Below are 54883 nucleotides of genomic sequence, written 5' to 3'. Positions count from 1 at the left end.
CGCTGGCGCTTCTGGCGCTGCGCGTCGGTCCGCCGGAATATTTCATGCTGATGGCCTTCGCGCTCACCATGGTCGCCTCCATTTCCGGCGGCTCGCTCCTGCTCGGCGTTGTGTCGGCCTGTTTCGGCCTGCTGCTCGCCACGGTCGGCGAAGATATGTACGGCTCGTTCCGCTTCGCGATGACCGAGGACATGAAGAGCGGCCTTTCGGTTGCGCCGGTTCTGATCGGCCTGTTCGCTCTGCCAGAGCTTCTGCGCCTCATCATGTTCCGCGACGAAAACCACGGCCAGGCCATGAAGCTCGGCGATAACCGACTGACGCTGGCGGAGTTCCGCGGCTCGCTGAAATCCATCATTCGCGGCAGCTTCATCGGCGTGGTTCTGGGCGCCATTCCCGGCATTGGCCCGTCAGCCGCCGCCTTCTTCTCCTATGGCGAGGCGCGGCGTTCCTCGCCCAACAGCGAGAATTTCGGCAAGGGCGAGCTGGAAGGCATCGCCGCGTCCGAATCCGCTAACAATGGCTGCTGCGGCGCGACCATGATCCCGCTTCTGGCGCTCGGCGTTCCCGGCGACGTGATCACCGGCGTCATGCTCGGCGCGTTCATGATTCAGGGCCTCACCCCCGGCCCGCTTCTCTTCCAGAACAATCTGAACGAGGTCTACATGCTGTTCATCGGCATGATGTTCTCTTCCGTATTGTTGTTCGGCGCGGGCAAGCTGACCGTGCGCTTCTTCTCGCACATCTCCTCTATTCCGCAGGTGCTTTTGACGCCGGTCGTTCTGATGCTGTGCATCTACGGCATCTATTCGATCTCCAGCAGCATGTTCGATGTCACCGTTCTGCTCGTCATGGGCGTGGTAGGCTTCATCATGCTGCTCCTGAACATCCCCCCGGCGCCGTTCCTGATCGCCTTCATTCTGGGGCCGATGTTCGAGGACAATCTGCGCCGCGCGCTGGCCATTTCGCGCGGCGATCCGTCCGTCTTTTTCCAGTCCGCCATTTCTTGGATTTTCGCAGGCCTGATCGTGTTCTTCGTCGGCCTGACGATCCGCCGGGAGTGGCAAAAATTCAGAGAGAATCGTGCAGCAAAGAATGCCTGAGGCCGAAAAGTCCACCATGTCACTGCTTGAGAATGCCAAGAAGCACCTGAAGGATCTGGTCGCCTTCGATACGACGAGCCGCTACACGAACCGGCCGCTCATCGACCACATGGCGGCGTTCCTGCGGGGATACGGCATCGAGCCGGTCATTCTGCTGGACGATACGGGCGAGAAGGCAAACCTGATCGCCCGTATCGGCCCGGCCGACGTCCCCGGTGTCGTTCTGTCAGGTCACACCGATGTGGTGCCGGCGCTGGAAAAGGGCTGGACCTCCCCACCCTTCGACCTGACCGAGCGCGACGGAAAGCTCTATGGCCGCGGAAGCTGCGACATGAAGGGCTTTGCCGCCTGTGTCATGGCGATGATGCCGCAGCTTGCCGCCGCGAAGCTGGAGCGCCCTGTCTGGCTGTGCTTCTCGCATGACGAGGAAGTGGGCTGTCTTGGCGCGCCGGCCATCGCCGAATGGCTGGCCGCGCTCGACGTGCCGCCCATGCTTGCGATCATCGGCGAGCCGACCGACATGAAGCTGGTGACCGGCCAGAAAGGCAAGATCGCCATGCGCTGCCATGTTCATGGCACGTCCGGCCATTCCTCCTTCGCGCCAGATCACGTCAATGCCATCGACCATGCCGCGCGCATCATAGCGATGATCGCCGAGCGCGCCGAAGAGATTGCTGGAAACGGCCCCTTCGACCACGATTTCACCGTGCCGCACTCCACCATGCTGGCAACCATGATTTCCGGCGGCGTCGCCACCAATGTGACGCCGGATCTTTGCAGTTTCACCTTTGAAATCCGTAGCTTACCCACTCACGACGCACGGGCCGAACTGGAATTTCTGAAAACGCGTGCAAATTCGGAAATTCTGCCCAAAATGCAGGCGAAATGCGCTGAAACCGGCATCGAATGGGAAGAAATCTTCGCCTATCCGGCGATGGGCGACAACACGGCGAGCGAGGGCTTTGCCTTCTTCCGCGACATCATGCCCGAATGGTCCGGAAAGGTCTCCTACGGTTCGGAGGGAGGCGTGTTCGAGACCATTGGCGGCATCCCTTCCGTGATCGTCGGCCCGGGCTCCATCCGGCAGGCGCACAAGCCGGATGAATACGTCGAGGCCGAACAGCTTTCTCTCTGTCTTGCGTTTCTGGAAAAGCTGGCAGCGAAGATTTCCGAACCGGCGTGAACTTCGGCGCTATGGCGCGGGAGCAAAGCATCAACTAGCATGCGGCCTGCTGCCCGAAAGGGTGGTGGGCCGTTGTTCTTTTGAGGTGCGTTCCGTGCAATTGCGATTTCTGGAAACCTTCATTCACCTCGCGAAGGTGCGGAATTTTCGCAAGGTGGCCGATCTTCTGCACACCACCCAGCCCGTCATTTCCTCACGTATAAACGCACTCGAAAATGAGCTGGGCACCAAGCTTTTCGAGCGATCCAAACGCGGGGTGCAGTTGACGAGCGAAGGCCGGGTCCTTCTTCCGCATGCGGAGATGGTGGTCGAACTCACCAATGAAATGAAATGGCTGGTCAACAAGAACAGAAAGATGACCGGTTCGCTGCGCGTTGGTGTGACCGACACGATCCTGCGCTCCTGGTTCGTTCAGCTCATGGAATGCTTCCGGGCAAAATATCCCGGTGTGAACATCGAGATGCTATCGTCGACCTCTGCCGATGTCATCCAGTCGCTGCGGGATCATGCGGTGGATGTGGGACTGGCGATGCGGGATGGAAACGACCCCAAGCTCGATTTCGTGCCGCTCGGCTCTTTCCCGGTCGCCTGGGTGGCGAGCCCCACCGCCTTCCCCATTCGCAGAGCGACTGTGGGCACACTGCTTGACATGCCGATCCTCAGCTTTCCCAAGAACTCGATCCCCTACAAGACACTGGAGCGCTATCTGAAAATGCACTCCAAGGTGCGAGTCAATGTGCACTCATCCAATTCCATCGCCACCATCGTCCAGATGGCCGAGGAGGGGCTAGGCATTGCGCCGATGCCGCGCGCGGTGGTGATGAAGGAACTGGCAAGCGGCACCCTGCACGAAATCAAGGTGGATGTGGAATTTCCACCCCTGGAGTTCTTCGCGATCACCGAAGCCTCGCCCCGAAAGACCCTCAGGGACGAGTTCGTCGAAATGGCCCGCCAACAGGCGATTGCCTATTCGAGCCGCTTTCCTGATGACTATCTGATCAACCCTGATTGAAAAAATTTATCACCGGAAGCCATATTTTTCATTTGGACTTTTTAAGACGGCTCTCCGATCCTGTTCCCATAAACACACAAAAACCAAGGGGAAGGATAATGAACCGTATTCTACGCAATCTTCTGGCTGCAGGTGTGATGACGGCGATCGGTGCCGCCGCCACGGTTTCGGCCCATGCCGAGACCTGGCGCATGGCGCACAAGATGCCGCCGGACAGCATCGAGGGCGAACTGTTCCAGTTTTTTGCCGACAAAGTAGTCGAGAAGACCGGCGGTGAAGTCGAGATCAAGGTGTTTCCGAACGAGCAGCTTGGTTCGGACGACACGGTCCTCGAACAGCTTCAGATCGGTACCGTGAATGTCTATCCGGAAGGCACCAGCTATCTCCAGAAGTGGGTTCCGGACATCAAGTTCACCTCTGCCCCTTTCCTCTTTGATGATCGCGAACACTGGGTCCGCTTCATGCAGACCGATCTGGTGAAGGGCTGGTTCAAGCAGATCGAAGACGAAGCCGGCATCGCGCTGATCGGCTCTCCGACCGCCTTCCTACGCGGCCCCTATCGCGTGATGGTGACCGACAAGCCCTGGACGAACCTGGAAGAAATGCAGGGCACGCGCCTGCGCATGCATCCCGATGAGCTGGCTGCGGCCGCCTGGCGCCATCTGGGCGCGGAGGTTCGCACGCTTGCCTGGACGGAAGTCTACGAATCCATCAGCCGCGGCATCGTCGATGCGGTGAACAGCCCGATCGCGCTCGTCGAACCGATGAAGTTCTACGAGGTTGCGCCGCATATCATCCGTCATGACGAATATCCGCAGGGCATGGCCTTCATGACCAACGCGAAGCGCTGGAACGCGCTTTCCGATGAGCTGCGTGCACAGGTTCTCGACGCCTTTGCCGAAATGGCCGAAGAGTCGGAAAAGCGCATGATTGCTGCGGCGAACAGCGATCTTGAAGCCATGAAGGCCAAGGACGTGGCCTATACGGAGCCGGACACGTCCGATTTCGTCGAGCGTATGCAGAGCTTCTATCAGGAGATGGAGGAAAAAGGCGAACTCCCCGAAGGATTCCTTGACGCGGTTCGTTCGTCGCGCGCCGAATAGGTTTCCTTTGAACTTTCATTGATGGGGGAGGTTCCATGCCCGTCCTGGATCGAATCCTGGCCGTTATCGATCGGCTGTTTCTTGTGGGAGCGAATGCGGCCTTGTTCGCCATGCTCCTCGTGACCGCACTCAATGTCGCGTCACGTGCATTTCTCGGTCAGGGGGTGGTCTGGGCCTTCCCCATCAGCATTGTCTGCTTCGTGTGGATGAGTTTTCTGGGCTTTTTCGTCGTCTACCGGCAGAACAAGGACATCACCGTCGACTTTCTCTTGAACGCGACCCCGCCACCGGTGCGTCGCGCCGGGCGGATGCTGGTGGACATCGCCGTCATCGCCCTCCTGCTCATCATCCTGCGTGAGGCACCAGAACTGATCCAGCGTCAGGTGGGCAATATCGAAATGGTCGGCATCCAGCGCTATTGGCTGAGTGTCCCCTTCTTTGTCTCCTGCGGGCTCATCGCCCTGCATTTCTTCAGCGACTTCGTCCATGCCCTTAGAGGGCATCCGGAGCCTGAACATCATCATGTCGGCGACATCTAGGACCCGGGTAGAACCATGACCTTGCTTCTTTTCGCGGGCTTCGTCGCCCTCATCCTCCTGCGTGTGCCGATCACCATGGCGATCGGCCTGGCGGTGCTCTCCGCGCTTATCTATGCGGGCTTTTCCGACACGCTCTACATCATCCCTCTTCAGGTTCTCGACGGGGTCGACAACCCGTCCCTGCTTGCCATTCCCTTCTTCATCATGGCCGGCAATCTGATGAACGGCGTCGGCATGACCGATCGCATCTTCAACTTCGCGTCCGCGCTTGTCGGCCATATGCGGGCCGGCCTCGCACAGGTGAATGTTGTCTCCTCGCTGCTCTTTGCCGGTGTCTCCGGCGCGGCCGTGGCCGATTGTGCCGGCCTCGGCACGATCGAGATCAAGGCGATGCGCGAGCGCGGCTATCCAGCACCCTTCGCGGCGGCCCTCACGGCTGCAAGCGCTGTGGTCGGGCCAATCATTCCACCATCCATCAGCCTTGTGGTGTATGCGTTCCTGTCCAACACCTCGGTGGCGCGGCTTTTCCTCGCTGGCATCATTCCCGGCCTCATCGTCGGCATGTCGCTGATGGCGTTCAACTACCTCGTTGCGCTGAAGCAGGACTTTCCGCGCGAGGAACGCAAGAGCCTGCCGCAGATCGGCCGCTCTGCGATTGACGGCATCGCCGCACTGGTTGCACCGGGCATCATCCTTGTCGCCATCCTCACCGGTTTCACGACCGCGACGGAAGCCGGCGTTCTGGCCTGCGTCTACACCATCGCGCTCGGCTTCGTTTACCGCACCTTCTCCTTCCGCATGCTCTGGCAGGCGCTGACGGAGACGATGACCATCACCAGCGTCATCATGATCATCATCGGTTTCTCGCATGTGATGGGCTGGCTTCTGGCCATCGAGCAGATCCCGCAGCAATTGGCGGACCAGATTCTTCTGTTCACCGAATCGCGCACGGTCTTCCTGTTCCTCCTGCTCGGCTTCCTGCTTCTGGTCGGCTGTTTCGTGGAAGGTGTGCCGGCAAAGCTGATCCTCGTGCCGATGTTGCTGCCGATCATCGACCAGTTCGGCATCGACCGCATTCATTTCGGCCTGATCATCACCTTGGCGCTTCTGATCGGCATTGCCACCCCGCCCATGGGCATCGCGCTCTACATCGTCGCTGAGGTGGGCAAGGTGCCGTTCGAAAAGGTGGCGGTGGCGATCCTGCCCTTTCTCATACCACTGATCGTTGCCCTGCTCATGATCACCTTCGTGCCCGAGCTGGTGCTCTTCCTCCCCAATCTCGTTCTGGGGCCGGCCTGACGGCCGCCCCGCTCACACTCCAAAGCAAGGGAAATTCATGAAAATCTCCGTCATTCAAATGAACTCGCAGGACGACAAGGCAAAGAACATTGCCGATGCGGAAGCCTTGATCCGCAAGGCCGTTGCCGAGGACAAGTCCGATCTCGTCGTGCTTCCCGAAACCTTCACCTATATGGGCGGGACCGTGGAAAGCCGCCGCGCCCACGCGGAAACCTTTCCCGACGGCGAAGCCTACCGCGCCATGTCGGCCCTGGCCGCCGAGCTGAAGGTGAACATTCACGCCGGCTCCATGGCCGAGGCTGCGGGCGAGAAGTGCTACAACACGACCATCGTGTTCGACCGGCAGGGCAAGGAGATTGCCCGCTACCGCAAGATCCATCTCTTCGACGTGAAGGTTCCGGGCGGCCAGAGCTATCTGGAATCCGACACGATGAAGCGCGGCGAGGACGTGGTCGTCTACGAACTGGAAGGCGTGAAAATCGGTTGCGCCATCTGCTACGATCTGCGCTTCCCGGAGCTGTTCCGCAAGCTGCGTGACAAGGGTGCCGAGGTGATCGTCCTGCCCGCCGCTTTCACGCTGCAGACCGGCAAGGACCATTGGGAACAGCTTCTGTGCGCCCGCGCCATCGAGACCCAGTCCTATGTGGCCGCATCGGCACAGATCTTCGGGCATGACGAAGGCAAAAAGCTGTGCTTCGGCCACTCTCTGATCATCGATCCATGGGGCGTGACCATTGCCAACTGCTCGGATCGCGTCGGCCATGCAAGCGCAACGATCGACACGGATTACGCAGCAAAAATCCGCAGCTCCATGCCGGTCGCAGATCATCACGTCGTCGCATAAGGAATACGCATATGTACCAGGTCAATTCGATGCCGGAGCAGCTGGCACAGGCCAAGATCGACAAGCTGATGCAGGTGGAGACCGCCACGGTGGGCCATTTCCTGCACGCAAACTTCCTCGACACGGGCATCCGCTCCATGCTGCCCAGGGTGCGGACTGCCGGAACGGCGGTGACCCTGCGCCTGCCCCATGCCGACAGCACGCTCCTGCATTATTCGATGGACCATATCCGGCCCGGCGATTTCGTGATCATCGATCGTGCCGGCGACACACGCCACGCCTGTTGGGGCGGCGTCATTACCCACACGGCGGCCCGCAAGAAGGCCGCCGGTGCGGTGGTGGACGGGCCGGCGACAGACGTTGCCGATTTCGAGCGTCACGGTTTCCCCATGTGGTGCCGGGGCCCCTCGCCCATCACCACCAAGCTGCTGGGCGTTTCGGGCGAGATGAACATCCCCGTCAGTGTTGGCGGCGTGGTGGTCAATCCGGGCGATGCGGTGCTGGCCGATGAAAACGGTGTGTTGATCCTGTCCCCCGACGAGGTGGACATGGTGGCAGACCGCGCCATCCAGATGCAGGCGCGCGAAGTCGAACTTCTGAAGCGCATCGACGCCGGCGAAAGCCTGCCCACCATCTCCGGCGCGAAGGCGCGCGTGGAAGCAGACGCCTAGCACCCGGCAAAAGTGCCGAGCTTTCGGCCATCCTCCTTCTCCCCGCTCGCGGGGAGAAGGACACTTCGAGGTTGGTGTGCTGCGATACCAACCCTGCTGATCCCTATCTTTCCACACAGCTTCATCACCGCGCTTGACAAGAGCGCCCCTCTTCACTCACCTTGCAGCCTCACCTGGGGGGTCCCGCCAAGGGGCTGAGATTCTGCTGGGCATGGTTTTCCATGCAGCGCAGTGACCCGATGAACCTGATCCAGTTCATACTGGCGTAGGGATGGTGCATGCCTGGCGGGTCGCTGGCTCCTTCGAGCCGAAATCCATATCCATAGCGGATCGCCGGAGCTCTTCCTCCTCTCGGCACGAACTGGGTCTCCATTGCAAAACACGCAGAGGAGGCTCTGACCCATGGATGCTATCGCTCCGAAAGTGACAACCGGCCCGTTACCGGCATCGCGCAAGATCTACAAACCCGGCAAGCTTCACCCTGACATTCGCGTGCCCCTGCGCGAGATCGCCGTGCATCCGAGCGCCGGCGAGCCACCGGTCACCGTCTATGATTCCTCCGGGCCCTATTCCGATCCTGAAGCCTATATTGAGATCGAGAAGGGCCTGCCGCGCCCACGTGAGGCCTGGGTCAAGGCGCGCGGCGATGTGGAGGCTTATGAGGGTCGCCATGTGAAGCCGGAGGACAATGGTTTCGTTTCCGGTAACCGGTTGACGCCTGAGTTCCCCACCCGCCACCAGCCGTTGCGCGCAAAGGATGGCAAGGCAGTCACCCAGCTTGCTTATGCGCGCGCCGGCATCGTCACGCCTGAGATGGAGTTCATCGCCATTCGCGAAAATCTGGGCCGCGAGCAGGCGAAGGCAGCGCTCGTGCGCGATGGCGAGAGCTTCGGTGCCGCGATCCCCGATTTCGTGACGCCGGAATTCGTGCGTGACGAGGTGGCGAAGGGCCGGGCGATCATTCCCGCCAACATCAACCACCCGGAAGCCGAGCCGATGATCATCGGCCGCAATTTCCTCGTGAAGATCAACGCCAATATCGGCAATTCCGCCGTCACCTCCTCCATGGCCGAGGAGGTGGAGAAGATGGTGTGGGCGACGCGCTGGGGCGGCGACACGGTGATGGACCTTTCCACCGGTCGCAACATCCACAATATCCGCGAATGGATCATCCGCAATTCGCCCGTGCCCATCGGCACCGTGCCGATCTATCAGGCGCTGGAAAAGGTGAACGGCATTGCCGAGGACCTCAACTGGGAGGTCTTTCGCGACACGTTGATCGAACAGGCCGAACAGGGCGTCGACTATTTCACCATCCATGCGGGTGTGCGGCTGCACTATATCCCGCTGACGGTCGATCGCGTGACGGGCATTGTCTCGCGCGGCGGCTCGATCATGGCCAAATGGTGCCTGCATCATCACAAGGAAAGCTTCCTCTACGAGCATTTTGAGGAAATCTGCGACATCTGCCGCGCCTATGACGTGTCCTTCTCGCTGGGCGACGGCCTGCGTCCGGGCTCCATTGCCGATGCCAATGACGCCGCGCAGTTTGCCGAGCTGGAGACGCTGGGCGAGCTCACGCAGATCGCCTGGAAGAAGGACTGCCAGGTGATGATCGAGGGCCCGGGCCACGTGCCGATGCACAAGATCAAGGAAAACATGGACAAGCAGCTCGATGTCTGCGGCGAGGCGCCCTTCTACACGCTTGGGCCGCTCACGACCGACATTGCGCCGGGCTATGACCACATCACGAGCGGCATTGGCGCGGCAATGATCGGCTGGTTCGGCACGGCCATGCTCTGCTATGTGACGCCGAAGGAGCATCTGGGCCTGCCTGACCGCGACGATGTGAAGACGGGCGTCATCACCTACAAGATCGCGGCCCATGCGGCGGACCTTGCCAAGGGGCATCCGGCAGCGAAGATCCGCGACGATGCGCTTTCGCGGGCGCGTTTCGAGTTTCGCTGGGAGGACCAGTTCAACCTCTCGCTTGATCCCGAGACGGCGCGCAACTTCCACGACGAGACGCTCCCCAAGGAGGCGCACAAGGTGGCGCATTTCTGCTCCATGTGCGGGCCGAAATTCTGCTCCATGCGCATCTCGCATGACATCCGCGCCGAGGCGCAAAAGGAGGGCATGGCCAAGATGGCCGAGAAGTTCCGCGAGGGCGGCGAACTCTACATGCCGCTGGAAAAGGCGGTCGAGCCCGGGGAGTGATCCATGCATGTCCTTGTTCGTGGGGCGGGCGTTGCCGGCCTCACGCTGGCGCATGAGCTGGTGCGGGCGGGTGTGCGGGTGACGGTGTGCGACACCCGCTCCGGCCCGGCGGGCAGCGCCTCGTGGCTGGCGGGTGGGATGCTGGCACCGTGGTGTGAGCGCGAGAGCGCGGAGGAGCCGGTGCTCACGCTCGGAAAGAGTGCGGCAGACTGGTGGCACGAGGCTCTTCCCGGCCATGTGGTGCGCAATGGAACGCTCGTTGTCGCGCCTGCGCGGGACCGGGCGGAGCTCGACCGTTTTGCCGCGCGCACGTCCGGCCATGAATGGCTGGAGGGTGAGGCCGTGGCCGCATTGGAGCCTGATCTTGCGGGCCGGTTTCGCCGCGGGCTTTTCTTTCCCGGAGAGGCGCATCTCGATCCGCGGCTGGCGCTGACGGCGCTTGTCGAGAGGCTGAGGAAGGCGGGTGTTCGTTTCGTCTGCGAAATGGAGGTTGAGGCCGACAGGATTGCCGATTGCACCGGCATGGCAGCGGCGGATCTGGAGCTGCGCGGGGTGCGGGGCGAGATGCTTCTGCTGCGCACGAAAGAGGTCAGGCTTGCGCGCCCGGTGCGGCTGCTTCACCCGCGCATACCGGTCTATATCGTGCCGCGTGCGGATCATCACTTCATGGTGGGCGCGACGATGATCGAGAGCGATGACGATGGGCCGATCAGCGCCCGTTCGATGATGGAATTGCTCAACGCGTCCTACAGCCTGCACCCGGCCTTTGCCGAGGCGAAGATCGTGGAGACGGGTGCCGGCGTGCGGCCCGCCTATCCCGACAATCTGCCGCGCGTGAAGCGTACGCCGAAGGGCATCAGCGTGAACGGGTTCTACCGCCACGGTTTTCTGCTCTCGCCGGCCATGGCGCGCGAGGCGGCCACCCTCATCCTGAACGAATGCGTGGAGGTGTTCGATGAAGCTCACGGTTAATGGTGAAGCGCGGCAGGTGACAGCAGCAACGCTGGCTGCCCTGCTCGATGAACTGGACTATGCGCCCGATTTTCTCGCCACCGCGCGCAATGGCGAGGTTGTTCCGGCAGCGGAACGAAGTGGGTGCACGCTGAAAGACGGGGACCGGATCGAGATCCTTTCACCCATGCAGGGAGGCTGACATGCTGGAAGTCTATGGCGAACAGATTTCATCGAGGCTGCTGCTCGGCACGGCGCAATACCCCTCCCCCGCCATCATGGCCGACGCGGTGCAGGCAAGCGGCTGCGAAGTCGTGACCGTCTCGCTGCGCCGTGAGATGGCGGGCAACCGAAATGGTGGGCAATTCTGGGAATTGATCCGGGAGCTTGGCGTGCGCGTTCTGCCCAACACGGCGGGCTGCCATTCGGTGAAGGAGGCGGTGACCACGGCGCAGATGGCGCGCGAGCTTTTCGGCACGGACTGGATCAAGCTCGAGGTGATCGGCCATCACGACACGCTGCAGCCCGATGTGTTCGGCCTTGTCGAGGCCGCGCGCATTCTGAGCGATGAGGGGTTCAAGGTTTTTCCTTACACGACCGACGATCTGGTGGTGGGGGAGAGGTTGCTTGGGGCGGGGTGCGGGGTGCTGATGCCCTGGTGCGCGCCCATCGGCTCGGCGCGGGGCCCAGCCAATCCCGAAGCGCTTCTGGCCATGCGGGCAGAATTTTCCGGTGTGCCGCTCATCGTGGATGCGGGGCTCGGGCGCCCCTCCCATGCGGCCATGGTGATGGAGCTCGGGTTTGATGCCGTGTTGCTCAACACGGCTGTGGCGAAGGCGGGTGATCCGGCGGCGATGGCAGAAGCCTTTGGCGAGGCTGTGGAAGCAGGGAGAAAGGCCTTTCTGGCCGGGCTTCTGGAGCCGCGCGACATGGCCGTTCCCTCAACGCCGGTGATCGGCAAGGCAGTGTTTGAATGAAACTCGATCCCTTCTACCTGATTGTCGACAGCGCGGCGTGGATCGGCAGGCTCGTTCCCCTCGGCGTGAAGCTCGTGCAGTTGCGCATCAAGGAGATGGATGAGGCAGCACTTCGCGAAGAAATCATCGAGGCAAGGCGCATCTGCGCCGAACACGATTGCCAGCTCATCGTGAATGACCACTGGCGGCTGGCCATCGAGGCGGATTGCGATTTCATCCATCTGGGCCAGGAAGACCTGGCTGAGGCCGATCTCGATGCGATCCGCGCGGCGGGGCTGAAGCTCGGCATCAGCACCCATGACGGGGCGGAACTGCGCACGGCACTCGCCGCGAAGCCGGACTATGTCGCGCTCGGGCCGGTCTATCCGACGATCCTCAAGAAGATGAAATGGGGCCCGCAGGGGCTCGACCGGCTGGCCGACTGGCGAAAGCGTGTCGGCGATGTGCCGCTGGTGGCGATTGGCGGGCTGAATCCCGAACGGCTTCCCGGCGTGTTTGCGGCGGGGGCGGATAGTGCTGCCGTGGTGACGGACATCACGCTGAATCCAGATCCGGAAGCGCGCACGCGCGAATGGCTGGCAGCCACCGCGCAATGGCGGTGAGCATGGCGCATGTGCTGGTGATTGCCGGTTCGGACTCGTCTGGCGGGGCCGGCATCGCGCGCGATGTGGAGACACTTGCTGCCTTTGGCGTGAAAGCCTGCCTCGCGCTTACGGCAGTAACGGTGCAGACCCACACGGCGGTGGAGCGCGTCCAGCTCTGCGAGCCCGATCTGGTGGAAGCACAGATGCGCGCCGCCCTTTCGGCAAACGTGGTCGCGGCCATCAAGATCGGCATGCTCGGAAGCCGCGAGACCGTGGCGCGCGTCGCGGCGGTTCTGCGCGACCATGTGGCGACACCGGTGGTGCTAGATCCGGTGGTCGCGTCGTCTTCCGGGCGGGCGCTGCTTTGCGACGATGCCATTGCAGTGATGCGGAAAGGCCTGATGCCGCTTTGCACGCTCGTCACACCCAACCTGCCTGAGCTCGCACTCCTTTCAGGTGGGAGCGAGGCAGATGAACACCAGCAGGCGCGCGGTCTGCTTGGCAGCGGTGTGAAGACGCTGCTCGTGAAAGGCGGGCATGCAGAGGGGCCGCGCGCCGTGGACACGCTGTTTCAGGCGGGGGAACCGCCATTGCGATTCGAGGGTCCGCGTCTTCCTGGCACGATGCGTGGCACCGGCTGCATGCTGGCCAGCGCCATCGCTGCGGGTCTTGCCCGGGGCGATGGGCTGGAGGCCAGCGTGCGCGCGGCAAAAACCCACTTGTCCGAACGCTGGCTTGCCAACTAACTCCCTGTCAGAGGATTTCTGACAGCTTTACCGCACGACCTTCCTTCACCGAGAGCAGCGCCGCATCGGCCAGTGCCAGCGCGCGCAGACCGTCCTCGCCCGAGGGTGACGCCGGCTTGCCCTCGACAATGGCGGCGATGAAGCTGGCAATCTCGGCGGCATAGGCCTCCGTATAGCGGGTCATGAAGAAATCATGCAGCGGCGGGCGGGTAAAACCCTGCGCATTGGCGATCTCTATGGATACGGGTCGCTGGTTTTCCGCCGCGATTGCGCCCGCAGCACCCAGCACCTCGATCCGCTGGTCGTAGCCATAGGTGGCACGGCGCGAATTGGAGATGCTGCATTGCCGCCCCGAGGCGGTGGTGAGGATGACGGAAACGCTGTCGAAATCCCCGGCCTCGCCGATGGCCGGATCGACCAGAACCGAAGCAGTGGCAAACACCGTCTCGGGCTCCTCGCCCAGCAGAAAACGCGCCATGTCGAAATCGTGGATCGTCATGTCACGCAGGATGCCACCCGATGACTTTATGTAGCTGATGGGCGGCGGGCCGGGATCGCGCGAGGTGATCTGCACCATCTCGACAGGGCCAATGCGTCCTTCGTCGATCGCTGCGCGCACGGCAGCGAAATGCGGATCGAAGCGGCGGTTGAAACCCACCATCAGCACGGTACCCGTTTCCTTCACCACGCCAAGGCACTGCTTCACGCGAGCAAGGCTTAGATCGACGGGCTTTTCACAGAAAACAGCCTTGCCGGCGCGGGCAAAGCGCTCGATCAGATCCGCATGCGTATCGGTCGGCGTGCAGATGACGACGGCATCAATGCTCCTGTCGGCCTCAATGTCTTCAATGCTGCGAACCGCGCATCCATAGGCATCGGCAACAGCCTGTGCAGCCTCTGCAAAGGCATCAGCGACGGCGACAAGCTGCGCCTCCGCATTACCGGCAATCGCCTTTGCATGCACCTTGCCGATGCGCCCGGCACCAAGAAGCGCGAAGTTTACGGTCATGTAGGGTCTTTCTGTCTGGAATTTGGAAGTCTTTGTCTCAGATGTAACTGGCGTTTTCGTGAACGCCGGACTGCACGCCGGTGATCAGCGAGACCACTTCGTTTCCGTCCGTCTTGTCGGCTTCCAGCATGCCGGCGATGCGGCCGCGCCGGAACACCCAGATCTTGTCGACGAGGTTGAAGACCTGCCTGAGATTGTGGCTGACGAGGATCAGCGGAATGCCGCGTTTCTTCAGGCCGCGAATGATGTTTTCCACCTGCGTCGTTTCCTGCACGCCCAGGGCCGCTGTGGGCTCATCCATGAGGATCAGCTTCGAAGCGAAGCTCGCAGCGCGGCTGATGGCGACACACTGGCGCTGACCGCCGGACATGTTGGCGATAGCGTTGTGCAGGTTGGGGATTTTCACACCCGTTTTTTCGAGTGCTTCCTGGCTGCGCTGCAGCATTTTCTTCTCGTTCAGGAAGCTGAACGGACCGAGATTGAAATAGGTCTCCTCCCGGCCGAGAAAAATGTTGGAGGGCACGTCCAGATCGTCGGCGAGTGCAAGATTCTGGAACACGGCCTCAATACCTGCCTCGCGGGCATCGACCGGACTTTGAAAATCCATTTCCTGTCCATCGAACAGGATCTTGCCGGACGTCGGTCGCTCCACGCCGGTGATCTGACGTACAAAGGTCGACTTGCCGGCACCATTGTCGCCGACGATGGCCACGTGTTCGCCGTCAAGAAGCTCGAAATTGGCATCCTCAAGTGCGCGCACACCGCCATAATGCTTGGTCAGCCCCTCGGTTCTGAGGATGACTTTGCGTTCTGCGCCTGCCCGTTTTTCGCCTGTCATGGGGTCCTCCCGGGGTTCAGCGCGACCGTGGCCGCATGCGCTGGCGGTAGACATCGGCCACCACGGCGGCGACGATGATCACGCCCTTGATCATTTCCTGATAGTAGGCATCGAGCCGCAGGAAGGTGAAGCCGGATATGATGACGCCGAAGATGACGGCGCCGATCAGCGTTCCGATGATCGAGCCGCGTCCACCGGAAAGCGACACGCCGCCGATAACGGCCATGGCGATGGCATCGAGCTCATACATGATGCCCATTCCGGCTTGCGCGGTCAGTCCGCGGGCGGCGATCACCATGCCGGCAAGACCGGCGAGAAGACCCGCTATCGTATAGACCAGCACCAGATGCCGCTCGACATTGATGCCCGACATGCGCGCCGCCTGCTCGTTGGAGCCGATGGCATATGTGTGCTTGCCATAGACGGTGTATTTGAGCGCCACATGGAAAAGAGCCACGATCGCCAGAAAGATGAAGACCGGGGTCATGCCCTGCCCCAGGGCTGCAAAACTGTCGGTCGGGAAGGAGACCGGCTGGCCCTTCGTGTACCATTTGGCGATGCCGCGCGCCGTCACCATCATGCCGAGCGTGGCGATGAAGGGGGGGATTTTCGTGAAGGCAATCAGCAGACCGTTGATCATGCCGGCCACGATGCCGCAGGCAAGGCCGATGAGTATGGGAATGATGACAGGAAGATCGGTCAGTTCCGGATAAACCGCGCGCGGATAGGTGCTCACCTGAGCGAAGCTCATCGCAATCATCGCCGTGGCGCCGACCACCGAGCCTGATGAAAGATCGATGCCACCGGTGATGATGACCTGCGTCACGCCGATGGCGATGATGCCCACCACCGAAACCTGCAGGATCATGATGGACAGGCGCTGGGTGTTGAACAGGAAGCTCTGCCCCTGAAAGATCCAGCCAAGAATCTCGAAAATGAGTGCGATGCCGACAAGGCCGAGCAACGCATTCAATTCGTGCGAGCGCGGCCGCTTCTGGGGCATTTCCGCGGCGCTGTCGGAAACTGCTTGTGCCTGGTTTGCCATTGTCAATTCCGCCAAGGGGAGCCGGCACGGGCCGGCGGGATGGCGGCGACCCGATGGCCGCCGCCGTCAGGTCCGGACATTCAGTTCTTGGTCGTGAACTGATCCATATTGTCCGGCGTCACGAGCTGGAAGGGAATATACACCTTCTGATCGACGTCTTCACCCTTGGCGAGCCTGAGGGCCGCATCGAGCGCGCCCTTGCCCTGCCCTGCCGCGTCCTGGAACACGGTCACGTCGAGATCGCCGGCGGCCATGGCTGCGAGCGCATCCTGCGTGGCATCGACACCGCCGACCAGCATGTCTTCCATCGAGATGTTGGCGGCTTTCATGGCCTGGATGGCGCCAATGGCCATTTCGTCATTGTTGGAGACAACGGCGTCGAACTCCAGCCCGGCGGAAAGCCAGTTGGTCATCAGATCGGTTGCCTCGGTGCGCTGCCAGTTGGCGGTCTGCTCCTCGACGATTTCCATGAAGGAGCATTCATCCGTGGCGATGACGTCATGAACATCCTGGGTGCGCATGCGCGCCGCCTGATTGGAGAGCTCACCCATCAGAACAACGATTTTTGCGCCCTCACCCTTGCCCTTCTCCTTGAGCAGGCGGCAGATTTCCTGCGCTTCCAGCGTGCCGGATTCGCGCTCATCGGAGGCGACGAAGGCCTGGTTGTCGGGCAGGTCATCGACATTGACCGGCTCGCGGTTGACGAAGACGAGCGGCACGCCTGCATCGGCTGCCGCCTTGGTCATGGCCACGGTGGCGTCGGTGTCGACCGGATTGACGATGACGGCATCGACACCCGAGGCGATGAAGTTCTGGATCTGGTTGAGCTGTTTGCCAACGTCGTTCTGCGCGTCCTCCACCTGCAGTTCGACGCCGTCCAGCGTTTCGGCATAGTCGACCATGCCATTGCGCAAGACAGTCAGGAAATTGTCGTCGAACAATGCCATGGAGACACCGACCGTCTCAGCCATGGCCGAGGTGGACATCAGTGCCGAAACGGCAACGCCCATCATAAGCTTTTTCATCTGAATGCTCCTCCACACGATGGGTGTCCGGCAGCACCCGCTTTGACCGGAATCCTTCAATGGGAATGTATGAGCCTCACCGGCACATGAGCAGCCGAACTCCTCGCCTTCCAACCGCCCGACACTCCAAGAAAATAGAATGTCGGCACCGTTAAAAACTCAATATGTAATATTTATTCTATTTCTTGCGGATGCGTCAAGGCGAAATTCCATTTGGCTTTTCGCCTCAGGCGGGTGGTGGAAAAGCGGTGGCGCGCAGGTGCTGCATGCTCTCTTGGAGGTCGCTGTGCAGATCGCGGGACGTGTGAACGGAATCCGCAAACGGCTCGAACGAAAACGGCCCTCGATAGCCTTCAGAACACAGGGCTGAGATTTGCCCGACATTGTCCAGCCGGTCGTTCTCGTCGACCAGCACACGATGTCCGTCGCGCATGTCGGAGACCGAAAGCGCCGTGTCGACGACACCGGAAATGTGAACGAGCCCGGTCTCGGCAACATGGAAGCTCTCCTCGCCGGAAAGCGTGTGATGAAACGTGTCATGCACGAGCCGGAAGGTGCCGGCGGCATCCAGCGAGGCGATTGCCTCGACGGCTTCCGATTTGAGGCGCAGGGAACAGGTTTCAAAGCCGAGCGGTTCGACAAGGCCAATGATGCCGGCGTCTTCGAGGAGCGGGCGCAGGCCCTTCAGCGCAGTTCGCAGATTGCACTGCCGTTCTCCATCGGCGGTTCCGGTGCCGTCATTGACGGGCACGAGCACCAGCGCCTCCGCGCCGCAATCACGCGCATAGGCAATCAGAGATCGAGCTTCCTCCTCGCGGGTGTCGTTCCAATCGTTGAAGCGCTGCAATGCGTTGATGGAGAGGATGCGCAGGCCGCGTGCCTTCGCCTCGCTACGGACCGATGCCGGCGACGTGCCATCCAGAATGGCGTTGCCTTCCAGATCGTTGCGGATTTCCACGCCCTTCACGCCAAGCGAAATGGCGAGGTCGAAGAATTCGGAAATCGGGCGATGGGGGGCGCACATGTGGTTGAGCGCAAAGAGAGCTTCTTTCGTCATGGGGTCTCCTCGGGGACGTGGCCGGGGAATGGCCGGCGAGAGGATGTCGACAGCGCCAATGGCCGTCAACGCAATCGTGAGAGAAAACACCCGTCCGTCGAAACGAACGCGGTTTCAATCCCGGCCCGATGGCGTATAAACCCCGGCACCCTTCGGGGTGTTCACTCTGCAATCCACCATTTCAGGCCGCGCCATGACCGAGAAGACATTTCATATCAATCTCACCTGCGAAGACCGCCCCGGCATTGTTGCCGCGGTGACGACGGAGCTTGCCGGTCTTGGTGCCAATATTGCTGAATCCAATCAGTTCTGGGACCGGCAGACGAACCGCTTCTTCATGCGCATCGCCGTTACCGCGCCACAGGGCGTGGAGCGCGACGGGCTGTTGCGGGCGCTGGAGCCGGCCATTGCGCGTTTCGACATGAAGACGGCCATCGCCGACACGGCACGGCGGCCGAAGATCATCATCATGGTGTCGAAGTTCGACCATGCGCTTTTGCACCTGCTCTACCAGATTCGCGTCGGCTGGCTCGATGCCGAAGTGGTGGCCATCGTTTCCAACCACGAGGATTCGCGCTCCACGGCTGAGATGGAGGGCATTCCCTATCACTTTTGGAAGGTGACGAAGGATAACAAGCAGGAGCAGGAGGCCAAGCTTCTCGACCTGTTCAAGGAGACGGGTGCGGATCTCGTCATCCTCGCGCGCTACATGCAGGTGCTTTCCAACGAGCTTTCGAACCGGCTCTACGGCAAGGTGATCAACATCCACCATTCGTTCCTGCCGAGCTTCAAGGGTGCAAAGCCCTATCACCAGGCGCATGAGCGCGGGGTGAAGCTGATCGGCGCGACGGCGCATTATGTGACGCCGGATCTGGACGAAGGTCCGATCATCGAGCAGGAAACCGAGCGTGTCACGCATGCCATGACGGCAGAAGATTTCGTCGCCACCGGCCGCGACATCGAAAGCCGGGTTCTCGCCCGTGCCGTCAAGCTGCACCTGGAAAACCGGGTGATGATGAACGGGCACAAGACGGTCGTCTTCGGGTGACACCTGTCAACGCATGAGGTCTCACCCCGCCGTTGCGCGGGCCCTTCTGCGTGAGCGGAAGGCGAGCAGGAAGGCGAGGCCGAGCATGGTCGCGGTGATGGCGTAGAGCGTCAGCGCGATGGGGCTGGAAAACAGGATCTGGAAATCGCCGTTCGAGATGGAAAGCGCGCGGCGCAGATTGTTTTCCATGTCCGCACCCAGAAGCAGGCCCAGAATGACCGGCACCAGGGAAATGCCCAGCATGCGCAGGATGTAGCCCATCACGCCGAACCCGACCATGACGAACAGGTCGAAGGTAGAGTGGCTGATCGAGTAGACACCGAGAAAGCTGACCATCACGACGAAGGGCATCAGCACCCATTGCGGCATGGAGAGCATGCGCGTGAACAGGCCGATCATCGGAATGTTCATGATGAGCAGCGCTATGTTGGCGATATAGAGCGCGGCAATCAGGCCCCAGACGAGGTCCGGCTGCCGGTCGAAGAGCAATGGGCCGGGCTGGATGTTGAGCGAGATGAGCAGCGCCAGCATGACAGCCGTGGTGCCGCTGCCCGGCACGCCGAGCGTGAGCATGGGGATCAACGCGCCGCCGGATGCCGCGTTGTTGCCGGCTTCGGGGGCCGCGATGCCGCGCGGGTCACCCTCGCCAAATCTGCCGTCCTTCGCGCTCCAGCGCTGTTCGGCGATGTAGGACATGAACGCGCCGAGCGAGGCCCCTGCCCCCGGCAGAATGCCGCAGACAAAGCCGATGACCGAGCCGCGCAGATTGGCCCAACCGCCGGCCATCATGTCCTTGAAACGCGGCAATGCGCGGCCGAGCGGAACCATTTTCTCCTGCCCTTGATGCACCCGCTCCAGATAGACCAGCACTTCGGAAATGGCGAACAGACCGACAATGGCAACGATGGGGTCGAACCCGTCATAGAGATGGAAGGAGCCGGCCGTGTAGCGCGCCGTGCCGGTGGCGGGGTCGAGCCCGACCGAGGCGATCATCAAACCGATGAAGGCGGCAAGCAGCGTCTTGAACGGGTTGACCGAGGTGATGCCGCCGATTGTCGCAAAGGCCATGACATAGAGCGCGAAATAATCCGCTGGGCCGAAATAGATGGCGGCCTTGGCCAGAAGCGGCGCGAAAAGCGTGAGGCCGATCGTGGCGAAGGTCGCACCGATAAAGGAGGCGACAGCCGAGATGGCAAGCGCCTCCGATGCCTTGCCGGCGCGCGCCATGGGGTAGCCGTCAAGCGTCGTCATGATGGCCGGCTCGTCGCCGGGAATGTTGAGCATGATCGAGGAGATGCGCCCGCCATACATGCAGCCATAATAGATGCATGACAGCATGATCAGCGCGGAGGTGGGCTCCAGCCCGAGCGAGAAGGCGAGCGGGATGAGGATGGCGACGCCGTTCACGGGGCCAAGCCCCGGCAGCGCGCCGATCAGCGTTCCCGCGAAGCAGCCGAACAGCGCCAGAGCCAGATTGGTCGGCGTGATCGCGACTGCAAATCCCTGCGCAAGGGCGGAGAGCATGTCCATGAAATCAGCTCACGAATTCTGGGAGAAGCGGCAGCGGAAGACCGAGCAGCTTGTCGAAGGCAAGAAACAGGAACGCGCTCATGATCGCCGCCGAGGCGATGGATTTCGGCCATGAGCTGCGCAGGATGCGCCCCAAAAGCGCGACAGCGATGAAGGTGGCGAGCGGAAAGCCCAGCACCTCCAGAAAGCCCGCATAGGCAAGCAGAAGCGAGACCGCCCCCACCTGCAACAGAAGCGGCTTGCCCGTGACCCAGGCCGGCTCCTCATCCGGGCGGATGATCATCGTCAGGCTGAGGATCGCGGCGGGCACGGACAGCATGATGGGAAAGGCCGCGGGGCCAAGAGGGTCGCCGAAGCTCGCCTCATAGTCTCCCGCGGTCACGCCGTACCAGATCGAAATGGCCAGAAGAAAAAGGCCGACGATCCTGTCTGTCACTTGATGACTCCGATCTCCTGGGAAATCTTGCGCATCTGTTCGGACTGGTCCTTCACATAGGCCTCGAACTCCGCGCCGCCGCGCCACACCGGCACGAGGCCGTTGCCCTTGGCGGTCTCTTTCCAGTCGTCCGTGTCATAGAGTTTCTGCAGGCGCTCGACCCAGGCATTGTAGCCTTCGTCGGAGACCTCGCCGCCCGTGTAGAAACCGCGCCAGTTGTAGCCGGTCACATCGAGACCCTGCTCCTTTGCGGTGGGCGAATCCGGGAAGGCGGGAATGCGCTCGTCGGAGAGGGCTGCCAGAATGCGGATGTCGCCCGATTCCACGAAGCCGGCGATTTCGCCCAGATCGGTGGAGACCGCCTGAACCTGCCCGCCGATCATCTGCGTGACGGCGGGGCCGCCGCCATCGAACTGCACCCAGCGGATCTGCTTGTATTCATCGCCCGAGAGGCCGGCGGCCTGCGCCAGCATGAGGAGGCGGATATGATCCCAGCCGCCAGCGCCGGAAGAGCCGGCGACAGCAAGTGCGCTTGGGTCTTCCTTGAGCGCGGCCACCAGATCGTCGAGCGTCTTGAAGTCCGAATCCTTCGGCACGACGATCACGCCGACATCGGTGCCCAGCATGGCCACCCAGCGCATCACCGACGTGTCGGCCGGATATTTACCCTGCGCGATCTGCGTGACGCCCACGGTGGAGGTGGCCACCATCAGCTCCGCATCGTCGGCGCGCGACGACATGACCTTGGCATAGGCGACCGCGCCCACGCCGCCCGGCATGTTGGTGACCTGAACCGGTGCATCCACCAGCTTCTGGTCGAACAGCATCTTGCCGATGGTACGGCAGGTAAAATCCCAGCCGCCGCCGGGATCGGCAGGTGCGATGCACTCGGCAGCCGTGGCACCAGCCACGGAAAGCGACGTCCACAGGACAGCCGCTCCAAAAAGCTTTGAAAGTTTGCTCATCAAGTCCTCCCTCATTGAAGTCGAAATTCCAGTGTCCGAGACCGGATTGGCGTCCGCCCTCAGCCTCCTTCCACAAACCCGCGCGCGCCGAAAAGGCGGCGCGAATCCTCCAGCGCCTGCAGGATCTGCCCGCGCACGTCGCGTGCATGCCTGCGAATGGCGGCGGCGGCCTCCTCGGTTTTCCGCTGCCGGACAAGCGCTATGATTTCATTGTGCTCGCGGTGGGCGATGGCGCGCGCCTCCGGCGAGCTGGCCACCAGCCAGCGGGCGCGGATCGTGCGGTTGACCGCATCCTGCACCGCATCGCGCAGGAAGCGATTGCCAGAAAGGGCTGCAAGCTGCACATGCACGTCGAGCCCCGCCTCGAACCAGTCGTCGGGCGTGAAGTCGCTCAGGCCTTCGTCCACCGTGCGCAGGATGGCGTCCAGCTCCTCAGGCCTTGCCCGTTCGCAGGCAAGACGAATCGCCGCGTCCTCGACGATTTCGCGATATTCGAAGATTTCCTCAAGCTGCTGCAGGTCGAAGGGCGCGATGGCATAGCCCCGCTCGGCCTTCACGACGAGCCCTTCACGGATCAGCTCGGCCAGAGCCTGCCGGATGGGCGTGCGCGAAACGCCATAGGTGGTTTCCAGCGATCGTTCGGACACGACCTCGCCCGGCGCAAGCTTGAGCGACAGCACATCGCCGCGAATGCGCGAAAGCACGCGTTCGCCGAGCGGCTGTTCGGTCATGTCTTTTGCAGCCTCACCCATGATGGACGGGCACTCCTCCCTGCATGTGCGGCGGTCCGGACAAGCCTCCCTGCCCTCCGGTCTGCCATTTTTGGAACGGGCATTGACCGCTCTTTGCAAGACGGTATACCAATCCGGTCTACCGATGCAATCAGGTGGGAGGAAAAATCGTGACAGCACCAGCCGGCCACCTTGTGGAAGGGTTCCCCGAGCGCGTCAGCGTCGTCGAAGTGGGACCGCGCGACGGATTGCAGTCGGAGCCGCAATTCGTGCCGACGGAGAGAAAGATCGCGCTCGTCAACGGGCTGATCGATGCCGGCATCCGCCATCTGGAGGTCACGTCCTTCGTCTCGCCACGCGCTGTGCCGCAGATGCGGGATGCGGCAGAGGTTCTGGCCGGCATCGACCGCTCGAAGGGCGCGGTGCTGACCGCGCTGGTGCCCAATGCGCGCGGCGCCGATCGCGCGGCCGAGGCGGGTGTCGATGCCATGGTCGTTTTCATGTCGGCCTCGGAGAGCCACAATCTGAAGAATGTGAACCGCACCCGCGCCCAGTCTCTTGAAGGGTTCGCCGACATCGTGCGCATTGCAGGCGATGCGGACGTTCCGGTCTATGGGGCGATTGCCACATCCTTTGGCTGTCCCTTCGAGGGCGAAGTGCCGGTCTCTTCCGTGGTGGAGATCGCCCGCGCCTATCGCGACATGGGCATCACCACGCTTTCGCTGGGCGACACGACGGGCATGGCGACGCCGCCCGTGGTGCAGGAGCGCTGCCGCGCGCTGAGAAAGGCGGTGCCGGAAGCCGACATCGCGCTTCATTTCCACAATACGCGCGGCGTGGGGCTTGCCTGTGTCTATGCCGGGCTGCTCGAGGGCGTTACCCGCTACGAGGCGAGCATTGGCGGCCTTGGCGGCTGCCCCTTCGTGCCGCGCGCCACCGGCAATATCTGCACCGAGGATCTTGTCTACATGCTGAGCGAATGCGGGGTGGAAACCGGTGTCGATCTCGAAAAACTGATCGGTGTCGCGCAGGAAGCCGAAGCGATCATCGGGCGCACGCTTCCCGGACAGGTGATGAAGGCGGGCCCGCGGCTCCAGACCGCCAGCATGGACAGCGTTGCGACCGCCAATGGCTGAGAACATGACCGAGAAAAAAGCGCCGCTTGAGGGCATTCGGGTCATTGATCTGACGCGGGTTCTCTCCGGCCCGTTCTGCACTATGATGCTGGGCGACATGGGGGCGGAGGTGATCAAGGTCGAACCCGCCAAGGGCGACCCGATCCGCGAACAGGGCACGCTGCGCGACGGGTTCTCCGCCTATTATGCAAGCTTCAACCGCAACAAGAAATCGGTCGTCATCGATCTCTATAGCGCGCGCGGCCGCGCGGTGCTGGAGCGGCTGATCGCGGATGCCGACGTCCTCATCGACAATTTTCGCCCCGGCGTCATGGCGAAGATGGGTTTTGGCGAGGCACGGCTGAAGGCGCTCAATCCCAGGCTGGTGACCGCCAATGTGAATGGCTATGGCTCGACCGGCCCCTATGTGGACCGCCCGGCCTTCGATTTCATCGCTCAGGCGATGAGCGGTCTCATGGGCGTGAACGGCGCGGAAGGCGAAGAGCCGATGCGCGTCGCGCAGCCGATCACCGATCTGGTGGCCGGCCTCTACTGTGCATTCGGCATTGTGAGCGCGCTGCGCGCGCGCGATCTCAATGGAACGGGACAGCATGTGGAAAGCGCCATGATGAATGGCGCGATCAGCATGATGGCCTATCTGGCGTCGGAGTATTTCACCACCGGAGAACTGCCTGCCCGCACCGGCAATGACCACCCGCTGGTCGCCCCTTATGGCCTCTTCAGGGCGCGGGATGGCGAGATTGCCGTCGCGCCCTCCAATGACGTGATCCTGAAGCGGTTTCTCGATGTGCTGGAGCTCGGTCACCTGATGGAGGATCCGCGCTACGACACGAACGACAAGCGCTTTGCCCGCCGCCCCGAACTCAACGAGATGATCAATCAGGCTGTCGGTCGGGACACGCAGGAGGCTTGGATTGCGCGGCTCAACGCCGCCGGCGTGCCCTGCGGCAAGGTGCAGAATCTGGCCGAGGCCTTGAACGACCCGCAGACGCAGGCGCAGGAAATGGTGATCGAGGTCGACCAGCCGAACCACGGGCCGATCCGCATGCTGGGCTTTCCGGTGAAGCTGAGCGACACGCCCTGCCGCCTGCGCCATCCCGCGCCCGAGCTGGGGGCGGACACGAGGGCGGTTCTGGAAGCGAGCGGCTTCGAGGCTGACGAGATTGAAGCGCTGGCAAAGGAAGGCGCCATCGGGGGGAATTGGATCACGGTGCGTGGTTCGACAAGCTCACCATGAGGGCCGGGGTTGGCGAATGAAAACGTTGCACCGTCTCCGCCCAGGGCTCATTGCCGGGCAAAACTTTCCTCATGGTGAGCTTGTCGAACCACGCACGGCGATAATGCAGTGGAGCATCGAAACAATCTGAAGACTGGATGCCAGCGTTCTGCCCATGACGGCAGGGGCCATTGAAAACGCCACCCTTGGATCGGCGCAAATTGCCCCCATATGCGGGAGAGTGTCCTTCCTCCCCGGAGTTCTCCCATGATCCCCTTTTCCGTTCTCGACCTGGCGCCTGTCCCTGACGGTTCGAGCGTTGCCGATGCGCTGAACAACACGCTCGATCTTGCCCGCCATGCCGAGAGCTGGGGCTATCGCCGTTTCTGGCTGGCCGAACATCACAACATGGCGGGCATCGCCAGTGCGGCAACCTCGGTCCTGATCGGGCAGGTGGCCGCCGCCACGAAGACGATCCGCGTCGGTGCAGGCGGTGTGATGCTGCCCAACCACGCCCCACTGATCATCGCCGAGCAGTTCGGCACGCTGGCCACGCTTTATCCGGACCGCATCGATCTGGGGCTTGGCCGCGCGCCGGGCACCGACATGGCCACGGCCCGCGCCCTGCGGCGCGGGCTCGACGATGGCGAGGGTTTTCCGCGTGATGTGATGGAGTTGATCGCCTATCTGGGTGACGATGAGCCCGGTCAGAAGGTACGCGCCATCCCCGGGCGCGGCACGCATGTGCCGGTCTGGATCCTCGGATCGAGCCTTTATGGCGCGCAGCTCGCCGCGCATCTGGGCTTGCCCTATGCCTTCGCCTCGCACTTCGCGCCGGCCGCGCTGGAACAGGCGATCGAGGTCTACCGGCAGACATTCCGGCCCTCTGAACATCTTCAAAAGCCGCATTTCATGATGGCGCTCAACGTGTTTGCCGCCGATACGGACGCGGAGGGGCAGTTGCTCAAAACATCCATGCAGCAGGCCTTTGCCAATCTGCGCACCGGGCGACCGGGGCCCCTGCCCCGCCCGGTGGAAAATGTGGTCGAAACCTTCGACCCCGCCATCGCCGCCGGCGTGGCGCAGGCGCTGGCCTGCACCGCGGCGGGAAGCCCCGAAACGGTGCGGGAATCGCTTCAAGGGTTCATTTCCCGCTACGGGCCGGACGAAATCATCATTACCGGCCAGATTCACGACCACGCGGCGCGGCTGAAATCCTTTCGGATCGCGGCGGAGGTCATGTCCGAGCGCGCGGCAGCCCCGTCCTCATGAGAAGCTTTCAACGGGCGGGATAGTGGAACGGCTCGCCTGCAAAAGCGTCCCTTCCCCGGCCGATCTCATGGATCGCGCGGATCATGCGCCCTTCGCGCGCTAGCAGCCGGTCGCCCAGCGCGACAAGGCGGCGGTTTGGCGTGGCGCTCGGGGCGCGCTCGCGCAGCATTCTGGCCAGCGCGAATTCGTCCATCTCGCGCGCGAAAAAACTGGCGATGACATAGGCCGCTGCCGTGGAGCGGCTGATGCCCGCATGGCAATGCACCACCATTGGCGAGCGCCAGTCCCAGTCACGCGCGAAATCGAGCATTGCTTCGATCTGATCATAGGCCGGGGCGATCAGCCCCGGGCGCAAATCCGTGATGTCGTGCATAGCCAGATGGAGACGTTTCGGCACCGTATCGATCTGGCGAAGAGTGGGTGGTTCGCTGCTGGAGGTCAGAGAGATCATGTGCCGCGCGCCGGTCGCTTGCAGCATGCGTTCCAGATGCGATGCGGGGCAGATATAGAGCATTATCAGCCGCGCCCGGCCCAGTTTGCAAGCGCCCGGCCAAGGCGCTCGAAACCCTCTTCATCTCGCGGCAGGCCGATGCGCAGGCAATCGGAACGCTCCTTGAACCGCCGAACGAGAATGCCCTTGCGGCCCAGATGATCGAAGAGCTCTGCCGCACGCTTATGGCGCAGGAAACGGAAGAGATCGGTGCCGGTCTCGATCGACAGGCCCGCCTCGTCGAATAGCGCATCAAGCCTGATGCGCGCCGTGATCAGATTGTCGCGCATGGCGCTCTGCCAATCGCGGTCGGCAAGCGCCTCAAGCCCGGCATGGAGCGCAGGACCCGCGACGGCCCACGGGCCGAGCCATGCGGAAAGTTTCCGCGCAAGCTCTTCCGAAGCAAGTGCGAAGCCCAGCCGCAGGCCGGCGAGACCGAAAAATTTTCCGAAAGAGCGCAGCACCACGATGTTGCCGGCCTCCACATCGCCGGCGAGGCTTTCCACCCGTGGCCCCACATCCATGAAGGCCTCGTCGACCATCAGAACGCCGCTTTTGCGCCGCAGCTTTTCCGCAAGATCGAGCAATTCACCGCGACTGATCAGCCGCCCGTCGGGATTGTTCGGATTGACCACCACGGCAAGCCGCGCGCCATGAAGCGCATCGAAACGCTCCACCTCTTCGACCGTATGGCCGGCGAGTGCGGCGGCGCGCGCGTGTTCGGCATAGGTCGGGCCCAGAATGCGGGCCGGACCGGGTGCGAGAAGCGAGGCGACCAGCGGCAGGAGAAGCTGGGTTCCCGGCGCGGCGATCACATGGGCAGCAGACGGTGCGCCATAATATGCGGCGGCTCGCTCGGTAAGCGCCGCAATGTCAGCCTCTTCGGGCAGGCGCTCGACGGCGCTGGCAGGCAGGGGCGAAAAAGGATAGGGGTTCGGGTTGATGCCGGTGGACAGATCGAGAAAGGGCGTCGGTGCATCCGGAAAGTGCGCCGAAGCCTGTACGAGACTGCCGCCGTGATCGGTCACCCTGTCCAACGCCCGGTCAGCCAGTCGAGGCCTGATGTCCATTCTGATCGCCCTTTCATCCATGCTGGTGGAACTCGCCATCGGTTACCCCGAGCGGCTCTTTCGCCTGGTCGGCCATCCCGTCACCTGGATCGGCCGTCTTATCGCGCTGGCGGACAAACGATGCAATGTCGAAACCCTTTCGCCCGGCGCGCGCCGCCTGAATGGCGCGCTTTCGCTGGCCGTCATTCTCACGCTCGCGGGTCTCGCCGGCTGGTTGATCCAGACGGCTCTTTCCGGCTGGGCCGGGCTGCTGGTCGCCGCGCTTGTGGGCAGCACGCTCGTCGCCCAGCGGAGCCTCGCCACCCATGTGAAAGCAGTGGCGGACGGGCTGGACGCCGGCGGGCTCGCGGAGGGCCGAAGAGCGGTTTCGCAGATCGTCGGCCGCGATCCCGAAAGCCTCGATGAGGCCGGCGTTTCGCGCGCGGCCATCGAGAGCCTTGCCGAAAATTGCTCCGACGGCGTGGTCGCGCCGGTGTTCTGGATGGCGGTCGGCGGGCTGGCGGGCGGCGCGCTCTACAAGGCCGCGAACACGGCCGATTCCATGATCGGCCACAGAAGCGCGCGGCATCTTCATTTCGGCTGGGCGGCGGCGCGGTTCGACGATCTGATCAACCTGCCCGCTTCGCGCCTGACGGCGTTTCTCTTTATTGCTGCAGCGTTCTTCATGCGCGACGCCTCGGCTGGAGCGGCATGGCGCGCGGTGCGCCGCGATGCGCGCCTTCATCGCTCGCCCAATGCCGGCTGGCCGGAAGCGTCGATGGCGGGCGCGCTGGGCCTCGCCCTTGCCGGCCCGCGCCGCTATGGCGGTGAAATGGTGGAGGATGCCGTGATGGGCGATGGCGGCCGCCGCGCGGCCAATGCCGGCGACATCCGCCGCGCGCTCACGCTCTACCGGATTGCCGATGGCCTGCTGATCGGGCTTGTGGCGGTGGCGGCTGGGCTCTGGCATCTGGTGTTTTGATCTCTTGGCAATGGCGTCGTGCGTGGTTCGACAAGCTCACCATGAGGATGGGTAGAGACCTGCAATCCTGTGCATCAACATGGAGAACAGAGTTGCAGCGCATCCACCTCCCTCATGGTGAGCTTGTCGAACCACGCACCACCTCAAAGCAGGGCGACCTAAAATTCGATGCCCTTCTGCGCTTTCACGCCAGCGGCGAAATGATGCTTCACCTGCCCCATTTCGGTGACGAGATCGGCGGCCTCGGTCAATAACGGTTTTGCGTTGCGGCCGGTCACGACCACATGCAGATCCTCGCGCCGCCCGGTCAGTGCGGTCACCACGCGTTCAAGATCGAGATAGTCGTAGCGCAGGGCGATGTTCAGCTCGTCGAGCACCACCAGACCGATGCTCGGGTCTGCCATCAGCTCCTCGGCCTTTCCCCAGGCACGCTCGGCGGCGGCGATGTCACGCGCCAGATCCTGCGTTTCCCAGGTGAAGCCCTCGCCCATCGTGTGCCAGGAGACCTGATCGCCGAAGGCTGAGAAGGCGTCTTTCTCACCGCAGTGCCAGGCGCCCTTGATGAACTGCACGACACCCACCCGGCGGCCATGGCCCAGCATGCGCAGCGCAAGCCCGAAGGCCGCGGTGGATTTGCCCTTGCCCGGCCCCGTATTGACGATCAGAAGCCCCTTCTCGACCGTCTTGTCGCGCACCTCGGCATCCTGAACCGCCTTGCGTTTGGCCATCTTGGCCTTGTGGCGTTCGGCTTCGTTGGTGTCGATCTCTCGCATGTTACTTCACTTTCATGGGCAGGCCGGCAACCACCAGCGTGACGCTGTCGGCGGCAGCGGCGATCTTCTGGTTCAGGAACCCCGCCTCGTCGCGGAAGCGGCGTGCCAGCACGTTTTCGGGCACGATGCCGAAGCCGACCTCATTGGAAACGAGAACCGTGGTTCCCTCTCTCGCGGCAAGGGCTGCAACCAGTTTCTCGGCGGCAGGCTTTGGATCATGGTCGTTCAGCATGAGATTGCTGAGCCACAGGGTCAGGCAATCGACCAGAACCGTTTCGCGGGCCGGCAATTTTTCAAGCACGCCCGGCAGGTCGAGTGGGGCGTCGTGTGTCTGCCACGCCCCCGCCACCGCCCCCTCGCGCCGGGCGCGGTGCATGGCGATGCGCTCGCGCATCTCGTCATCGAAGGCCTGCGCCGTGGCGATGTAGTGCCAGGGCGCGGGTGCGGCCTCGATCAGCCTCTCGGCATGGCGGCTCTTGCCGGAGCGCGCGCCGCCGAGAACGAAATGAAGCGATCGCATCGCTATTTTGCCGGCTCAGCCGACGAGATGCCCGGCAAGGAAGGTCACGCCAACGCCAAGGATGGCGGCACCGGCAAGCCGGGGCTGCATGGCCTCGATGGCCCAGCCGCGCGACTGGACCAGAAAATATGCGCCGAGCGCGATGGCGCTCTGGATTGCGGCGAGGCCGGCGAGATAGGCGATGAGCGGCGTTTCTTCGCTGCCGACAATGGCCTCGCCGAAGGCATAGCCATGGAACACGCCGACCACCAGAAACAGGGCGAAGACGAGGATGTGATTCTCCACCGCCCGGCCGCGCGCCAGAAGCCAGCCGCCGGCAAGAACGCTTGCCGCAATGATGATTTCCGCCGCCGGCAGATCGAGCAGCATCAGGTGAAGACCGACGCCGATCAGCGAACCGGCGACGAAGAGAAGCGGCGCGAAAAGGCTCATGCCGGCGACAGCGGCAATGAGGCCGGCAGCGACGATGAAGGCCAGATGATCGAGCCCGATCACCGGATGCGCCAGACCCGAGACCAGTCCCTCATAGAGGGTCGTGGGCGTTTCTCCACCCATGGCGTGATGGGCCTCGGCGCTGGTTGCGAAGAGCGATGAAAAAACGAATGCGGAAAAAATGCGTGCGATACGCGTGGTCATGTCCGGTCCTTTCCCCTCCACCCGAGGGATACGGTGTTTCTTTCATGCTGTCGGCAGGTTTCCTGGCTCACGGGTCGAAGCGTTTTCCAGCCTTCCCAAGGCAAAAAGCCTCAGTGGCGATCAGGAAAATGCTCACCGCTTACAGTTGCGGGGGCAGCCATGGCCTTGGCGGTTTAGCGCCGCACCATGTTCCCTCTGGTCCGCTTGCGCGGAACCGACAGCGGCCCGACCATACAGGAACAGCCTCTTCCGGCAAACGCTTTCTTCACGCATTGACAGACGTGCCGGGCGAGCCATAAATGCGAGGCAGACGGTCCTCTTCCCTCAAGGGAGGAGGCTAAGAGGGAATGCGGTGCGGGCCTTGCCCAATGCCGCAGCTGTCCCCGCAACTGTAAGCGGAGAGCGCACCTGACACGCCACTGGGGCAACGCCCTGGGAAGGCTGGAGAGCGCAGCGACCCGTGAGCCAGGAAACCTGCCGTCTGAAAATGAAATCCTGACCGCCTGGCGGGTGTCCCGGGCAAGGAGTGTGCATTGTGACTGCCGACAGCGCCACCGCGCGCGATCTCCCGACCATTCATGGTGTCTCTGCCAGTACGCGGCCGCGAAAGGCCCGTGCGCCCCTCGCCCGCATCCCCGCATTCACCACACTCCGTCTGAAGGATATCCCATGACCACGAGCTTCAATCGTGTGCCCTGCACCGTCGTGACCGGCTTTCTCGGTGCCGGCAAGACAACGCTCATCCGCAATGTGCTGGAAAACACCAAGGGCAAGCGGCTTGCCATCATCGTCAATGAATTCGGCGATGCCGGCGTCGATGGCGAGGTGCTGAAAGGTTGCGGGCTCGACACCTGCCCGGAAGAAAACGTTCTGGAACTGGCCAATGGCTGCATCTGCTGCACCGTGGCCGACGATTTCGTGCCGGCACTTGACCAGATTCTCGCCCGTGAGCCGAAGGTGGATCACATCCTGATCGAGACCTCGGGCCTCGCCCTGCCAAAGCCGCTGGTGCAGGCCTTCCAGTGGCCGGCTATCAAGAATCGCGTCACCGTCGATGGCGTCATCGCCGTGGTGGACGGGCCGGCACTTGCCGACGGTCAGGTAGCGAACGACATGGATGCGCTCGCCGCGCAGCGCGCCGCCGACGAAACGCTCGACCATGACGATCCGGTGGAAGAAGTGTTCGACGATCAGGTGGCCTGCGCCGATCTCATCGTCTTGTCCAAGAGCGACCTTCTGGACGCGGAAGGCAATGAGCGCGCCCGCGCCCGCATCGAGGGCCATCTGTCGCGCAATGTGCAGATCGTGCCGAGCGCCCATGGCAAGGTGGACCCGGCGCTGCTGCTCGGTCTCGGTCTCGCGGTGGAAGACGACATCGAAAACCGCAAGACCCATCACGACGACCCGCACGATCATGAGCATGACGATTTCGATACGTTTGTCGTCGATCTGCCATCGGTCCTGCGGCCTGAAGATCTGGAAGCGCGCGTCAACGCGGCGGTGGAGACCGGCGAGGTTCTGCGCCTCAAGGGCTTTGCGCATGTGAAGGGCAAGCCGATGCGCCTGCAGGTGCAGGCCGTGGGCCCGCGCGTGTCGCACCATTACGACCGCCCGTGGAAGGCCGGCGAAGCCGCCGAGACGCGGCTTGTCGTGATCGGCCTCAAGGGCATCGACCGCGCGCGCATCGAAAGCCTTCTCTCGGCCTGATCCGATGCACATCCTCGCCACCACCACCGCCTCTCTGGACGATCTGATCGAACCTGTCGATCTGCAACAGTCGCCGGCGGACATGGTGGCGCTGTCGTTCACCGACAGCGATCTGGCGGGGATTGCCTCTGCGTGGCAGACCGGGCGCGAGGCCCTGCCCTCGCTGCGCCTTGCCGCGCTGCGCGATCTGAGACACCCCATGTCGGTCGATCTGTGGATCGACAACACGGCAGCGCACGCCCGCACCATTCTGGTGCGGGTGCTTGGGGGCTATGAGTGGTGGCGCTATGGCTGCGACCGGCTTTCCGCGCTGGCCGGGCAAAAGGGCATCGCGCTGGCGCTGCTTCCCGGCGAATGCCATCTGGACGACCCGCGCCTTGCCGAGCGCTCCACCGTTTCGCCGGAAGCGCGCGCGGCGCTGCTTGCCTGTTTCCGCGAGGGCGGACCGGACAACATGCGCGCGCTGACCATGCAGATGGCGCGCCTTGCGGGACGGGACGGCGAAGCGCCGGAAGCCGAACCGGTTGCCAAGGCAGGCTTCTATGCGCCGGGCCATGGCATTGTGGAGGCCGGTTTTTTTGCCGCGCAGCCCGGCAGGGCAATCGTTCCGATCCTCTTTTATCGCTCCATGCTGCTTGCCAGCGATGTCGCGCCCATCGACGCGCTGGTGGAGGCGCTTGAGGAACAGGGTCTTTGCGCCGTACCAGTGTTTGTCTCCAGCCTGCGCGACCCGGTTGCCGCCGGTTTCGTGCGCGACGCCGTGGAGACGTTGAAACCTGAGGCGCTCATCACCGCGACGGCGTTTTCCAGCGGCGCGGAGCCCGGCGAAAAAACACTGTTCGACCGGTTTGGCGTGCCGGTTTTTCAGGTGGTCACCGCCACCACGCGCCGCGAGGCGTGGCAGGAAGGCCAGCGCGGTCTGGCACCCGCCGACCTCGCCATGCATGTGGTGCTGCCGGAGCTCGATGGCCGGCTGATGGCGGGTGCGATTTCCTTCAAGGACGAGGCGGTGCTGGATGAAGGGCTTTCCTTCGGCGTTCAGCGCAACCGGCCCGAACCCGCGCGCATAAGGCAGGTGGCGGCGAGGATTGCGGCTCACCTGAAGCTTGCCCGAACGCCAAAACCCGAGCGCCGCATCGTCATCCTGATCCCGGATTATCCGAGCGCGCCGGGGCGCACCGGCTATGCGGTGGGTCTGGACGTGCCGTCGAGCGTGCTCGCCATGCTGCACGATCTTCGTGCGGCAGGGTATGCGGTTGATGGGGTTCCCGAGACGCCAAGGGCGCTGATGCAGCGGCTTGAACAGGTTTCGGAAGCGCTTTCGCTGGATGAATACCGGCGGGCCTTCGATGCGCTGCCCGAAGAGGCGCGCGAGAAGCTGATCGCCACCTGGGGGCCGGCGGAAGACGATGCGGAGGATGGTGTTTTTCCGTTCCGCGCGGCGCGGTTCGGCAATGTCACCGTGGCGCTTGCGCCGGACCGGGGACGCTCGGCCGACCGGCGCGTCGACTATCACGACCCGACGCTCGCGCCGCGCCATGCGCTCGTCGCTTTCGGCCACTGGATGCGTGAAGGGCTCGATGCCCATGCGCTGATCCATGTGGGCGCGCATGGCACGCTGGAATGGCTGCCGGGCAAGACCGTGGCGCTGACGGAAACCTGTTTTCCGGAGATCGTGGCGGGCGCGCTGCCGGTGGTCTATCCCTTCATCGTCAGCAATCCGGGCGAAGCCGCACAGGCCAAGCGCCGCATTGGCGCGGTGACGCTTGGGCATCTAACGCCACCACTGGCGGGCGCAGGGCTTTCGCGGGACCAGCAGGAACTGGAACGGCTGGTGGATGAATATGCGCAGGCCGACGGGCTGGACCGCCGCCGCCGCGACCGGCTGGCGCAACTGATCGTGGAAACCGCCGAGCGCACGGGCCTCACCCGCGATGCCGGCGTTGAGGACACGGGCGACACGGATGCGGCGCTGATGCAGATCGACGCCTGGCTCTGCGATCTGAAAGATTTTGCCATCAAGGACGGGCTGCACATTTATGGCCGGGGTAGCGGCATTGATGAAGCGCCGGAACGCCGCGACTGCGCGGAGAGCGAGAAGCGTGCGCTTCTGGCCGCACTCGATGGCCGGCACATCGCGCCCGGCCCCTCCGGCGCACCGGCGCGGGGGCGCACCGATGTTCTGCCAACGGGCCGCAACATCTTCACTGCCGACCCGCGCACGCTTCCCACGCCAACCGCTACCGCGCTTGGCAAAATGGCGGCGGATGAAGCTTTGCGCGGCTATTTGCAGGAGCATGGCGACTGGCCGCGCTCGCTGGTGATCGACCTCTGGGGCAGCGCCAGCCTGCGCACCGGCGGCGAGGAGATCGCACAGGGGCTTGCTCTCATGGGCTGCCGCCCGCAATGGGATCAGGCGACGGGCCGTGTGACGGGCATCGAAGTTTTGCCGCCGGCCAGCCTTGGCCGCCCGCGCATCGACGTGACGTGGCGCATTTCCGGCCTGTTCCGCGACATGTTCCCCACCCAGATCGCGCTTCTCGATACGGCGGTTGCCGCCGTGGCCGCGCGCGACGAGGACGACAGCGAAAACCCGTTAGCCGCCGCCGCCCGCGTGGCCGGCAAGGCTCCGGCGCGCATTTTCGGCTCGGCTCCCGGCACCTATGGCGCGGGGCCGGAAGAAAAGCTGGCGCGCGGAGACTGGCAGGAGCGCACCGAGCTGGGCGAAGCCTATCTGGACGCGGGCGCGTTTGCCTTCGGCGGTGCGGAGGGCGAAGGCCGGCTCGAAGACGGCGCGTTTGCACGGCAGGTAGCGGGTGCCGACATGCTTCTACACACCGGCGACGATGCCGGGCGCGACATTCTCGAAGGTTCGGCGGATGTGGCCTTTATCGGCGGGTTCGCGGCGGCGGTGGAAGCGCTGGGCGGCAAGGCCGATCTGGTGGTGCTCGACACGACCGATCCGGAGCGCCCGCGCGCCCGCTCTCTGGCGCAGGCCATTGCCCGCACCGTGCGCGCGCGTGCCGTCAATCCACGCTTCATCGAAGGCCAGTTGCGCCACGGCCCGCGTGGTGCTGCGGAACTGACGGAAACGGTGGACCGGCTGATCGGCTTTGCGGAGACCACGGATGCGGTTTCAGGCAACCTGATCGATGCCGTGTTCGATGCCTATCTCGGTGATGAGCGTGTGCGTGATTTTCTTCTGGCGGAAAACCCCGCCGCGGCGCATGCGATGGCGGAACGGTTTCACGCCGCCCGCAAACGCGGCCTGTGGCACCCGCGCCGCAATTCCGTCGATGCCGATCTGGCCGCACTTCTTGCGGAGGCGACGGCATGACGATGCGGCGCGGCGCATGCCCCACACTCTCCGCCCCCATGAAAACCGGCGATGGTCTTCTCGCCCGGATCGCGCCGGCCCATGGCGCGCTGACGCCTGAGAAGCTGGCGGGCATCGCAAAAGCGGCGGGTCGCCACGGCAACGGCATTCTGGAAGTGACCGCGCGCGGCAAATTGCAGATACGTGGATTGACGGCTGAGAGCACGCCTTTGCTCGGGGCGGAAATCAACGCGCTCGATCTTGGGGCCGTGGATGGCTTCGCGGTGGAGACGGGAGCGCTTGATGGTCTGGCGCAGGATGCGTTGGGTGACCCGATGGCGCTTGCCCGGCGGATCGATGAGTATGCGGCAGCGCATTGCCTTGCCCCGCGCCTTGCCCCCAAGGTCTCGGTGACGGTCGATGGTGGCGGGACGCTGCATCTCGACGCCATCGGAGCCGACATCAAGCTTGTGGCGCTGGGAGACGGTCTCTGGCAGATCGGTGTCGGCGGCAATGGCGCGACGGCGGGCTGGTTAGGCCATGGCGATGAGCAGGCGGTGGGCGCTGCAGCGCTTGCGGTTCTTGATCTGCTGGCGCAGACCGGCGGACGCGCGCGCGATTTCACACAGGCGCAGAGAGAGGCGCTCCGGGCCGGGCTTGAGCCAGCCGTGCAACATCCCGCACGGGCTGACAGTGCGCCGGTTGGCCGGTTTGCGCTGAAAGATGGTGAAAGCGCGCTCGGGATCGCGCTGCCCTTCGGCCAGGTCGCAGCGGAAGCGCTGGTCGCGCTTTGCGAGGCCGCCTCGGATGCCAGGGAAATACGTCTTGCGCCGCGCAGCGGCCTGCTGCTGATCGGGCTCGATGAGCCCCGGCAGGAAGCGTTGTCGCGGGGGGCTGAGGCTCTTGGCTTCGTCACGGACGCGCATGATCCCCGCCTATCCATAGCCGCCTGCGCCGGGGCGCCAGCCTGTGCCTCGGCGCGGTTCGATGCCAAGGCGCTTGCCGCCGAGGCGGCTGCGGCGGGTCTGCCCGATGGTCCGTTTCGCCTTCACCTTTCGGCCTGCGAGAAAGGATGCGCCCAGCCCGCCGGGCCTGTTGTGAACCTGATCGCGGCCGAGAGCTGCTGCACCCTTTCCTGCGTTGGCGCAAAACCTTCCGAACGCCTTCGCACCTTTCTCACAGAGCGCGGCGAGACGCTGCGCGCTGCCCTTCTTCGAAAGTCAGGCTGAATGCAAGAAACCGAGTACATACGCGACGGCAATGCCATCTATGAAAAGTCGTTCGCGATCATCCGCGCCGAGGCCGATCTCGCGCGTTTCAGCGCGGAAGAGGCCGATGTCGCCATCCGCATGATCCATGCCTGCGGGCTTGTCGAGGCCGCAAGACATTTCGTCTTTTCCGAGGGGTTCGTGGCGGCGGGCCGCGCGGCGCTGAAAGAAGGTGCGCCGATCCTGTGTGATGCGGAGATGGTGGCGCGCGGTGTGACGCGCACGCGGCTGCCCGCCGACAATGAGGTGATCTGCACCTTGCGCGATGCGCGCACGCCGGAGCTTGCACAAAAGCTTGGCAACACGCGTTCCGCCGCCGCGCTGGAACTGTGGCGCGAGCACATGGAGGGAGCGGTGATCGCCATCGGCAATGCGCCGACCGCACTCTTCTACCTGCTCGACATGCTGCGCGCCGGTGCGCCGAAACCCGCCGCCATCATTGGCATGCCGGTCGGTTTTGTCGGTGCGATGGAATCGAAGGAGGCCCTTGCCGAGAGCGGGCTTGGAATTCCCTTCGCCATCGTGCGCGGCCGCATGGGCGGCAGCGCCATGACAGCAGCGGCCATCAACGCACTTGCGAGGGCAGGCCTGTGAACGGAACCCTGATTGGCGTCGGCACCGGACCCGGCGATCCCGAACTCATCACCGTCAAGGCGCTGAAGGCGCTGGAGCGGGCGGATGTGGTGGCCTACTTCGCCAAGCGTGGCCGTCGGGGCAATGCCCGCCGCACGGTCGAGGGGCTGTTGCCGGAAGGCATCGAGGAACTGCCGCTCGAATATCCAGTTACCACCGAGTTCGACAAGACCGATCCGCGCTATATCGCGGCCATCACCGGCTTTTACGAGGCTTCGGCGCGGGCGGTGGAAGCGCATCTGAATGCGGGGCGCACGGTTGCCGTCCTGAGCGAGGGCGACCCGCTGTTCTATGGCTCCTACATGCATCTGCATGTGCGGCTTGCCGCGCACTATCCGACGGAGGTGATCCCCGGCATCACGGCCATGTCCGGCTGCTGGTCGCAGGTAGGCATCGCCATCGTTCAGGGCGACGACATCATGACGGTTTTGCCCGGAACGCTCGATGAAGATGAGCTTGTGCGCCGCGTGAGCGATACGGAGGCCTTCGTCATCATGAAGGTGGGGCGCAATCTGCCGAAAATCCGCAGGGCGCTGGCCCGCGCCGACAGGCTTGGTGGCACCGTCTATGTGGAACGCGGCACCATGGACAACACAAGCATGACCCCGCTCGCCGACAAGGCGGACGATGAGGCCCCCTATTTCTCACTGGTGCTCGGACCGGGCTGGCAGGCAAAGCCCGGCGAGGCGGTGGCATGAGCGGGCGTCTCGTCATAATCGGCACCGGCCCCGGAAAACCGGCACAGACAACGCCGGAGGCGCGCGCGGCGATTGCGGCGGCGAGCGATTTCTTCGGCTACGGTCCCTATCTCGACCGGCTTGAACTGAACGATGGCCAGACTCGCCATGCCTCCGACAACCGGGAAGAGCTTGCCCGCGCGAAGGCGGCGCTCACCATGGCGGCCCAAGGCAGGCATGTGGCGGTGGTTTCGGGTGGGGATGCGGGCGTCTTCGCCATGGCGGCGGCGGTGTGCGAGGCCATCGAGCATGGGCCTGAGGACTGGCGCACACTCGATCTGGAGATCGTGCCGGGGCTGACGGCCATGCTGGCGGTGGCGGCCCGCGTGGGCGCGCCGCTCGGCCATGATTTCTGCGCCATATCGCTTTCGGACAATCTGAAACCCTGGGAACTGATCGAAACCCGGCTTGCGGCTGCTGCCGGTGCGGGCTTCGTGATCGCGCTCTACAATCCGATTAGCCGCGCCCGCCCCTGGCAGCTTGGCCGCGCCTTCGAGTTGTTAAGCGGCATTCTGCCGGCCTCCACGCCGGTCGTGTTCGGACGCGCCGCCGGACGGCCCGACGAACGCATGGCGATTGTTCCGCTCAACGAGGCGCGTGGTGAGATGGCCGACATGGCCACCTGTGTCATCATCGGTTCGCCCGAAACACGGATGATCGAGCGCCCGGGCAAATCGCCGTTGGTCTATGCGCCGCGCTCGGCCAGCGGAGCCGCCAGATGAGCCTCGATTGCAGCCATGGCTTCGTCGACACCGGCCACGACGGCTGCGCCAGTCGGCTTTGGCCGGTCTATCATGATCACCGGCAGGCCGAGCCTGCGGGCGGCCGCGATCTTGCCATAGGTCGCGGCACCGCCGCTGTTCTTGGCCACCACGATGTCGATGCGGTGATCGGCGAGCAGCGCGATTTCATCGTCTTCGGAAAAAGGCCCGCGCGCCAGAATGCAGTGAGCGTTCGGCGGCAGGTGGGTGGGCTCCACCGGCTCCACGCTGCGCACCAGATAATTGTGCTGCGCCGCCGCGCGGAACGCCTGCACCTCCTGCCGGCCGATGGCGAGGAACACGCGCCGGGGCTCAGGGCCGAGCAGGGTTGCCGCCTCGGCCATGCCGGACGCGGTCTGCCACTTGTCGCCGGCGACCGGCTGCCAGGCGGCGCGCATGAGCGTGATGAGCGGCACGCCGGTCAGTCGGGCGGCTTCCGTCGCATTGCGCGCCATGCGCGCGGCGAAGGGGTGCGTGGCGTCCACCATCAGGTCGATGCCTTCGCCCTCGAGATAACGCGCAAGCCCCTCGGCGCCGCCGAAACCGCCCACACGCACCTCGCCCTGCAAGGCTTTCGGTGTGCTTGTGCGCCCGGCAAGCGATGTGACGACACGCAGCGCGCCCCACGCGCAAAGCCGCGCTGCCAGCCGCCGCGCTTCGCCTGTTCCACCAAGAATGAGAAGGGTCTGCTTTGCCATGACGTCTTCTAGAGCATTTTGCAGTCAGGCGGAAACCTCAAGGCGCTGGCTCACCATTGTGGGCATCGGCGAGGATGGGCTGGCCGGGCTTGGCGCGGAAGCCCGCCGCGCGATTGCCGATGCGGAGATCGTGTTCGGTGGTGCGCGGCATCTTGAACTTGCGGCAGATGAGATTTCCGGCGAGACTCGGCAGTGGCCCTCGCCTTTCGCCAAGGCGGTCGATGAAATCGAAGCGCTGAGGGGCAAGAAGGTCTGCGTGCTCGCTTCAGGCGATCCGTTTCACTTCGGTGTTGGTGCGACGCTGACGCGGCGCATCCCGGCGAACGAGATGCGCGTCTTTTCCGCGCCTTCTTCCTTCGCGCTTGCTGCTGCCCGGCTTGGCTGGCCGCTGCAAGCGGTCGAGACGGTTTCGCTGCATGGCAGGCCCCTGGCACTGATCCGCCCGCTGCTTCATCCCGGCGCGCGCGTTCTCGCGCTCACATCCGATGGCGCGGCTCCGGCTGCGATTGCAGAGCTGATTACCGCAGAGGGTTTTGGCCCCTCGCGCTTTCACGTGCTGGAAGCGCTGGGTGGGCCGCGTGAACGGCAGGTCAGCTTCATGGCTGCCGCGCTTTCCGCAGAAAACTTCGATGATCTGAACGTGGTCGCCATCGAGGTGGCGGCGGATGAGGATGCGCGCATCCTGCCGCTTGGAACCGGGCTTGAAGTCGGGCTTTTCGAGCATGACGGGCAGATCACCAAAGCGGAGGTGCGGGCCGTCACCCTGTCGGCGCTTGCCCCGAAACGCGGTGAACGGCTCTGGGACATCGGAGCGGGTTCAGGCTCCATTTCCATCGAGTGGCTGCGGCAGCACGCATCGCTCAGCGCCATCGCCATCGAGGCAGACGGCGAGCGCGCGGCGCGCATTGCCCGAAATGCGGAGCGCATGGGCATGCCGCGGCTCACCGTGGTTGAGGGAAAGGCTCCCGCAGCGCTCGCGGGCCTTGCCGCACCGGATGTGGTTTTCGTCGGTGGCGGGGCGACCGTGCCGGGGCTGATGGAGGCGGCGATTGCTGCTCTTGGAACCGGGGGCCGCCTTGTCGCAAACGGGGTGACGCTCGAAACGCAGGCGCTTCTGATCGACTGCCATGGGCGGCACGGCGGAGAGCTGATCGAGATCGCCATTGCACGCGCGGCCCCCGTTGGCGGCATGACGGCGCTGCGCCCGGCCATGCCGGTGCTTCAATGGCGCTGGAGGAAGCCATGATCTGCGCCGGGTTTGGAGCCAGAAAAGGTGTTTCGCCCGAGGCCGTTCTTGCTGCGCTCGCCGCCGCCCTGGCAATGCACGACATCACACGGGACAGGCTCGACGCGCTGGCGACCGTGCCACTGAAACGGGAAGAGCCCGGCCTGACGGATGCTGCAAAGGCGCTCGGCCTGCCGCTTGTCATTGCCGATGACGCTGCACTGCAGGCGGTGGCGACGCACTGCCTGACCCGCTCGGAACAGGCGCTTTCCGCCACCGGCCTGCCATCGGCCTCAGAGGCGGCGGCGCTGGCCGTCTGCGGCCCAGCCGCCCGGCTTCTCGGGCCGAGGCTCACACTTGACGGCGTGACCTGCGCCATCGCGACCACCGGAAGACAATCATGACCGTTCATTTCATTGGCGCCGGACCGGGCGCTGCCGACCTCATCACCGTTCGTGGCCGCGATCTGATCGCGCGCTGCCCGGTCTGCCTTTATGCCGGTTCGCTGGTGCCGGAGGAGTTGCTCGCCCACTGCCCGCCGGGAGCCCACATCGTCAACACCGCGCCCATGTCGCTTGAGGAGATCGAGGCGGAATATGTCCGCGCCCATGAAGCGGGCGAGGACATTGCCCGGCTGCATTCGGGCGATCTTTCCGTCTGGAGCGCGGTTGCCGAACAGATCCGCCGTCTTGCAGCACTCGGCATCGATTACACGCTGACGCCGGGCGTGCCTTCCTTCTCGGCGGCTGCGGCGGCGCTGGGACGCGAGCTCACCATTCCGGAAGTGGCGCAGAGCCTCGTTCTGACCCGCATTTCCGGCCGCGCGTCGAAAATGCCGGCAGGCGAAACGCTGGCCAATTTCGCCGCCACCGGCACGACACTCGCCATTCACCTCGCCATTCACGCGCTGGGCCGTGTGGTGGCCGAGCTGACCCCGCATTACGGCCCCGACTGCCCGGTCGCCATTGTCGCCCGCGCAAGCTGGGCGGACGAGCGCATTCTGCGCGGCACGCTTTCCACCATCGAGGCAGAGATGGCGAAAGACCCCATCGAGCGCACGGCGCTCATCCTTGTCGGGCCGGGGCTGGGTGCCGAGGATTTTCGCGAAAGCGCGCTCTACAGCGCCGATTATCAGCGCCGGTTTCGCGGGCGGGAGGGATTATGAGCTTGGCTGAAGCGCTCAACCGCCTGCCTTTTGAACCAACGCCCTTTGAGCCGGGCCATGTGTGGCTTGCGGGTGCTGGCCCCGGCGGCTTTGGCTGCCTGACACTCGGTGTTCTGGCCGCGCTCGATGCGGCGGATGTGGTGATTTATGACGCGCTGGTGGATCCAGACGTCCTGAAAGCCGCGCCCCAGGCTCGACATATCTTTGTCGGCAAGCGCGCTGGCCAACCCTCCACGGCGCAGGATGAAATCAACCGGCTGATGGTGGCCGAGGCCGAGGCGGGGCACAGGGTTCTGCGCCTGAAGGGCGGCGACCCGAACATGTTTGGCCGTGGCGGCGAGGAAGCGCTGGTGCTGTCGCTCGCCGGCATTCCCTTTCGCTTTCTGCCGGGCGTCACCTCGGCGGTGGGCGCGCTTGCCGATGCGGGCATTCCCGCCACCATGCGCGGGGTGAACAAGGCGGTGATTTTCGCGACTGGCCACGCCGCCGGCACGTCCGACGATCTCGACTGGGCGGCGCTGGCGAAAACGGGGCAACCCATCGTCATCTATATGGGGATGCACAAGCTTGCCCTGATCGTGGACGCGCTCTCCTCCGGCGGTATGGCGGTCGACACGCCGGCCGCCCTCATCATGAATGCGACCAAGCGTGACGAGCGCATCCTCACCACCACGCTCTCGTCCCTTGTTTCGCAGGCCAAGGAACAGGGCTTCGGCTCCCCATCGGTTATCGTGATCGGCGGTATCGTCGCGTTGCGCGAGGCGCTCTCATGACGGCGCGGGCGATCATCATTGGTGCGGCTCGTTCGGGCGCGGGCAAGACCAGCGTGACCATCGGCCTGATGCGGGCGCTCAAGAGGCGCGGCCTCGCCGTGCGGGGCGCGAAATCCGGCCCCGACTATATCGATCCCGGTTTTCATCAGGCGGCGACGGGGCATCCGGGTGTCAATCTGGACAGCTGGGCCATGCACCCGGATCTGCTCGCGCATCTTGGAAGCCGGCAAAGCGAAGATGCCGATATGCTGCTCATCGAGAGCGCCATGGGCCTGTTCGACGGCATCGTTTCGGAGCCGGGTCGCTCCGGTGCGGCAGCCGACATCGCGCGGCTTTATGATGTGCCCTGCGTGGTCATTCTCGACGTATCCGGCCAGTCGCAAACGGCTGCCGCGCTGGCAAAAGGCTTTGCCGGCTACGACCCGAAGGTGCGGATTGCCGGCGTGGTGCTCAATCAGGTGGCGAGCCCGCGCCATGAAGCGATGGCGCGCGACGCCATCGAGGCCATCGGCATCAAGGTTCTGGGCGCGGTCTACCGCAACCCGGACATGGCGTTGCCGGAGCGGCATCTGGGCCTTGTGCAGGCGAGCGAACATGCCGCGCTCGAAGCTTTCATCGAGCGGCTTGCCGATGTGATGGAACAGTCCATCGATCTCGATGCGGTGATGAAGGCCGCCGTGCCGCTTTCCATGCAGACGGGCGATGCGGCGCGGCTTCTGCCACCGCCAGGCCAACGCATCGCCATCGCGCAGGATGCCGCTTTCAGCTTCGTCTATCCGCATCTCGCCCGCCACTGGCGCGAGGCGGGGGCGGTGCTTCTGCCCTTCTCGCCGCTCGCCGATGAAGGCCCGGCGGAGAGCGCTGACGCCTGCTGGCTTCCCGGCGGCTATCCCGAACTTCATGCGGGCCGGATCGCCGCTGCAAAGACCTTTCAAGCTTCGATGAAGGCTTTCTCGGAGACAAGCCCCGTTCACGGCGAGTGCGGCGGGTTCATGGTTCTGGGCAAGGCGCTGGAAGATGCGGGCGGCACGACCCACGCCATGCTGGGTCTGCTCGGCCATGTAACGAGCTATGCGAAGCGCAAGATGAATCTCGGTTATCGGCAGGCGACGCTCATGAGCGACTGCGCCATCGGCAGCAAGGGCGAGACGATCCGTGGCCACGAATTCCACTATTCGCGGCTGGTGGAGCCCGGCAGCGATGCGCCGCTCGCCATGCTCGCGGATGGGCAGGGCCACGCGCTCGGCCCCTCCGGTGCGCGGCGCGGGCATGTGTCGGGCACCTATTTTCACGCCATAGCGCGGAGCTGACGCCATGGCCGAACCCCGCTCCATGCTCATGACAGCCCTTCGCGATGTGGGCGCCTGTCTGGGCTTTTACACGCGGCTGCCTCTGCCGGCGTTCCAGATGCCGGCGCACGATTTTGCCGCCGCCCAATGGGCTGCACCGCTCGCCGGTCTTCTGGTTGGCGCGATTTGCAGTGCAGTGGTGATCGGAGCGGCGATGCTCGGCCTGCCGACCACCATCGTCGCCGCTCTGGCGCTCGCGGCGGGCACGCTTGTAACCGGCGGGCTGCATGAGGACGGGCTGGCCGACGTGGCCGACGGTTTCGGCGGCGGTTCAACGCCGGAGAAAAAGCTCACCATCATGAAGGACAGCCGCATCGGCTCCTATGGCGTCGCCGCGCTGATCCTCTCGTTTCTCTTGCGCTGGTCGGCGCTCGTGGCGCTCGGCTTCGTGGCCATTCCCGTCCTTCTATTGGCGCATGCGGCCTCGCGCGCACTCATGCCGGCGCTGATGCGCCTTTCGCCACCGGCGCGCGAAAACGGGCTTTCGGCAGGCGCAGGGCGTCCGGGACCAGGCACCGTTTTCGTTGCGCTCGCGATTGGCGCTGCGCTGCTTTTCCTTTTCGATCCCGGCTTTGCGTTGGTGGCTGCGCCGCTTCTCGCTCTCGCGCTCTTCTTCATCAAGTGGCTCGCCGAAAAGCAGATTGGCGGGCAGACGGGCGATGTGCTCGGCGCACTGCAGCAACTGGCCGAAACCATCGTGCTCATCGCCGCCGTCACGCATTTCATCTGAAGGATTTCCATGACCCGCTTTCTCTCGATCGACGATCTGCGCACCGCCTGCAACAACCGCCCCAATGGCGACGAGGACGCCGCCCAGGCCGCAACCGCCCGCCAGGCCGTGCTTACCAAGCCGCCCGGCAGTCTTGGCCGGCTTGAAGAGGCAGCCATCCTGCTGGCCCGCTGGCAGGCGCGCGAAAAGCCTGCGCTCGACCGGGTCCATGTGTTGATCTTTGCCGGCTCCCACGGGGTGACCGCGCGGGGCGTTTCGGCCTTTCCGGCCGAGGTGACGGCGCAGATGGTGGCGAATTTCTCTGCCGGCGGCGCGGCGATCAATCAGTTGGCAAAGCAGTCTGGCGCCATCCTCACCGTCACGCCGCTGCAGATCGAGCGCCCCACGGCGGATTTCACGCAAGCGCCGGCCATGGAGGAAGCCGACTTCCTGACCGCCGTCCAGACCGGTTTCGATGCGGTGCCGGAAGGGGCCGATCTCATCTCACTCGGAGAAATGGGCATTGGCAACACCACCGCCGCCGCCGCGCTGGCCGCTGCTCTTTTCGGTGGCGGGGGTGCGGACTGGGTCGGGCGCGGCACGGGCGTCGACGATGCCGGCCTTTCGCGCAAGGCCGAGGCCGTGGATGCCGCCCTTGCGTGCCACGGCGAGGCACTTTCCGATCCGCTGGAGGCGCTGCGCTGTGTCGGCGGGCGGGAGCTTGCCGCCATGTTCGGCGCCGCCCTCGCCGCGCGGCAAAAGCGCATTCCGCTGCTGCTCGACGGGTTCGTGTGCGGCGCGGCGGTCGCGCCGCTCGCGCGCCTTGGCGATGACGGTCTGGCACACGCCATTGCCGGTCATGTTTCCGCCGAACCCGGCCATCGCAAGCTGCTTTCAAGGCTCGGTCTCCAGCCGCTGCTCGATCTCGACATGCGGCTTGGCGAAGGGTCCGGCGCATGCCTTGCCATCAACATTCTGCGCGCAGCACTTGCCTGCCATAGCGGCATGGCGACCTTTGCCGAAGCCGGCGTTTCGGACGGCTGATTATGCGCACGCTCTCGCTCATCGGCATCGGCACGGGCAATCCCGAACACATGACGGTTCAGGGCATCAATGCGCTGAACCGGGCAGACGTGATCCTGATCCCCCGCAAGGGCGAGGCGAAAGAGGATCTGGCCGATCTGCGCCGCGTCATCTGTGAGCGGTTTCTGGAAAACCGGCATACGCGGATCGTGGAGTTCGACCTGCCGGTGCGTGACGCCGCCAATCCGAGCTATCGCCAGGGCGTGGACGACTGGCACATGGCCATCGCCCGCGCCTATGGCGATCTGCTTGCGGCGCATACGGGCGAGACGGGCTGTGCTGCCTTTCTCGTCTGGGGTGACCCTTCGCTTTATGACAGCACGCTGCGCATCATCGAGCATATGCGCCGCGAGACGGCGCTTGCCGTCGCGCTGGAGGTGGTGCCGGGCATCACCAGCATTCAGGCGCTGGCGGCCAGCCACCATATGCCGGTCAACACGATCGGCGGTTCGGTGCTGATCACCACCGGAAGGCGGCTGAAGGCGGAGGGCTTTCCACCCAATGCCGACACGCTTCTCGTCATGCTCGACGGCGACTGCGCCTTTCAGACGCTCGACGCAGATGCCTACGAGATTTACTGGGGGGCCTATCTCGGCACGGCGGATGAGCTTCTGGTTAGTGGGCTGCTGGGGGAGGTGATGGAGCAGATTGTGGAGACGCGGGCCAGAGCGCGGGAAGACAAGGGCTGGATCATGGATACCTATCTCCTGCGGGTGAGGCGGTAGGTTCGGCGGACTTCATCCCGCCCTCGCCCTTCGCCCTTCGACAGGCTCAGGAAGCTCAGGATGAGGGCTGTGTGGGATGCCTTCTGCGTTGAGGCTTGTGTCAGGTTCTCCCTGCCTTTTCCCTCACCCTGAGCTTGTCGAAGGGCGGGGGAGAAGGCAAGCACACTGCGCCTCAGGCCACGCCCTTGCACCTCGAAGCTGGCGCAAAGTTGCCTCTCTCCCTCATCCTGAGCTTGTCGAAGGGCGAGGGAGAGGACACGCGCGGCCGGCACCCGCCCCTCAGGCCGCCCGCGCCCGCTGCCAGCGCGGGAAAGGATCCGCCAGCGCGCGGAACTCTGCGGGGTCAAACCGCGTCTCGCTGCCCACAAGAGCGGCATCGAGTGCAGCCGTGATGCGTTCGGGGTCCATGCCGGTGCCGATGAAGACCAGCTCCTGCCGCCGGTCCCCATAGGGTTCGCTCCAGTAGCGGTCCATGAAGGCTTTCGCTTCCTTGTGGTTCGGCCAACGCTCACGCGGCACAGCCGCCCACCAGGTGCCAAGCGGCTTCACGCTGGATAGCGCGCCCGCCAGGCTGAACTCCGCCACCCAGTCGGGCCGCGTCGCGATCCAGAAATGCCCCTTGGCGCGGATGCCCCCCGGCAACGGCGCATTCAGCACCGCATGCACTTTCTGCGGATGGAAGGGCCGCCGCGCACGGTAAACGAAGGAGGAAACGCCATATTCCTCCGTCTCCGGCACATGATCGGCGAAGCCGTAAAGCTCCTTGGCCCAGAGCGGGTGTTGGTGCGCGGCCTCGAAATCGAAAAGCCCCGTGTCGAAGATGCGCTCTGGCGCAACACGCGAATGATCGGTTTCGATGATCTGCGCATCCGGGTTGAGTGCGGTGACGATCTTGCGCGCTGCATCGAGGCGCTCCGGGCCGGCATCGCTCACCTTGTTCAGGATCACGACGTCGGCAAACTCGATCTGATCGACCAGAAGATCTACAAGCGTGCGCTCGTCCCCCTCGCCCGCGACCTCGCCCCGGTCGCGCAGAAAATCATGGCTGGCATAGTCTTCGAGCAGGTTCAGCGTGTCGACCACCGTGACCATCGTGTCGCGCCGCGCGACATCGGAAAGGCTCATGCCCTGCTCGTCGCGAAACTCAAAGGTGGCGGCCACCGGTAGCGGTTCCGAAACACCGGTGGATTCGATCAGCAGGTAGTCGAACCGCCCTTCCGCTGCCAGGCGCCGCACCTCCTTCAGGAGATCGTCGCGCAGCGTGCAGCAGATGCAGCCATTGGTCATCTCGACCAGCTTCTCGTCGGTCTGCGAAAGGTTCGCGCCGCCCTCGCGCACCAGATCGGCGTCGATGTTCACTTCCGACATGTCGTTGACGATCACCGCCACCCTGCGGCCTGCCCTGTTGTTGAGCACATTGTTCAGGAGTGTCGTCTTGCCCGCCCCCAGAAAGCCGGAAAGAACGGTGACGGGCAGGCGGTTGTCCGGATTGGGCATGCATGGCTCCTCTGGCTGACGTTCGGTATGTAATATCATAACATTCTAGGTGCGCAAGTGGGCGAGCTGGGACGAAAGCGCAGCAGGAGGAAAATTGACCGCAACGGCATGGATGCCCGGCTCAGGGCGAGCGTGGCGTGGCGACTGGCTTGGGAAGGCTCAGGGCCGTGATACCGGCGGCAGCCCTGAACGAGATCAGCTCAGCCCGTAAATTCGCCCCGCATTGCCACCGAGGATTGCCTCGCGGTCTGCCGCATCAAACCGCTGGAGCAGCGCGGCAGTCGCTTCGCACCAGTCGGAATAGCTTGCGGCGAGCGTACAGACCGGCCAGTCGCTACCCCAGATCACACGCTCCGGGCCGAAGGCCGCGAGCACATGATCGGCAAAGGGCTGGAGTTTCTCACGGTTCCAGCTTTCACCTGCCTCGGTCACCAGACCGGAAAGCTTGCACGACACCTGTTCGCGCGTGGCAAGAGCAGCCATGTCTTGGGCCCACGCCTCGAATGTGCCCGATGCGATGTCCGGTTTGGCGCAATGGTCGATCACCACGGTCATTTCGGGATAGCGGTCCACCAGCACGGCGAGATTTTTCAGGTGGCGTGGCAGCACGAGCGCATCGAAAACGAGCCCGTGGCCGATCAGCGCCCGAAACGCCGCGTCGCGTTGCGGGTGCAGCATCCAGTCCGGGTCCGGGATGTCCTGAATCATGGGGCGCAGGCCCTTGAGCCTGTTGTGGGTGGCCAGCTCCGCGATGCGCCTCGGTGCGTCTGGGCTTTCGAAATCCACCCAGCCGACAACGCCCCTGATGAAGGCGTTCTCGTTGGCCAGCGAGAGCATGAAATCCGTTTCCGCGTCGCTGGGCGCCGCCTGCACCAGCACCGTGCCTACAATGCCTTCGGCCTCCATGAGCGGTATCAGATCGTCGGGCAGGAAATCCCGGTAGATCGTGGAAAGCTCCGGCGTCAGCCAGCCATAATCGCCACGAGAAAGTTTCCAGAAATGCTGGTGGGCATCGATCCGGCGCATGGTCAGGCGCCCTCTTGCGGAAGAACGCCCTTCTTCAGGATCACATTGCCGTAAAAGCGCCGCTCGCCGGTCTGGATGACGGCAAAGGCATCGCGCGCGCGGTCATAGAAGGCAAAGCGCTCCAGCGGGCGTATCTGCGCCGGGTTGTCCGCCACCCGATCGATCACGGTCTGAAACTCGGCCACCACCGGCGGCACACCATCCGGGTCGTCCACCATCTGCATGCTGATCGCGGGATCGTCGACAAAGGAATCGAGCGGCATCACGCTCAGAACCGCTTCCAGCACGCGCGGCGCGGAAATGCCGTCGAGCCGCACGAAATCGCGCGCGCTCGCCTCGCCGGGAAAGTTCGCATCGGCAATGACGATCTCGTCGCCATGGCCCATGGCGCGCAGGATGCGCAGGAGATCGGGTGAAAGAATGGGGTCGATACCACGCAGCATCAGTTTTCCTCCGGGGTCGGTGCGTCGGGCCGGATCAGGTTCTGGCCCTTGAGGTCAGACCACAGTCCGGCAGGCACGTTACGCGAAAAGAGCGCGATGTTCGCCTGCACTTCTTCCGGTGTCATCGCACCGGGGATAACCGTGCGCACCGCCGGGTGTCCCATCACGAATTGCAGAGCCGCTTCGATCAACCGCACGCCATGCGCCGCGCACACGGCCTCGATCCGCCGCACCCTTTCAAGGATGTCTGCCGGCGCGGGCTCGTAATTATAGCGCGCGCCCTCGATAGCCCCGGTCGCCAGAATACCGGAGTTGTAGGGCCCGCCCAGGATGATGCCGACATCGCGCTTCACGCAGAGCGGCAGGAAACTGTCGAGCGCTTCCTGTTCCAGAAGCGTGTAGCGCCCGGCCAAGAGAAAAGCGTCGAAATCGCCCAGCCCGAGCAGGCGTTCGCACACCTGCCATTCATTGACGCCGGCACCGATGGCCTGCACCTGCCCTGCCTCTTTCAGCTCGCAAAGCGCGCGATAGCCTCCACCGTCGAAAAGCTCGCGCACCTTCGCGTCGCTTGCCTCCTGAGTGCCGTGGGTGAAAACGTCCACATCGTGCACGAGAAGGATGTCGACACGCTCCGCACCGAGCCGCGCGAGGCTCGCCTCATGGCTGCGCATCACGCCATCATAGGTGTAGTCGTAGACGATTTTTTTCCGGGGTGTGTCGACAAAGGCGGTTGGTGTGACTTCGTCGGGCCCGCAGTCTTCCAGAAGCCGCCCGACCTTGGTCGAGAGCGTGATCGCATCGCGCCCGAAGCGCCGGATCGCCTGTCCGAAGCGCTGTTCGGAAAGCCCGAGACCATATTGCGGCGCGGTGTCGAAATAGCGCATGCCGCCGTCGAAAGCGGCCTGCAGCGTTGCCTGCGCGTCCGCTTCCTCAACCCGGCGATAGAGATTGCCGAGTGGCGCGCCGCCAAAGCCCATGCGCGTCAGCGTGACCGGCGGCACGGTGCCGCCGCGCAGCGCAACCGGGTCCGAAGCTCTCATGCCGGCACCTGATCCCGCGCCGGGTGGTGACGGTATTTCTCCAGTGATGCCGGTTTCATCTCGATGGAGAAGCCCGGTGCCTGCGGCGGCATATAGGCCGCGTTGCGGATCACGCAGGGTTCGACAAAATGCTCATGCAGATGGTCGACATATTCGATGACGCGGCCCTCGCGTGTGCCGGCGATGCATAGATAGTCGATCATGGAGAGATGCTGCACATATTCGCAAAGGCCGACACCGCCCGCATGCGGGCAGACCTTCAGCCCGTGCTTCGCCGCCATTAGCATCACCGCGAGAATCTCGTTCACACCGCCCAGCCGGCAGGAATCGATCTGCACCACATCGATGGCGCCGCGCATGATGAGCTGTTTGAAGATGATGCGGTTCTGGCACATCTCGCCGGTGGCGACCTCGACCGGTGCAACGCCTTCGCGGATCTTGCGATGTCCTTCAATGTCGTCCGGACTGGTTGGCTCTTCGATGAACCAGGGTTTGGCGAAAGCAAGTTTCCCCACCCACTCGATGGCCTCATCGACTTCCCAAACCTGATTGGCGTCGATCATGAGATTGACATCCGGGCCGACCACTTCGCGGGCGATGGTGAGCCGGCGAATGTCGTCGTCGAGATCGCGACCAACCTTCATCTTGATGTGCTTGAACCCGGCATCCACCGCCTCGCGGCACAGCCGGCGGAGCTTTTCATCGTCATAGCCGAGCCAGCCTGCGGATGTGGTGTAGCAGGGGTAACCCTCGCGTTCGAGCGTGGCGATGCGCTCTTCCTTGCCCTTCGCTCTTTCACGCAGGAAGGCGAGTGCCTCGTCCGGTGTGATGCAATCGGTGATGTAGCGGAAGTCGATGCAGCGCACGAGTTCTTCGGGGCTCATCTCGGCCACCAGCCGCCACACCGGCTTGCCCTCGATTTTTGCCCACAGATCCCAGACGGCGTTCACCACCGCGCCTGTTGCCAGATGGATCGCGCCCTTGTCGGGTCCGATCCAGCGCAATTGGCTGTCGGAGGTGACATGCCGCCAGAAGCGGCCCATGTCCTCGGCCACCCAGTTCATGTCGAGCCCGACGACCAGATGGCGCATCGCCTCGATGGCGGCGCAGCAGATGTCGTTGCCCCGCCCGATGGTGAAGGTCAGGCCGTGGCCTTCGTGCTCGCCATCGGTTTCGAGGATCACATAGGCCGCCGAATAGTCCGGGTCCGGGTTCATGGCATCCGATCCATCCAGATGGTCGGAGGTGGGAAAGCGCACATCCACGGTGCGCAGGCCGGTGATCCTGGTCATGGTCCGAGTCATGGTCAGTCGTCAAATCCGTTGTTTGAATGGCGCTCCGGGGAAGGCTCCCCGGAGCGATTGGCGATCCCGGATCAGTCGTAAAGAACGGCTGCGATTTCCGGATCGTCGATGTTGGTCTTGTCGTAATAGTAGAAGCCGGTATCGATGGAAGCCGGCACCTCTTCGCCCTTGGCGGCGGCCACGGCGGCCTTGACCGTCTCGTAACCGATGCCCACCGGGTTCTGCGTGATCGCACCGGCCATCAGGCCTTCGCGGATCGCTTCCTTCTGCTGCGCACCGGAATCGTAGCCGATGATCACGACATTGGAGCGATCCATCTCGCGCACACCATTGACCACGCCGATGGCGGAGCCTTCATTGGTGCCGAAAATGCCCTTCAGATCCGGATTGGCCTGAAGGATGGACTTGGTGATCTCCGTCGACTGCAGGTGATCGCCGCCGCCATACTGGATGGTGACGATCTCGATGTCCGGATATTTCTCCTTCACCTGATTGACGAAACCGTCGCGCCGGTCGATGCCGGTGCGGCTCGTCTGGTCGTGGGCGACCACGGCAACCTGCCCAGCCCCGCCGATCAGCTCTGCCATCTTGTCGGCGGCAAGGGCGGCTGCGGCCAGATTGTCGGTCGAGGCCGTCGCCTTCGGGATGTCGCTGTCGACACCGGAGTCAAAGGCGATCACGGGAATGCCCGCCTCATCCGCCTGTTTCAGAAGCGGAATGGCCGCCTGGCTGTCGAGGGCGGCAAAGCCGAGTGCTGCCGGCTTCTTGGCAAGGGCCGCCGCCAGCATGTCGATTTGGCGGTCGACCATGGTTTCATTGTCCGGCCCCTCGAAGGTGACCTCCACGTCCAGCTCTGCCGCGGCCTTGTCGGCGCCGGCCTTCACGGCCTGCCAGAACTGGTGCTGGAACCCTTTCGAGATCAGCGGGATATACATCTTGTCCTGCGCCGAAGCGGCCATACCGCTTGCGACGAGGGCTACGGCGCTGATGGCGCCCAGCATTGCGCGTCTCGTGAACATGTTTCCTCCTCCGGTTTCTTGTTCACACTCACTCATCTGGTCGAAACCCGGGGCGTTTGCCGCCCTCTTTGTGTTGAAACTCATCCCATGCGCCGCTTGCGCATCATGTCGGCATAGACGGCGAGAATGATGATCGCGCCCGTCACCACGGTCTGCCACTCCTGCGCCACCGAGAGGATGCGCAGGCCATTGGCCAGAACCGCCATGATCAAGGCGCCGATCAGCGTGCCGAGGATCGTGCCGCGCCCGCCGGCAAGCGAGGTTCCGCCGATGACGACGGCGGCAATCGCCTCAAGCTCGTAGCCGAGACCAAGAGCGGGCTGCGCGGAATTGAGGCGCGAGGCGATGAGCAGGCCGGCAATGCCGCATATGCCGCCGGCCAGCGCATAGACCGCCATCTTCCACGCATCCGTGTTGACACCGGAAAGGCGCACCGATTCCTCGTTGGAACCCAGTGCAAAAGTGTAGCGCCCGAGCACGGTGCGGCCCAGAATGTAGCTCGCGGCAATGGCCACGAGAAACAGGATCAGCACGCCATTGGGGATCGGCAGGGCGGGGATGACCTCGCCGATCAGCGACCCGCGAGAGATCTCGGTAAAGCCCGGCGTGTCGTTGAAATAGATCGGCCGCGTGCCGGATATGACGAGCGACAGCCCCTTGAGCATCAACATCATGCCGAGCGTTGCAATGAAGGGCGGGATCTTCATCTTGGCGACGAAAGTGCCCGAGGTGAGCCCGCACAGCGCACCGGCACCAATGGCCGCGAGAATGCCGAGAGGCAGCGGCAGGCCCCAATAGGTGAGGACGACACCCGCGATGACCGCGCAAAAAGTCATCAGCGTGCCGACCGAAAGGTCGATGCCGCCGGTGATGATGACGAGCGTGGCCGCAATGGCCAGAACCCCGTTCACCGAGGTCGCCTGCAGAATGGCGATGATGTTCGAGGTCTGCATGAAGTTGGGCGAAGCCAGCGAAAAGCCGATCAGGAGTATGATCAGGCTCATGAAGGCCAGCAGTTTCTGGTGCGCGCCCGCCTGCAGAAGCCGTGCGGCAAAGCCGGCCTGCGGAGTGGCTTCCACGGTGCTCATTCTTCTCCTCCCACCGGTTCCATGGCACTCTCGCGTTCTGTGGCAAGGCGCATGATGTCTTCCTGGCTGGTTTCCGCCCCTCCCGGCAGAAAGCCTGTCAGCCGCCCCTCGCACATGACGGCAATGCGGTGGCTGAGCCGCAGCACTTCCGGCAGTTCGGACGAGATCACGATGATCGCCCGTCCCTGCGCCGCCAGCGCATTCAACAGTTTGTAGATTTCGCTCTTCGCGCCGACATCGATGCCGCGTGTCGGCTCATCGAAGATCAGGATGTCGCAGTCGCGCAGAAGCCATTTGGCGATGACCACCTTCTGCTGGTTCCCGCCGGAGAGA

General features: G+C 63.8%; 56 protein-coding genes and 3 riboswitches (2 of these 59 only partly in view). Of the genes, 33 read left to right on the top strand and 23 right to left on the bottom strand.

The genetic code is table 11. The features are described from left to right. From H7H48_RS19645 to H7H48_RS19580, 14 genes are all read left to right on the top strand, one after another. Nucleotides 1–1100: the 3' portion of a tripartite tricarboxylate transporter permease gene (locus H7H48_RS19645; protein WP_007007220.1), read on the top strand. 394 nt of this gene lie to the left of the window's left edge; the window shows 1100 of its 1494 coding nt (coding positions 395–1494); its start codon lies beyond the left edge, outside the window; the stop codon is at nt 1098–1100. Then, a complete protein-coding gene (gene argE / locus H7H48_RS19640) occupies nt 1093–2283 on the top strand; it encodes an acetylornithine deacetylase (protein ID WP_229450836.1) in 1191 nt (396 codons plus the stop codon). Before H7H48_RS19645 ends, argE begins: the two co-directional genes overlap by 8 nt. A gap of 94 nt (nt 2284–2377) precedes the next feature. Then, nucleotides 2378–3295 carry a LysR family transcriptional regulator gene (locus H7H48_RS19635; RefSeq protein ID WP_229450835.1) on the top strand — a complete coding sequence of 306 codons (918 nt, stop codon included), beginning with the start codon at nt 2378–2380 and terminating at the stop codon, nt 3293–3295. A 98-nt stretch (nt 3296–3393) separates the two neighbouring features. After that, nucleotides 3394–4398 carry a TRAP transporter substrate-binding protein gene (locus H7H48_RS19630; protein WP_229450834.1) on the top strand — a complete coding sequence of 335 codons (1005 nt, stop codon included), beginning with the start codon at nt 3394–3396 and terminating at the stop codon, nt 4396–4398. 35 nt (nt 4399–4433) lie between these two features. Beyond that, on the top strand, nt 4434–4937 hold the full coding sequence (locus H7H48_RS19625; RefSeq protein ID WP_007007224.1) for a TRAP transporter small permease: 504 nt from the start codon (nt 4434–4436) through the stop codon (nt 4935–4937). A gap of 15 nt (nt 4938–4952) precedes the next feature. Further along, complete coding sequence (locus tag H7H48_RS19620) at nt 4953–6236, top strand: TRAP transporter large permease (protein WP_223006573.1); 1284 nt, start codon at nt 4953–4955, stop codon at nt 6234–6236. A 37-nt stretch (nt 6237–6273) separates the two neighbouring features. Further along, a complete protein-coding gene (locus H7H48_RS19615; RefSeq protein WP_229450833.1) occupies nt 6274–7080 on the top strand; it encodes a carbon-nitrogen hydrolase family protein in 807 nt (268 codons plus the stop codon). Nucleotides 7081–7091: 11 nt separating this feature from the next. Beyond that, nucleotides 7092–7751, top strand: a complete 660-nt coding sequence (locus H7H48_RS19610) for an RraA family protein (RefSeq protein WP_229450832.1) — start codon at nt 7092–7094, stop codon at nt 7749–7751. A 164-nt stretch (nt 7752–7915) separates the two neighbouring features. After that, nucleotides 7916–8041: riboswitch (TPP riboswitch) on the top strand. Nucleotides 8042–8153: 112 nt separating this feature from the next. Continuing rightward, nucleotides 8154–9968: a phosphomethylpyrimidine synthase ThiC gene (gene thiC / locus H7H48_RS19605; protein WP_229450831.1), complete on the top strand. Its 1815-nt coding sequence runs from the start codon at nt 8154–8156 to the stop codon at nt 9966–9968. A gap of 3 nt (nt 9969–9971) precedes the next feature. Further along, entirely contained in the window at nt 9972–10940 is a 969-nt protein-coding gene (gene thiO / locus H7H48_RS19600; protein ID WP_229450830.1) for a glycine oxidase ThiO, read from the top strand. Beyond that, nucleotides 10924–11121 (top strand): sulfur carrier protein ThiS, encoded by a 198-nt coding sequence (gene thiS, locus H7H48_RS19595; protein WP_229450829.1) that lies wholly within the window; start codon nt 10924–10926, stop codon nt 11119–11121. The genes thiO and thiS overlap by 17 nt, the downstream gene beginning before the upstream one ends. Before the next feature lies 1 nt (nt 11122). Continuing rightward, a complete protein-coding gene (locus tag H7H48_RS19590) occupies nt 11123–11896 on the top strand; it encodes a thiazole synthase (protein ID WP_229450828.1) in 774 nt (257 codons plus the stop codon). Continuing rightward, nucleotides 11893–12498, top strand: a complete 606-nt coding sequence (locus tag H7H48_RS19585) for a thiamine phosphate synthase (protein WP_229450827.1) — start codon at nt 11893–11895, stop codon at nt 12496–12498. Before H7H48_RS19590 ends, H7H48_RS19585 begins: the two co-directional genes overlap by 4 nt. After that, nucleotides 12468–13226 carry a hydroxymethylpyrimidine/phosphomethylpyrimidine kinase gene (locus tag H7H48_RS19580; RefSeq protein WP_229450826.1) on the top strand — a complete coding sequence of 253 codons (759 nt, stop codon included), beginning with the start codon at nt 12468–12470 and terminating at the stop codon, nt 13224–13226. The genes H7H48_RS19585 and H7H48_RS19580 overlap by 31 nt, the downstream gene beginning before the upstream one ends. A 7-nt stretch (nt 13227–13233) precedes the next feature. On the opposite strand, the gene iolG is transcribed toward H7H48_RS19580, so the two are convergent. The 5 genes from iolG to H7H48_RS19555 all read right to left on the bottom strand — a co-directional run bounded on the left by iolG (nt 13234) and on the right by H7H48_RS19555 (nt 18200). After that, nucleotides 13234–14235: an inositol 2-dehydrogenase gene (gene iolG / locus H7H48_RS19575; protein WP_229450825.1), complete on the bottom strand. Its 1002-nt coding sequence runs from the start codon at nt 14233–14235 to the stop codon at nt 13234–13236. Nucleotides 14236–14272: 37 nt separating this feature from the next. Further along, a complete protein-coding gene (locus H7H48_RS19570; protein WP_229450824.1) occupies nt 14273–15073 on the bottom strand; it encodes an ATP-binding cassette domain-containing protein in 801 nt (266 codons plus the stop codon). A gap of 16 nt (nt 15074–15089) precedes the next feature. Then, nucleotides 15090–16076, bottom strand: a complete 987-nt coding sequence (locus tag H7H48_RS19565; RefSeq protein WP_229450900.1) for an ABC transporter permease — start codon at nt 16074–16076, stop codon at nt 15090–15092. A gap of 122 nt (nt 16077–16198) precedes the next feature. Beyond that, the gene (locus tag H7H48_RS19560) at nt 16199–17143 is read right to left on the bottom strand and encodes a sugar ABC transporter substrate-binding protein (protein ID WP_229450823.1); all 945 of its coding nucleotides are present in this window, start codon (nt 17141–17143) and stop codon (nt 16199–16201) included. Nucleotides 17144–17369: 226 nt separating this feature from the next. Continuing rightward, nucleotides 17370–18200: a TIM barrel protein gene (locus tag H7H48_RS19555; protein ID WP_229450822.1), complete on the bottom strand. Its 831-nt coding sequence runs from the start codon at nt 18198–18200 to the stop codon at nt 17370–17372. A gap of 193 nt (nt 18201–18393) precedes the next feature. Here H7H48_RS19555 and purU point away from each other — a divergent pair, with 193 nt between their 5' ends. Beyond that, nucleotides 18394–19248: a formyltetrahydrofolate deformylase gene (purU, locus tag H7H48_RS19550; protein WP_229450821.1), complete on the top strand. Its 855-nt coding sequence runs from the start codon at nt 18394–18396 to the stop codon at nt 19246–19248. Between the two features lie 21 nt (nt 19249–19269). Here the strand turns inward: purU and H7H48_RS19545 are convergent, their stop codons facing one another. From H7H48_RS19545 to H7H48_RS19530, 4 genes are read right to left on the bottom strand one after another with little or no spacing between them, the layout of a single operon-like run. Next, nucleotides 19270–20778: a tripartite tricarboxylate transporter permease gene (locus tag H7H48_RS19545; RefSeq protein ID WP_229450820.1), complete on the bottom strand. Its 1509-nt coding sequence runs from the start codon at nt 20776–20778 to the stop codon at nt 19270–19272. Between the two features lie 4 nt (nt 20779–20782). Further along, nucleotides 20783–21214, bottom strand: a complete 432-nt coding sequence (locus H7H48_RS19540; protein WP_025031717.1) for a tripartite tricarboxylate transporter TctB family protein — start codon at nt 21212–21214, stop codon at nt 20783–20785. Further along, nucleotides 21211–22179, bottom strand: coding sequence for a tripartite tricarboxylate transporter substrate binding protein (locus tag H7H48_RS19535; RefSeq protein WP_229450819.1), 969 nt, complete (start codon nt 22177–22179; stop codon nt 21211–21213). Before H7H48_RS19535 ends, H7H48_RS19540 begins: the two co-directional genes overlap by 4 nt. 59 nt (nt 22180–22238) lie before the next feature. After that, a complete protein-coding gene (locus H7H48_RS19530; protein WP_229450818.1) occupies nt 22239–22931 on the bottom strand; it encodes a GntR family transcriptional regulator in 693 nt (230 codons plus the stop codon). 149 nt (nt 22932–23080) lie between these two features. Between H7H48_RS19530 and H7H48_RS19525 the strand changes: the two genes are divergently transcribed. The 3 genes from H7H48_RS19525 to H7H48_RS19515 all read left to right on the top strand — a co-directional run bounded on the left by H7H48_RS19525 (nt 23081) and on the right by H7H48_RS19515 (nt 26534). Continuing rightward, nucleotides 23081–24046 (top strand): hydroxymethylglutaryl-CoA lyase, encoded by a 966-nt coding sequence (locus tag H7H48_RS19525; RefSeq protein WP_229450817.1) that lies wholly within the window; start codon nt 23081–23083, stop codon nt 24044–24046. A 4-nt stretch (nt 24047–24050) separates the two neighbouring features. Continuing rightward, nucleotides 24051–25283: a CaiB/BaiF CoA-transferase family protein gene (locus tag H7H48_RS19520; protein ID WP_229450816.1), complete on the top strand. Its 1233-nt coding sequence runs from the start codon at nt 24051–24053 to the stop codon at nt 25281–25283. A gap of 246 nt (nt 25284–25529) precedes the next feature. Beyond that, a complete protein-coding gene (locus H7H48_RS19515; protein ID WP_229450815.1) occupies nt 25530–26534 on the top strand; it encodes an LLM class flavin-dependent oxidoreductase in 1005 nt (334 codons plus the stop codon). Between the two features lie 7 nt (nt 26535–26541). On the opposite strand, the gene H7H48_RS19510 is transcribed toward H7H48_RS19515, so the two are convergent. Next, nucleotides 26542–27048, bottom strand: a complete 507-nt coding sequence (locus tag H7H48_RS19510; protein ID WP_229450814.1) for a tyrosine phosphatase family protein — start codon at nt 27046–27048, stop codon at nt 26542–26544. 2 nt (nt 27049–27050) lie between these two features. Beyond that, nucleotides 27051–28094 (bottom strand): threonine-phosphate decarboxylase CobD, encoded by a 1044-nt coding sequence (gene cobD / locus H7H48_RS19505; protein ID WP_229450813.1) that lies wholly within the window; start codon nt 28092–28094, stop codon nt 27051–27053. On the opposite strand from cobD, the gene cbiB reads away from it, so the two are divergent. Continuing rightward, a complete protein-coding gene (gene cbiB, locus H7H48_RS19500; protein ID WP_229450812.1) occupies nt 28087–29055 on the top strand; it encodes an adenosylcobinamide-phosphate synthase CbiB in 969 nt (322 codons plus the stop codon). The two genes, cobD and cbiB, sit on opposite strands and share 8 nt — an antisense overlap. 158 nt (nt 29056–29213) lie before the next feature. Here cbiB and cobO read toward each other — a convergent pair whose 3' ends face one another. Genes cobO through H7H48_RS19485 form a run of 3 tightly spaced genes read right to left on the bottom strand, consistent with a single transcriptional unit; the run spans nt 29214 to nt 30984 of the window. Further along, nucleotides 29214–29828 carry a cob(I)yrinic acid a,c-diamide adenosyltransferase gene (gene cobO / locus H7H48_RS19495; protein ID WP_229450811.1) on the bottom strand — a complete coding sequence of 205 codons (615 nt, stop codon included), beginning with the start codon at nt 29826–29828 and terminating at the stop codon, nt 29214–29216. 1 nt (nt 29829) lies between these two features. Further along, the gene (cobU, locus tag H7H48_RS19490) at nt 29830–30348 is read right to left on the bottom strand and encodes a bifunctional adenosylcobinamide kinase/adenosylcobinamide-phosphate guanylyltransferase (RefSeq protein ID WP_229450810.1); all 519 of its coding nucleotides are present in this window, start codon (nt 30346–30348) and stop codon (nt 29830–29832) included. A gap of 15 nt (nt 30349–30363) precedes the next feature. Beyond that, entirely contained in the window at nt 30364–30984 is a 621-nt protein-coding gene (locus H7H48_RS19485) for a HupE/UreJ family protein (RefSeq protein ID WP_229450809.1), read from the bottom strand. A 34-nt stretch (nt 30985–31018) separates the two neighbouring features. Next, nucleotides 31019–31218, bottom strand: a riboswitch (cobalamin riboswitch). Nucleotides 31219–31278: 60 nt separating this feature from the next. Further along, a riboswitch (cobalamin riboswitch) is annotated at nt 31279–31481 on the top strand. Between the two features lie 172 nt (nt 31482–31653). On the opposite strand from H7H48_RS19485, the gene cobW reads away from it, so the two are divergent. From cobW to H7H48_RS19455, 6 genes are read left to right on the top strand one after another with little or no spacing between them, the layout of a single operon-like run. Beyond that, a complete protein-coding gene (gene cobW, locus H7H48_RS19480; protein WP_229450808.1) occupies nt 31654–32691 on the top strand; it encodes a cobalamin biosynthesis protein CobW in 1038 nt (345 codons plus the stop codon). A 4-nt stretch (nt 32692–32695) separates the two neighbouring features. Next, entirely contained in the window at nt 32696–36028 is a 3333-nt protein-coding gene (gene cobN / locus H7H48_RS19475) for a cobaltochelatase subunit CobN (protein WP_229450807.1), read from the top strand. Then, the gene (cobG, locus tag H7H48_RS19470) at nt 36025–37236 is read left to right on the top strand and encodes a precorrin-3B synthase (protein WP_229450806.1); all 1212 of its coding nucleotides are present in this window, start codon (nt 36025–36027) and stop codon (nt 37234–37236) included. The genes cobN and cobG overlap by 4 nt, the downstream gene beginning before the upstream one ends. Further along, on the top strand, nt 37237–37869 hold the full coding sequence (locus tag H7H48_RS19465; RefSeq protein ID WP_229450805.1) for a precorrin-8X methylmutase: 633 nt from the start codon (nt 37237–37239) through the stop codon (nt 37867–37869). Beyond that, nucleotides 37866–38606, top strand: a complete 741-nt coding sequence (locus H7H48_RS19460) for a precorrin-2 C(20)-methyltransferase (protein WP_229450804.1) — start codon at nt 37866–37868, stop codon at nt 38604–38606. Before H7H48_RS19465 ends, H7H48_RS19460 begins: the two co-directional genes overlap by 4 nt. Beyond that, nucleotides 38603–39367, top strand: coding sequence for a precorrin-3B C(17)-methyltransferase (locus H7H48_RS19455; protein WP_229450803.1), 765 nt, complete (start codon nt 38603–38605; stop codon nt 39365–39367). The genes H7H48_RS19460 and H7H48_RS19455 overlap by 4 nt, the downstream gene beginning before the upstream one ends. Here H7H48_RS19455 and H7H48_RS19450 read toward each other — a convergent pair. Continuing rightward, nucleotides 39331–40104, bottom strand: a complete 774-nt coding sequence (locus H7H48_RS19450; protein WP_229450802.1) for a cobalt-precorrin-6A reductase — start codon at nt 40102–40104, stop codon at nt 39331–39333. The two genes, H7H48_RS19455 and H7H48_RS19450, sit on opposite strands and share 37 nt — an antisense overlap. On the opposite strand from H7H48_RS19450, the gene cbiE reads away from it, so the two are divergent. From cbiE to cobF, 8 genes are read left to right on the top strand one after another with little or no spacing between them, the layout of a single operon-like run. After that, on the top strand, nt 40103–41350 hold the full coding sequence (gene cbiE / locus H7H48_RS19445) for a precorrin-6y C5,15-methyltransferase (decarboxylating) subunit CbiE (RefSeq protein ID WP_229450801.1): 1248 nt from the start codon (nt 40103–40105) through the stop codon (nt 41348–41350). The genes H7H48_RS19450 and cbiE overlap by 2 nt on opposite strands. After that, nucleotides 41329–41733, top strand: coding sequence for a cobalamin biosynthesis protein (locus H7H48_RS19440; RefSeq protein WP_229450800.1), 405 nt, complete (start codon nt 41329–41331; stop codon nt 41731–41733). Before cbiE ends, H7H48_RS19440 begins: the two co-directional genes overlap by 22 nt. Next, nucleotides 41730–42494 (top strand): precorrin-4 C(11)-methyltransferase, encoded by a 765-nt coding sequence (cobM, locus tag H7H48_RS19435; protein WP_229450799.1) that lies wholly within the window; start codon nt 41730–41732, stop codon nt 42492–42494. Before H7H48_RS19440 ends, cobM begins: the two co-directional genes overlap by 4 nt. Further along, nucleotides 42491–43267: a uroporphyrinogen-III C-methyltransferase gene (gene cobA, locus H7H48_RS19430; RefSeq protein ID WP_229450798.1), complete on the top strand. Its 777-nt coding sequence runs from the start codon at nt 42491–42493 to the stop codon at nt 43265–43267. The genes cobM and cobA overlap by 4 nt, the downstream gene beginning before the upstream one ends. Then, entirely contained in the window at nt 43264–44577 is a 1314-nt protein-coding gene (locus H7H48_RS19425; protein ID WP_229450797.1) for a cobyrinate a,c-diamide synthase, read from the top strand. The genes cobA and H7H48_RS19425 overlap by 4 nt, the downstream gene beginning before the upstream one ends. 4 nt (nt 44578–44581) lie before the next feature. Beyond that, nucleotides 44582–45346, top strand: coding sequence for an adenosylcobinamide-GDP ribazoletransferase (gene cobS / locus H7H48_RS19420; protein WP_229450796.1), 765 nt, complete (start codon nt 44582–44584; stop codon nt 45344–45346). A 9-nt stretch (nt 45347–45355) separates the two neighbouring features. Next, entirely contained in the window at nt 45356–46369 is a 1014-nt protein-coding gene (gene cobT, locus H7H48_RS19415) for a nicotinate-nucleotide--dimethylbenzimidazole phosphoribosyltransferase (protein WP_229450795.1), read from the top strand. Nucleotides 46370–46371: 2 nt separating this feature from the next. Then, complete coding sequence (cobF, locus tag H7H48_RS19410; protein ID WP_229450794.1) at nt 46372–47133, top strand: precorrin-6A synthase (deacetylating); 762 nt, start codon at nt 46372–46374, stop codon at nt 47131–47133. A gap of 279 nt (nt 47134–47412) precedes the next feature. Here the strand turns inward: cobF and H7H48_RS19405 are convergent, their stop codons facing one another. The 8 genes from H7H48_RS19405 to H7H48_RS19370 form a co-directional block, all read right to left on the bottom strand. Continuing rightward, on the bottom strand, nt 47413–48630 hold the full coding sequence (locus H7H48_RS19405; RefSeq protein WP_229450793.1) for a GTP-binding protein: 1218 nt from the start codon (nt 48628–48630) through the stop codon (nt 47413–47415). A 195-nt stretch (nt 48631–48825) separates the two neighbouring features. Next, complete coding sequence (locus H7H48_RS19400; protein WP_229450792.1) at nt 48826–49656, bottom strand: amidohydrolase; 831 nt, start codon at nt 49654–49656, stop codon at nt 48826–48828. A 2-nt stretch (nt 49657–49658) separates the two neighbouring features. Further along, on the bottom strand, nt 49659–50099 hold the full coding sequence (locus tag H7H48_RS19395) for an RbsD/FucU family protein (protein WP_229450791.1): 441 nt from the start codon (nt 50097–50099) through the stop codon (nt 49659–49661). Then, nucleotides 50099–51139 carry an aldo/keto reductase gene (locus H7H48_RS19390; RefSeq protein ID WP_229450790.1) on the bottom strand — a complete coding sequence of 347 codons (1041 nt, stop codon included), beginning with the start codon at nt 51137–51139 and terminating at the stop codon, nt 50099–50101. The genes H7H48_RS19395 and H7H48_RS19390 overlap by 1 nt, the downstream gene beginning before the upstream one ends. Further along, on the bottom strand, nt 51136–52431 hold the full coding sequence (locus H7H48_RS19385) for an L-fuconate dehydratase (protein ID WP_229450789.1): 1296 nt from the start codon (nt 52429–52431) through the stop codon (nt 51136–51138). The genes H7H48_RS19390 and H7H48_RS19385 overlap by 4 nt, the downstream gene beginning before the upstream one ends. An 83-nt stretch (nt 52432–52514) precedes the next feature. Then, a complete protein-coding gene (locus H7H48_RS19380; RefSeq protein WP_229450788.1) occupies nt 52515–53462 on the bottom strand; it encodes an ABC transporter substrate-binding protein in 948 nt (315 codons plus the stop codon). Nucleotides 53463–53542: 80 nt separating this feature from the next. Further along, on the bottom strand, nt 53543–54550 hold the full coding sequence (locus H7H48_RS19375; RefSeq protein ID WP_229450787.1) for an ABC transporter permease: 1008 nt from the start codon (nt 54548–54550) through the stop codon (nt 53543–53545). Then, a protein-coding gene (locus H7H48_RS19370) for a sugar ABC transporter ATP-binding protein (RefSeq protein ID WP_229450786.1) crosses the window boundary here: on the bottom strand, nt 54547–54883 show its end. The gene runs 1238 nt beyond the window's last position; 337 of the gene's 1575 nt are visible here — the last part of the coding sequence; its start codon lies beyond the right edge, outside the window; the stop codon is at nt 54547–54549. Before H7H48_RS19370 ends, H7H48_RS19375 begins: the two co-directional genes overlap by 4 nt.

The organism is Nitratireductor sp. B36, assembly GCF_020833685.1.
GTDB lineage: Bacteria > Pseudomonadota > Alphaproteobacteria > Rhizobiales > Rhizobiaceae > Nitratireductor.
Note: the sequence above shows the minus strand (reverse complement) of the source record. Positions and strands in the feature narration are given on the sequence as shown.

What these genes read in the sequence shown, in the direction of transcription:
- argE (WP_229450836.1), top strand. Translation starts at nt 1,093, where the DNA reads ATGCCTGAGGCCGAAAAGTCCACCATGTCACTGCTTGAGAATGCCAAG.
- H7H48_RS19630 (WP_229450834.1), top strand. Translation starts at nt 3,394, where the DNA reads ATGAACCGTATTCTACGCAATCTTCTGGCTGCAGGTGTGATGACGGCG.
- H7H48_RS19625 (WP_007007224.1), top strand. Translation starts at nt 4,434, where the DNA reads ATGCCCGTCCTGGATCGAATCCTGGCCGTTATCGATCGGCTGTTTCTT.
- H7H48_RS19620 (WP_223006573.1), top strand. Translation starts at nt 4,953, where the DNA reads ATGACCTTGCTTCTTTTCGCGGGCTTCGTCGCCCTCATCCTCCTGCGT.
- H7H48_RS19615 (WP_229450833.1), top strand. Translation starts at nt 6,274, where the DNA reads ATGAAAATCTCCGTCATTCAAATGAACTCGCAGGACGACAAGGCAAAG.
- H7H48_RS19610 (WP_229450832.1), top strand. Translation starts at nt 7,092, where the DNA reads ATGTACCAGGTCAATTCGATGCCGGAGCAGCTGGCACAGGCCAAGATC.
- thiC (WP_229450831.1), top strand. Translation starts at nt 8,154, where the DNA reads ATGGATGCTATCGCTCCGAAAGTGACAACCGGCCCGTTACCGGCATCG.
- thiO (WP_229450830.1), top strand. Translation starts at nt 9,972, where the DNA reads ATGCATGTCCTTGTTCGTGGGGCGGGCGTTGCCGGCCTCACGCTGGCG.
- thiS (WP_229450829.1), top strand. Translation starts at nt 10,924, where the DNA reads ATGAAGCTCACGGTTAATGGTGAAGCGCGGCAGGTGACAGCAGCAACG.
- H7H48_RS19590 (WP_229450828.1), top strand. Translation starts at nt 11,123, where the DNA reads ATGCTGGAAGTCTATGGCGAACAGATTTCATCGAGGCTGCTGCTCGGC.
- H7H48_RS19585 (WP_229450827.1), top strand. Translation starts at nt 11,893, where the DNA reads ATGAAACTCGATCCCTTCTACCTGATTGTCGACAGCGCGGCGTGGATC.
- H7H48_RS19580 (WP_229450826.1), top strand. Translation starts at nt 12,468, where the DNA reads ATGGCTGGCAGCCACCGCGCAATGGCGGTGAGCATGGCGCATGTGCTG.
- iolG (WP_229450825.1), bottom strand. Translation starts at nt 14,235, where the DNA reads ATGACCGTAAACTTCGCGCTTCTTGGTGCCGGGCGCATCGGCAAGGTG.
- H7H48_RS19570 (WP_229450824.1), bottom strand. Translation starts at nt 15,073, where the DNA reads ATGACAGGCGAAAAACGGGCAGGCGCAGAACGCAAAGTCATCCTCAGA.
- H7H48_RS19565 (WP_229450900.1), bottom strand. Translation starts at nt 16,076, where the DNA reads ATGCCCCAGAAGCGGCCGCGCTCGCACGAATTGAATGCGTTGCTCGGC.
- H7H48_RS19560 (WP_229450823.1), bottom strand. Translation starts at nt 17,143, where the DNA reads ATGAAAAAGCTTATGATGGGCGTTGCCGTTTCGGCACTGATGTCCACC.
- H7H48_RS19555 (WP_229450822.1), bottom strand. Translation starts at nt 18,200, where the DNA reads ATGACGAAAGAAGCTCTCTTTGCGCTCAACCACATGTGCGCCCCCCAT.
- purU (WP_229450821.1), top strand. Translation starts at nt 18,394, where the DNA reads ATGACCGAGAAGACATTTCATATCAATCTCACCTGCGAAGACCGCCCC.
- H7H48_RS19545 (WP_229450820.1), bottom strand. Translation starts at nt 20,778, where the DNA reads ATGGACATGCTCTCCGCCCTTGCGCAGGGATTTGCAGTCGCGATCACG.
- H7H48_RS19535 (WP_229450819.1), bottom strand. Translation starts at nt 22,179, where the DNA reads ATGAGCAAACTTTCAAAGCTTTTTGGAGCGGCTGTCCTGTGGACGTCG.
- H7H48_RS19530 (WP_229450818.1), bottom strand. Translation starts at nt 22,931, where the DNA reads ATGGGTGAGGCTGCAAAAGACATGACCGAACAGCCGCTCGGCGAACGC.
- H7H48_RS19520 (WP_229450816.1), top strand. Translation starts at nt 24,051, where the DNA reads ATGACCGAGAAAAAAGCGCCGCTTGAGGGCATTCGGGTCATTGATCTG.
- H7H48_RS19515 (WP_229450815.1), top strand. Translation starts at nt 25,530, where the DNA reads ATGATCCCCTTTTCCGTTCTCGACCTGGCGCCTGTCCCTGACGGTTCG.
- H7H48_RS19510 (WP_229450814.1), bottom strand. Translation starts at nt 27,048, where the DNA reads ATGCTCTATATCTGCCCCGCATCGCATCTGGAACGCATGCTGCAAGCG.
- cbiB (WP_229450812.1), top strand. Translation starts at nt 28,087, where the DNA reads ATGTCCATTCTGATCGCCCTTTCATCCATGCTGGTGGAACTCGCCATC.
- cobD (WP_229450813.1), bottom strand. Translation starts at nt 28,094, where the DNA reads ATGGACATCAGGCCTCGACTGGCTGACCGGGCGTTGGACAGGGTGACC.
- cobO (WP_229450811.1), bottom strand. Translation starts at nt 29,828, where the DNA reads ATGCGAGAGATCGACACCAACGAAGCCGAACGCCACAAGGCCAAGATG.
- cobU (WP_229450810.1), bottom strand. Translation starts at nt 30,348, where the DNA reads ATGCGATCGCTTCATTTCGTTCTCGGCGGCGCGCGCTCCGGCAAGAGC.
- H7H48_RS19485 (WP_229450809.1), bottom strand. Translation starts at nt 30,984, where the DNA reads ATGACCACGCGTATCGCACGCATTTTTTCCGCATTCGTTTTTTCATCG.
- cobW (WP_229450808.1), top strand. Translation starts at nt 31,654, where the DNA reads ATGACCACGAGCTTCAATCGTGTGCCCTGCACCGTCGTGACCGGCTTT.
- cobN (WP_229450807.1), top strand. Translation starts at nt 32,696, where the DNA reads ATGCACATCCTCGCCACCACCACCGCCTCTCTGGACGATCTGATCGAA.
- cobG (WP_229450806.1), top strand. Translation starts at nt 36,025, where the DNA reads ATGACGATGCGGCGCGGCGCATGCCCCACACTCTCCGCCCCCATGAAA.
- H7H48_RS19465 (WP_229450805.1), top strand. Translation starts at nt 37,237, where the DNA reads ATGCAAGAAACCGAGTACATACGCGACGGCAATGCCATCTATGAAAAG.
- H7H48_RS19455 (WP_229450803.1), top strand. Translation starts at nt 38,603, where the DNA reads ATGAGCGGGCGTCTCGTCATAATCGGCACCGGCCCCGGAAAACCGGCA.
- cbiE (WP_229450801.1), top strand. Translation starts at nt 40,103, where the DNA reads ATGACGTCTTCTAGAGCATTTTGCAGTCAGGCGGAAACCTCAAGGCGC.
- H7H48_RS19450 (WP_229450802.1), bottom strand. Translation starts at nt 40,104, where the DNA reads ATGGCAAAGCAGACCCTTCTCATTCTTGGTGGAACAGGCGAAGCGCGG.
- H7H48_RS19440 (WP_229450800.1), top strand. Translation starts at nt 41,329, where the DNA reads ATGGCGCTGGAGGAAGCCATGATCTGCGCCGGGTTTGGAGCCAGAAAA.
- cobM (WP_229450799.1), top strand. Translation starts at nt 41,730, where the DNA reads ATGACCGTTCATTTCATTGGCGCCGGACCGGGCGCTGCCGACCTCATC.
- cobA (WP_229450798.1), top strand. Translation starts at nt 42,491, where the DNA reads ATGAGCTTGGCTGAAGCGCTCAACCGCCTGCCTTTTGAACCAACGCCC.
- H7H48_RS19425 (WP_229450797.1), top strand. Translation starts at nt 43,264, where the DNA reads ATGACGGCGCGGGCGATCATCATTGGTGCGGCTCGTTCGGGCGCGGGC.
- cobS (WP_229450796.1), top strand. Translation starts at nt 44,582, where the DNA reads ATGGCCGAACCCCGCTCCATGCTCATGACAGCCCTTCGCGATGTGGGC.
- cobT (WP_229450795.1), top strand. Translation starts at nt 45,356, where the DNA reads ATGACCCGCTTTCTCTCGATCGACGATCTGCGCACCGCCTGCAACAAC.
- cobF (WP_229450794.1), top strand. Translation starts at nt 46,372, where the DNA reads ATGCGCACGCTCTCGCTCATCGGCATCGGCACGGGCAATCCCGAACAC.
- H7H48_RS19405 (WP_229450793.1), bottom strand. Translation starts at nt 48,630, where the DNA reads ATGCCCAATCCGGACAACCGCCTGCCCGTCACCGTTCTTTCCGGCTTT.
- H7H48_RS19400 (WP_229450792.1), bottom strand. Translation starts at nt 49,656, where the DNA reads ATGCGCCGGATCGATGCCCACCAGCATTTCTGGAAACTTTCTCGTGGC.
- H7H48_RS19395 (WP_229450791.1), bottom strand. Translation starts at nt 50,099, where the DNA reads ATGCTGCGTGGTATCGACCCCATTCTTTCACCCGATCTCCTGCGCATC.
- H7H48_RS19390 (WP_229450790.1), bottom strand. Translation starts at nt 51,139, where the DNA reads ATGAGAGCTTCGGACCCGGTTGCGCTGCGCGGCGGCACCGTGCCGCCG.
- H7H48_RS19385 (WP_229450789.1), bottom strand. Translation starts at nt 52,431, where the DNA reads ATGACCAGGATCACCGGCCTGCGCACCGTGGATGTGCGCTTTCCCACC.
- H7H48_RS19380 (WP_229450788.1), bottom strand. Translation starts at nt 53,462, where the DNA reads ATGTTCACGAGACGCGCAATGCTGGGCGCCATCAGCGCCGTAGCCCTC.
- H7H48_RS19375 (WP_229450787.1), bottom strand. Translation starts at nt 54,550, where the DNA reads ATGAGCACCGTGGAAGCCACTCCGCAGGCCGGCTTTGCCGCACGGCTT.